Below are 57671 nucleotides of genomic sequence, written 5' to 3' on the forward strand. Positions count from 1 at the left end.
CGTGGCCATCGGATGGCGGCGCGACCGCTGTACGAGGCGACCAATGCGATCGCCAGCCTGTACACCGATGATCGGCGCCCGGCGCGGCTGCTGCGGGCAGCGGGCCTGCGTGTCGCCCAGGGCGTGGCACCGTTCAGGCAGCTGATCGCCTCGCACCTGACCCAGCGCGTGGCCTGAACAGGATCAGATCAGCCGGCCGCCAGCACCCGGATCTGGCTGTCGGCGAATTCGACCACCTGGCCTGCGCGGATCTTGCAGGCCTTGCGCAGTTCAACTTCGCCGTCGACCCGTACCTGGCCCTCGCTGATGACCATCTTGGCCTCGCCGCCACTGGTGACCAGGTCGGCCAGCTTGAGCAGCTGCTTGAGTTCGACGTAGTCACCGTCGAGGTCGAATTCGAGAATCTGCATGGAGCGGGGGTTCCTGGGAAGGGGCGCAGGCCAGCGGCCGGGCCGGGAAGAGGGCGCGTATTGTGCGCCAGCACGGGGCCTGACGGCACGCGAAGGGAAAAACTGTACGCCTCGTTCAGGATCAATGCGGTATCATTCCGCTCTGAGCGAGTGAAATCTCCTCCGACCGAGCAGCGCCAGGGCACGCGATAAGAAGGGCGCCCAAAGCGCGGACCATCACCTTTTTTATCGCACTGCCAGGAAGACGGCAGTGCCTTCGGAGTTCCCCATGTCCCAAGATTCCCAAGCGCCGCTGCAGTTCGCGCAGCTCGGCCTGTCCGAGCCCGTGATGCAGGCGGTCACCGCCATCGGCTACGAAACCCCGTCGCCGATCCAGGCCGCCACCATCCCGGCGATGCTGGAAGGCCGCGACGTGCTGGGCCAGGCGCAGACCGGTACCGGCAAGACCGCCGCTTTCGCACTGCCCGTACTGTCCAACATCGACCTGCAGCAGATCAAGCCCCAGGCGCTGGTCCTTGCGCCGACCCGCGAACTGGCCATCCAGGTCGCCGAAGCGTTCCAGTCCTATTCGTCGAAGATCCCGGGCTTCCGCGTGCTCCCGGTGTACGGCGGCCAGCCGTATGGCCAGCAGCTGTCGGCCCTGCGCCGCGGCGTGCACATCGTGGTCGGTACCCCCGGCCGCGTGATCGACCATCTGGACCGCAGCACCCTCGACCTGTCCGAGCTGAAGACCCTGGTGCTGGACGAAGCCGATGAAATGCTGCGCATGGGCTTCATCGACGACGTCGAAGCCGTGCTGAAGAAGCTGCCGGAGCAGCGCCAGGTGGCCCTGTTCTCGGCCACCATGCCGCCGCAGATCCGCCGCATCGCGCAGACCTACCTGCAGGACCCGGTCGAGGTCACCATCGCGGCCAAGACCACCACCTCGGCCAACATCCGCCAGCGCTACTGGTGGGTGAGCGGCATGCACAAGCTGGACGCGCTGACCCGCATCCTGGAAGTCGAGCCGTTCGACGCGATGATCATCTTCGCGCGTACCAAGGCCGGTACCGAAGAACTGGCCAGCAAGCTGCAGGCCCGTGGCCTGGCCGCTGCCGCCATCAATGGCGACATGCAGCAGGCCCAGCGTGAGCGCACCATCGCCATGCTGAAGGAAGGCAAGCTGGACATCCTGGTGGCCACCGACGTTGCCGCCCGCGGCCTGGACGTCGAGCGCATCAGCCACGTGCTGAACTACGACATTCCGTACGACACCGAAAGCTACGTGCACCGCATCGGCCGTACCGGTCGTGCCGGCCGCAGCGGCGAGGCGATCCTGTTCGCGACCCCGCGCGAGAAGGGCATGCTGCGCCAGATCGAGCGCGCCACCCGCCAGCCGATCGAAGAGATGCAGCTGCCGAGCGTGGAAGCGGTCAACGATACCCGCATCAACAAGTTCACCTCGCGCATCAGCGAAACGCTTGGCGCCGGCGGCCTGGACTTCTACCGCCAGCTGCTGGAGCGCTTCGAGAACGAGCAGAACGTGCCGGCCATCGAAATTGCTGCCGCGCTGGCGAAGATGCTGCAGGGCGATACTCCGTTCCTGCTGCAGCCGCCGGTGCGTGCTCCGCGGGAAGAGCGTGCGCCGCGCGAGCGCTTCGACCGTGGCGATCGTCCGGAGCGTGGTGATCGCTTCGACCGCAACGAACGTGGCCCGCGCTTCGAGCGTGGTCCCCGCCGTGACGACGCCGAAGGGGGGTTCGAGCAGCGTCCACGCCGTGAAGTTCCGCCGCGCGGTGCGCCGGAGCAGGGCATGGAGACCTACCGCATTTCGGTCGGTCACCAGCATGGCGTGAAGCCGGCGAACATCGTCGGCGCCATCGCCAACGAAGCCGGCCTGGAAAGCCGTTACATTGGCCGCATCGACATCCACGACGACTTCTCGCTGCTGGACCTGCCGGCGCAGATGCCGCAGGACGTGCTGACCCACCTGCAGAAGGTGTGGGTGTCCGGCCAGCAGCTGCAGATGCGTCCGCTGGCCGCCGGTGAAGAGATCAATCCGGCACCGCGTCCGTTCAAGCCGCGCTTCGACAAGCGGGGTCCGGGTGGCCCGGGTGGCCCGCGTCGTGGTGGCCCGGGTGGTCCGGGCGGCGACCGTGACGGCCGTCCGCCGCGTCGTGATGGCTTCAAGCCGCGCGGCCCGCGCAGCTACTGAGCCAGACCTGCCGTGATCGACAACGCCAGCCCCCGGGCTGGCGTTGCTCGTTTGTGGACCCCGGTTTCGCACCGCCCACACATTCAGGGTCATAGGCTGGGCCGGTTCGAAGGGAGGTTGTCACCGCAGCACATTCGGGGGGATCCGGGATGGGTAGGAGTGGCACGGACATTCACAGCCGCCGGGTACCGATGTCCCGTGGGCTGGGGCTGAGGTTTGCGCTGTTGACGGGCATGGCGATCGGGCTGGTCGCATTGTCGGCGCTGATCCAGGAACTGCAGGCGGCTTCGACGGCGTGGATCGCCGGCCAGGGCTACTGGTCGCGTGGCCAGCAGGACGCCACGGCCGCTCTCAGCCGCTACCTGGCGCGGGGGGATGCCCGCGATCTGGAAGACGCCCGCCAGGCCCTGCGCGTGCCGATGGGGGACCTGCAGGGACGCCTGGCGCTGGAGCAGCCGAGACCGGATATCGAGCGTGCCCGACAGGGCTTCCTGCAGGGCGGCAACGCGCGTGCCGATGTGCCGCGGCTGATCTTTTCATTCCGTCACGCCCGTGACCTCGGCGCCTTCCGCGAAGCGACCGCCCTCTGGCGGGCGACCGACGGCGACCTGATGGCCGTGCACCGGCTGGTCGATGAACTGCAGCATCGTCATGCCGACGGTCCACTGCCGGTCGCCGCGCGCGACCGGTACCTGCAGCAGCTCCGTGATCTCGACCGGCGGCTGCAGGTGCAGGCGCAGGCGTTTTCGCAGGCGCTGCTGCGGATGGCTGCCGCGGTAAGGATGGCGACCCTGGTTGTCGGCGGCCTGTCGGTGCTGGCGATCAGCCTGATGGCCGTCGCCCTGGCGCGACGGGTCGGCAAGGATCTGACGGAGCATGAAAGCCGCTTCCGCGCAGCCTTCTACCAGGCCAACGTCGGCATGCTGAAGCTTGATGCCGGCGGCCGGGTGCTGGAAGCCAACCAGGCGATGGCGGACATCCTCGACCATCGCCGTGACGCGCTGTTGCAGATGTCGCTGGGTGACCTGCTGATGGAAGGAGAGCTGGTCATCGACGGTGTTGGCCGGATCGACTGGGAGCGGCAGCTGCGGCCGAGCGAGCTGCGCTTCCGCCGTCGCGACGGCAGCCTGGTATGGGGGCGCTGGAGCGGTACCGGCGTGCGCAACACCGGTGGCGGGCTGTCGGTGTTCGCGATTGTCGAGGATGTCAGCCAGAACCATGCGCTGGCCCGCGAGATCGAACACCACGCCAGCCACGATCCGCTGACGGGCCTTATCAACCGGCGCGAGATCGAGCGCCTGCTCGAGCGTGCACTGCTGCAGGTGCGCAGCGAGGGGGGCACGCATGCGTTGTGCTACATCAATCTGGACCATTTCAAACTGGTCAATGACAGCTTCGGCCATGCCGCCGGCGACCAGATGCTGCGCGGTTTTGCCGACTATCTGGTCGCCGCCGTGCGCGAGGGCGACTGGGTTGGCCGGTTGGGTGCCGACGAATTCGCGGTGTTCCTGGCCCATGCGGGCCAGGATGAGGCCAAGCGCGTGCTGCAGCGGGTGATCCGCAATCTTGGCCAAGCCACATTCCCGATCAGCGAAGGCAGCCTGCAGCTGAGCTGCAGCATCGGCGTGGTCGAGGTCAGCCAGGAGGCCCCTGATGTCAACTGGCTGATGAGCGCAGCCGACAGTGCCTGTTACGCAGCCAAGCAGGCCGGTCGCAACCGCGTGCACTGTTTCAACGAGGACCGCATGGCGCTGGACGAACGGCGCCTGGAGGCCGAGCGCCTGCAGGGCGTGAGCCGGGCGATGGCCGAGAACCGCACGCTGCTGTACGCGCAGCGCATCGCCCGGGTGGGTGACCCGGGCTATCTGCACTACGAGGTGCTGGTGCGCATGCGCGACAGCGACGGTACGCTGCATCTGCCCGGCCAGTTCATGCCGGCCGTGGAGCGCTACGGTATGGCGGTGACATTGGACCGGCATGTGCTCGGCCTGCTGTTCCGGCACCTGCAGGTATGCCCGGCGCATGTGCGCCAGCTCGGCCTGTGCAACGTCAACGTGTCCGCACAGTCGATCGCCGAACCCAGCTTCCTGGCTTTCGTCTGCGACCTGCTGGAGCGCAACCGCGTACTGGCGTCCAAGCTCTGCTTCGAGATCACCGAGACGGCCGCGATCAGCAATCTGAGCCAGGCGCGGGCGTTCATCGATGCGGTGAAGGCGCGTGGCTGCCGGCTGGCGCTGGACGATTTCGGATCGGGTCTGTCCTCGTTCGGTTACCTGCGCCAGCTGCCGGCCGACATGCTGAAGATCGACGGTGCATTCGTGCGCGACATGGATGTCGATCCGGTCAGTCACGCGACCGTACGCGCGATCACCGAACTGGGCCGCGAACTGCAGATGGAGGTCGTGGCCGAGTGGGTGGAGAGCAGCGAGGTGGCGGGGGCGCTGACCCGGCTGGGCGTGCAGGGGCTGCAGGGCTATGCGATCGAGCGGCCGCAGCCGCTGGAGCGGATGACCCTGACCGACCTGCGGCCGGTCAGGCTGAAGGCGGTGAAGGGCCCGCCGGCCGCAGGCTGAACGCTGGTCCGCGACGATTGTCTACACCTGCATGCCACGGACGGCTGCGATAATGCACGCCAGGGGCGACGCGCAGTGGGCGCGGGCGTAAGCAGAACAGGATGTGGCGTGGTCGTCAGGCAGTGGCAGTACGGAACTGGGGTGGTGCTGGTCGTGCTGCTGGTGTGGTTGGCAATGCCGTGGCCTGCGCAGGCCGGTGCGGCGATGCACGGTCCCGACTACCTGCTGGTGGGCGTTGCCACCGCCGAGCCTACGCCCCATCGCGCCTGTACTGCGCAGATGCTGGCCGGGCCACGCCAGCAGGTGCGGGTGCCGGCGCCGCCGGCGGGCTGGTCGGGCGAACCCCAGGCGCTGGATGTGTTCAATGTGTTCGCGGGCGAGGTCCAGGTACGGCACGGCGACCGGGAGATCTGCGGCGACATGCATGATGCGCGTACCCGCGACTCGCGTTTCCGTGCCGGCGTGGGCCTGGTTGCGGTGCCGCCGGCCGGCAGTCACGAGCCATTCCTGGTCTCGTGGCAGACGCCGCTGAAGGATCGTTGGGTACCGACGCTACGGCTCGGCGCACCCAGCCCGGTGCAGCAGAACGACACTGCGCGGCTGCTGGTCCGCGCGGCCTGCATCGCGGTGGCGCTGGCCTTGGCGCTGTCGGCGCTGATGGCCTATCTGACCACCCGTGATCGCAGCTTCCTGGTGTACATCGCGGGTGCCGGCGTGCTGGTGCTGTGGCAGGCCATCCTCGGAGGCCTCAGCGGCTATCCGGAGCCGTGGCTGCCGGTCGGCACGCGTGGCGCCTGGTGGCTGCTGGCGCTGACGGCAGCGAGCCAGGCACTGGTGCTGCCTGCCCTGTGGTGGCTGAACGGTGGCGACCGGTTGTGGCCGAAGTCACGCCTGCTCCAGCAGATGGTCCTGTGCGCCCTGCTGGGCGTAGCCGCGCTGGTGCCGTGGCTGCGCTGGGATCAGCTCGGATGGGTCGCGCAGGGGCTGCAGGTGACCTACCTGGCCGGCTGCGGCGTCTCCCTGCTGATGGGGATAGGGGCGCGGTGGCGTGGCGACCGCTGGGCACTGGCTGGATTGGCGGCGCTGGCGCCGATGCTGGTGCTGATCGGCGCCGACGCCTGCGCTGCGGAGTGGCTGCTGGAGTACCGGGTGGAGGCGCTGCAGCTGGCGATCACCTGGCTGCTGATGATGGCGGCCTACGCCCTGAACCTGCGGCTGGGACGCCTGCGCCAGCAGCGTGACGAGATGCGCCAGCTGGCCGAGACCGACGGCCTGACCGGGCTGCCCAACCGCCGCGCCGGTCTGCGGGAGCTCGGCCATCATCTGGAACGGGTGGATCGTGAGCGTGGCCCGATGGTGATCGGCTTCCTCGACATTGATCTGTTCAAGGACATCAACGACCGCCACGGGCATGAGGTGGGTGACCAGGTACTGGTCGCCGTGGCCCGTGCGCTGCGGGCCGCCGTGCGCAGCCAGGACCAGGTGGTGCGGATGGGCGGCGAGGAGTTCCTGCTGCTGATGCCGGGGATGCCGCGCGAGGCGGCGGCGGCGCGGCTGGATCGCCTGCGCCAGCGCATCACCGAGGCCTGCCAGGCCCTGCAGGTGCCGGGGCTGGAGGTGACCGCCAGCATCGGCCTGGCCCAGTGGCGGCCGGGCGAGGACGACCTGGCCGCGCTGCTGCGCCGGGCCGACCATGCCATGTACGTGGCCAAGCGCGCGGGCCGTAACCGGGTGTTCGACGGCGAAGAACTGGATCCACCCGCACCGGCATGAACCTGACAGGGCGGCGATGCCGGATAATAGGGCGATGACCACCCGACTCAACAAACATATCGCCGATACCGGCTTCTGCTCCCGTCGCGAGGCCGACCGCCTGATCGCCGCCCGCCGGGTCACCGTCAACGGCCATCCGGCCGGCACCGGTGCCGTGGTCGGCGAGGGCGACCAGGTGCTGGTCGACGGCCAGCCGCTGCGTGCCCGTACCGCACGCAAGCCGGGGGCGCGCCGCCACGTCTACATCGCGCTGAACAAGCCGGTCGGCGTCACCTGCACCACCGAAAGCTCGGTGAAGGGCAACATCGTCGACTTCGTCGGCCACGAGCAGCGCATCTTCCCGATCGGCCGCCTGGACAAGGAGTCGGAAGGACTGATCCTGATGACCAGCAATGGCGACATCGTCAACCAGATCCTGCGTGCCGAGAATGGCCACCAGAAGGAGTATCTGGTGGCGGTGAACAAGCCGGTCACCGACGAGTTCCTGCGCGGCATGGCCCGTGGTGTGCGCATCCACAACCAGATGACCCTGCCTTGCCGCACCTCGCGCATCGCCAAATTCGGCTTCCGCATCACCCTGGAGCAGGGCCTGAACCGGCAGATCCGCCTGATGGCGGCGGAATTCGGTTACCGCGTCACCCAGCTGCGCCGCGTCCGCATCGACAACATCAAGATCGGCGCGCTGAAGCCGGGCCAGTGGCGCAACCTGACCGAGCAGGAGCTGCACGGCCTGCTGCCGCAGCAGCAGGACTGGTAAACGACAGCGGTCGGACGTCGGCCCGGCCGCGCATCGGATAGACTCCGCCGAGACCTGCCGGAACATGACGCTGCATGATCAAGCCCGACAAGCCCGCCAATGAAGCGCTTCGCCTGGAAGCGCTGTACCGCTACCGCATCCTTGATTCGGAACGCGAGAGATCGTTCGACGATCTGGTGGTGATCGCCAAGGCGGTCTGCGGCACGTCGATGGCGGCCGTCACGCTGATCGACGTTGAACGGCAATGGTTCAAGTCGATCCAGGGCATCGATGCCACCGAGACCCTGCGCAGCGAATCGATGTGCGGCCATGCGATCCTGCAGCCGCAGGAGGTGATGGTGGTCGAGGACGCACTGCAGGACGTGCGCTTCCATGACAATCCGGTGGTGGTGGGCGATCCGCACATCCGCTTCTACGCCGGCGCACCGCTGATCAGTTCCGACGGACTGCCGCTCGGGACGCTGTGCGTGTTCGATGCGCGCCCGCAGCATCTGGAACGGGCCAAGGCCGAGGCACTCAGTGCGCTGTCACGGCAGGTGATGCTGGTGATGGAGCTGCGCCGCTTTGCACTGGACATCCAGAAGCACATGCTGGAACGCGATGACTACGAACGCCTGTTGTCCGAGTATCACGATGTGCTGCTGGCACAGAACGCGGATCTGGCCGAACAGAGCCGTACCGATGCACTGACCGGGCTTCCGAACCGGCGGGCGATGGCGGTCGCGCTGGAAGAGTCCCTCGCCGATGCCGATGGCCAGCCACGACAGGTTTGCGTGGCATTGCTGGACATCGACCACTTCAAGAGCATCAATGATTTCCACGGGCATGCGACCGGTGACCGTGTGCTGGCCGAACTGGGGGCATTGCTGCGCGCGCATTTCGCCGGCGGCGGAACGGCGGCGCGGTATGGCGGCGAGGAATTCGTGGCGGTGATGCCGGACACGGATCTCCACGCGGCAGGCGTGCAGTGCGAGTTCCTGCGTATGGCCGTGGGCAACCTGCCGCTCGGCTTTCCGGTCACGGTCAGCATCGGCGTGGCCATGCATCGCGCCGGCGACAGTGTCGACCAGACCCTGGCCCGTGCCGACGCGGCGCTGTACCGGGCCAAGGGCAACGGACGCAACCGCGTGGAGTTCGCGGACTGAGCCGGCCGCCCGCAACCGGCGGCCCCATCGCTGCATGGCGCCGGGTCGCAGCGGGTGCGAACGCTCCGGGTCACCATGGTTGCCTTGTTTCCAAGGATGACCACCATGCTGCAGACCCTGGCCGTCGCCAATTATCGCTCGCTGCATACGCTGGTGCTGCCGTTGCAGCAGCTGAACGTGATCACCGGCGACAACGGCAGCGGCAAGTCCAGCCTGTATCGGGCGCTGCGCCTGCTGGCTGAAACCGCCCAGGGCGGGGTGGCCTCAGCGCTGGCGCGCGAGGGTGGGCTGGGCTCGGCGCTGTGGGCAGGGCCCGGCAGGATCGACCGCCGGGTAGCTGCAGGCGAGATTCCGCTGCAGGGAGGGCCGCGACAGGAGCCGGTAGGCCTCAGACTGGGTTTCGCCACCGATGACTACGGCTACGCCATCGACCTCGGTTACCCGCCGCCCAGCCTGTCGGCATTCGCCCTGGACCCGCAGATCAAGGCCGAAGCAATCTGGGCCGGTCCCTTCCTGCGCACAGCCAGTCAGCTGGTGGATCGCCGGGGCGGGATGGTGCGGCAGCGCCATGCACGTGGCTGGGATGTGCTGGACGACCGGTTGTCGCTGTTCGACAGCCTGTTCACCCAGGTAGCTGATCCGCAGCGCATGCCGGAGACCTTCGCCCTGCGCGAGTACATCCGGCGCTGGCGCTTCTACGATCACTTCCGCAGCGATGCCGATGCCCCGGCACGGCAGCCGGCGATGGCCACGCGTACCCCGGTGCTGCACCACGATGGCCGCGATCTGGCCGCAGCGTGGGTGACCATCCTGGAAAACGGTGACCCGGTCGCGCTGGCTCGCACGGTGGACGATGCCTTTCCCGGGGCTTCGGTGGGATTCGAGGTGCTGGATGGACGGATGGTGCTGCGGTTCCACCAGCCCGGCCTGCTGCGGCCGCTGTCGATGGCCGAACTGTCCGACGGCACGCTGCGTTTCCTGCTGCTGGCTGCTGCCCTGCATACGCCGCGGCCGCCGCCGCTGATGGTGCTCAACGAACCGGAAACCAGCCTGCATCCTGACCTGCTGCCTGCGTTGGCGCGGCTGATCGTGGCGGCCAGTTCACGCAGCCAGGTGTGGGTGGTGTCGCACGCCAGCCGCCTGATCGCCGCTCTGGAGCAGGCGCCCGCATGCCATTCCGTGCATCTGCACAAGGAACACGGCCGCACGCTGCTGAGCGGGCAGGGCCTGCTGGACGCGCCGGCATGGCACTGGCCGCGGCGGTGACGTGCCCGCTCAATCGGCGACGTTGCGGGCCTCCGCGGTGCCGAGGATTTCCGGATGCTGCAACGGCTTGCGGCGGTTCAGCAGCGGATGCAGGAAGACCGCACCGACGATGATCGCCACGCCCAGGTAGAACCAGGGCGTGACTTCGTGCTGCTCGCGCAGCAGCAGTACCGCCAGCAGCACCGCATACACCGGTTCCAGGTTGGTCACCAGCTGCACGGTGTAGGCGCTGAGGTGGCGCAGCGCGACCAGGGCGAGGGCGAACGGCAGCAGGGTGCAGATGCCCGCCAGTACCAGCAGCAGGATGCCGTCGTGCAGGTCCGGCACCACCCACAGCGGGCTGGCCAGGGCCGGCAGCAGGTAGGGCATCAGCGGCGCAAGCAGGGTCAGGGTCAGGGTGCCGGCCCCCAGTTCAAGCGCAGTCACCGTCAACGGATCGGCGTGGCTGACCATGCGCTTGTTGAGCGAGCCGAACACCGCCACCAGCAGTGCAGACAGCGCGCCAACCAGAACCCCCAGCCGCATGCCATCCGGCACGCCCCCCACCACCAGCGCCACGCCCGGCAGAACCGCCAATCCGAAGGCCAGTTCGCGCAGCTGGAACGGACGCTTGGCCACCCACGGCTCGATGATCGAGGTGAACACCGGCGCCAGCGCGATGCAGGTCGCCGCCACCGAGGCATTGGCCAGTTTCACCGCACCGTAGAACGTCAGCCAGTGCAGGGCAACCAGCGCACCGATGCCGGCGTATCCGGCCACCACCCGCAACGGCAGCGTGCGCAGGCCGCGCCACACCCGTGGCAGCAGTGCCAGCATCGCCGTCACCAGCAGCATGCGCCACCACACCAGCGGCAGCGCCGGCAAGGTGATCAGCTTGCCCAGGATGGCCGTGACGCCCCACAACAGGACACAGAAGTGGATCTGCCAAAGTGCTTTGCGGGTGTCGGGCGTGCTCATCCGCCTATTGTGCGGCAAGGCGGTGACCGCTGGGCGTCGGCAGCTCGATCCTGGCCGCGTTTACCGCCCCTGAGACCCGAGCAGGTCGTCCAGCCGCCGCTGCAGGGCCATCGCCGCGGCCGGATTGCGTGCCTTGCCGGCACCGATGCAGAGCAGGTACACCTCTCGTGGCGTCGATGGGGCGGATCCGGCAAGGCATGGCAGGTCGTCGACCGGCTCGCCGACGGCCCAGCGCCGGGCGCGTTCGGCCCAGCGCTGCTGCGTGGCGGCAGGCAGCCCCTGCAGCAGACGGGCCTGGCTGCGCTTGATGCGCGCGTAGACGAAGCTGGCGGTGACGTCGCCGTGCAGCGGGGCTTCGTCGCTGTCTTCGATGACCAGCGCCACCCCGTGCCTGCGCGCGGCAGTGACCAGGGATGCGCTGTGCACCTGCGGATTGCGGATTTCAACAGCGTGCTGCAGCGCCACGCCATCGAGCTGCTTGGGCAGCTGGGCCATCAGCGCGTCCAGTGCCCCGGCATCGGCAGGGTGGCGGGGATCGAACTGCCACAGCAGCGGCCCGAGGCGGTCGCCCAGGGCGATCGCTGCCTGCAGGAACGGCGCGGCGGCCTCCACGGTGCCGGACAGGTCGCGACGCTGCACCAGATAGCGGGGTGCCTTCAGGGAGAAGCGGAAGCCGGCCGGAGTCTGCGACGCCCACTGCGCGCACTGGGCCGGGGTTGGGGTGCGATAGAAGGTGCCGTTGATCTCGATGCAGCGCAGGGCACGGCTGGCGTGCGCCAGTTCCTCCCGCTGCGGCAGGCCGGGCGGATAGAACATGCCGCCGCGCCATTCCGGGAACACCCAGCCGCCGATGCCGCAGCGGATGGGGGCGGGTGCCGGCGCGGTCACTGGCGGTGGTCCGCGCGCCAGGGATCGTAGCTGCCGAACCACCACACGTAGCCTTCCGGATCGGCACAGGCGTAGCCACGGCCGCCATACGCCTGGTCGGCAATGTCGATCACGATGCGCGCGCCGGCCGCCTTGGCCCGCGCATAGTGCGCGTCGGCGTCGCTGACGATCACGCAGGCGCTCTGGGTCTGGCGGCCCCCTGTTTCGTCAGGCATCACCGCCAGCTTCGACCACGCGCTGTCGTTGCTGGTCGAACCCAGCATGATCATGCCGTGCCCGAACACCAGCTGCGCGTGGAACACCACGTCGCCATCGGCGTACACCGCCTGCGCCTGGAAGCCGAACGCGCGCTGCAGCCAGTCGATCGCCGCCAGCGCGTCGCGGTAGCGCAGGCATGGAATGATGGTGGATCCACTGCTTGATCGGCCGTTCTCGTCCATGGCACCCCTCCTATGGCACAGGGCACGATGCGCCGGCGACCGTTACCATCCCGCGAAACCCCGGTGATGGCCTGCACATGGCCGCGACCCCTGCTCGGAGATGGTTCTGGATGAATACCTGGATTGGAGGAGCCGTGCTGCTGGCCTGCACGACCATGGCGAATGCTGCAACGCCCCCGCAGCTGCAGGATCTGGATGCGACCGTCGAGCGCGTGCGTGCGCAGTTCGACGTGCCGGGCATCGCCGTTGCCGTGGTCAAGGACGGCAAGGTGGTGCTGGAACGCGGCTGGGGCGTGCGTGAGCAGGGCAGGCCGGATCCTGTGCAGGCCGATACCCTGTTCGCGATCGCCTCCAATACCAAAGCGTTCACCGCCACCTCGCTGAACCTGCTGGCCGAGGACGGCAAGCTGAAGATGGACGACAAGGTGATTGACCACCTGCCGTCGTTCCGCATGTCCGATCCGTTCGTGACCGGGCAGATGACGATCCGTGACCTGCTCTCGCATCGCAGCGGCCTCAGCCTGGGCGCGGGCGACCTGCTGTTCTGGCCGGCCACCGCCTACAGCAATGCCGAAGTGGTGGAGCGGCTGGGCAAGGTGCCGTTGAAAGGGGGATTCCGCGAGAGCTATGCCTACGACAACATCCTGTACGCCGTCGCCCAGCAGGTGATCGAGCACGTTTCCGGCATGAGCTACCAGCAGTTCCTGCAGACCCGCATCTTCGACAAGGTGGGCATGGCGGGCACGCGCTACAACGCCGACCACCTGCGGCCCGGCGACAAGGCGGCCGTCGGACACGCCAAGTACGATTTCAAGGATCTGCGCACCGTCGCACCGCTGACCTGGTCGAACAATGCCGGGGCCGGCGGCATCTATTCCAGCGCGCACGACATGGCGCGCTGGATGCAGGTGCAGCTGGCCGAGGGCGCGCTGGCCGATGGCAGCCCGCTGTTCACCGCGAAGAGCCAGCAGCAGATGTGGCGCATGATCACGCCGCAGTCGATTCCGGCGCCGAGCGTGCCGGAGCTGGCACCGGCGCGGCCGAACTTCGCCGGTTACGGCGAAGGCTGGAGCCTGAGCGATTACCGCGGGCAGAAGCTGGTCTGGCACACCGGTGGCTGGCCGGGCATGGTCTCGCGGCTGACGCTGGTGCCGGGCGAGAAGCTGGGGGTCGTGGTGCTGACCAACCAGGAAGTGGGCGCTGCGTTCAACGCGATCACGCTGAGCGTGCTCGATGCCTATCTGGGTGCGGAGAAGCACGACTGGGTGGACGCCTATGCCAAGGCCGTGGCCAAGGGCCAGGACAAGGCCGATGAGGCCTGGGCCAAGCACCAGGCAGCGCGTGTCAGGGGCAGCACTCCCTCGCTGCCGCTGGCCGGTTACACCGGCACCTTCCGCGACCGCTGGTATGGCGACATGCAGATCAGCACGGAAGGCAAGAGGCTGCGCCTGCGCTTCATGAAGACCGCGCAGCTGAGCGGCCGGCTGGAGCACTGGCAGCACGACACCTTCATCGTGCGCTGGGACGACCGTTCGCTCAATGCCGATGCCTTCGTGAACATCAGTCTCGACCCGGATGGCAAGGTGCGCGAGGTGCGCATGCAGCCGATCTCCGACCTGACCGATTTCAGCTTCGACTTCCAGGACCTGCTGTTCACCCCGGTCACCTGCCGCGGCCGGGCTTGGCCCGGCGCTACCGCGACGGGTAGTCAACTGACGCCGCATGATCGGTAGCGCCGGGCCATGCCCGGCGAACACGGGCCGGCGCTACCGGCACCGCGCATCGTCGGTTGGCGTACACATCCGGCATGGGATACTCCGTCGGTTGCAAGAGGCGAGGGAATGCGATGTTCCGTTGGTTTGAATCCCTGATTCCGGTGTTCCCGCCCGTGGACGGGCGCATGCCGCCGCGCAGGGTGCTGCCGTTCTACCTGCACTACCTCCGGCCGGTGTGGCCGGTGCTGTTGGCCACGCTGATCGCTGGCCTGCTGCTGGCGCTGGTGGAAGTGGCGATGTTCGATTACCTGGGCCGCATCGTCGACATGGTCGCCGAGCAGCCCGGTGCCGGCTTTTTCACACGTCACGCCAATGAGCTGGGCTGGATGCTGTTCATCACCGTGATCGCGCGCCCGGTGCTGGTCGGCCTGCACAACCTGCTGGTCAACCAGGCCATCGTGCCCGGCCTGAGCAATCGTTCGCGCTGGTTGATGCACAACTACGTGGTACGGCAGAGCCTGAGCTTCTTCCAGAACGACTTCGCAGGCAGCGTCGCCAACCGGGTGATGCAGACCGGCACGTCGCTGCGCGAATCGGCCGTGCAGATGGTCGACTCGCTCTGGTACATCGTGGTCTATACCGGCACCGCGCTGTATCTGTTCGCACAGGCCGACTGGCGATTGATGATGCCGTTGCTGCTGTGGCTGATCGCCTATGCGGTGATCATGGTCTACTTCGTGCCGCGCGCGAAGGAGCGGGCATGGATCGCCTCGGAAGCACGCTCCAAGGCGATGGGTCGCATCGTCGATGGCTACACCAACATTCCTACGCTGAAGCTGTTCGCCCATGGCGGCCGCGAGCAGGCCTACGTGGCCGAGTCGATCCAGGAGCTGGCGGTCAAGCACCGCGCGCAGACCCGGGTGACGACCGGCATGGACCTGGCCATCGCCATCGTCAACGGCTTCCTGATCGCCGGGACCTGTGGCCTGGCACTGTGGCTGTGGAACGGTGGCCACATCACCGTCGGCGCGATCACCTTGGCGACCGGCCTGGTCATCCGCATCCACAACATGTCGGGCTGGATCATGTGGACCATCAACGGCATCTTCGAGGACATCGGTACGGTGCAGGACGGCATCACCACCATCGCCCAGCCGCTGACCGTGCAGGACCGTGAGGACGCCGTGCCGCTGCAGGTCACCCAGGGCGGCGTGCACTTCCAGGATGTCCATTTCCACTACGGCAAGAAGGGCGGCGTGATCGCCGGCCTGGACCTGGTGGTGAAGCCGGGCGAGAAGATCGGCCTGGTCGGGCCCTCCGGTGCCGGCAAGTCGACCCTGGTCAATGTGCTGCTGCGGCTGTATGACCTGGAAAGCGGCCGCATCCTGATCGACGGCCAGGACATCGCGCATGTCACACAGGAGAGCCTGCGCCAACAGATCGGCGTGGTGACCCAGGACACCTCGCTGCTGCACCGCTCGATCCGCGACAACCTGCTGTACGGGCGCCCGGATGCCACCGATGATCAGTTGCGTGCTGCGGTCGCCAAGGCGCGTGCGGAAGCGTTCATCGACACGCTGGTGGACGGGCAGGGGCGCCGTGGCTACGACGCACATGTCGGCGAGCGTGGGGTGAAGCTGTCCGGCGGCCAGCGCCAGCGAATCGCCATTGCCCGGGTGCTGCTGAAGGACGCGCCGATCCTGGTGCTGGACGAGGCGACGTCGGCGCTGGATTCCGAAGTGGAAGCCGCGATCCAGGACAGCCTGGACGAACTGATGGGAGGCAAGACGGTGATCGCGATCGCGCATCGGCTGTCGACCATCGCGCGCATGGACCGTCTGGTGGTCATGGACCAGGGCCGGATCGTGGAAACCGGCAGCCATGCCGAGCTGATCGCGGCCGGTGGTCTGTATGCGCGGCTGTGGGCACGGCAGACCGGCGGGTTCGTGGCGGCCGACCAGTAGCCGCTTCGGCTGCGGCCGTTCCGCGCAGGGCGTGGATGCGGCGCAAAGAAGAACGGCCCGGTTGCCCGGGCCGTTCATCATCCACATCCAGCGCAGCCGCTTACTCGATCGGCTGATCCAGCATCAGCTGGCGGGCGAAGCGCACCGGCGGTGCGCCGTAGGACAGCATCTGGTCGTGGTAGGCCTTCAGGTTGAACGTGTCGCCCAGCTTGTCCTGCATCGCCTTGCGGGTGTCGAAGTGCTCCTGCGCGCCCACGAAGTAGGTCGGCAGCTGCGCCGAGGTCAGCTGCGCGCGCACCCACTTGCCGGCCGCTTCGCTCTCCTGCTGGAACGCGTCGTGGGTCATCAGGTGCATCGCCTTCTCGCGATCCCAGTTGTCCACGTGCACGCCCTGGTCGAGGATGGCGTTGGAGATCGTGCGCAGGTAGAACTTCAGCTGCACCAGGTGGAACAGCGGATCGTTGTTGAGGTAACCCTGCTCCTGCATCATGCGCTCGGTGTAGACCGCCCAGCCTTCGGCGAACAGGCCCGACCGCAGTACTGCGCGCAGGGTGGAGGGGAACTTGGCCGAATGCCAGCCTTCCAGGTAATGGCCCGGCGTGCCTTCATGGATGCTCAGCAGGTGGATCATGCGCGAGTTGTACTCACGCAGGAAGGAATCGACCTGCTTGTCGTTCCAGTCGTCGGGAATCGGCGACACCGCGTAGAAGGTCTTCAGGTTCTTGTCCAGCGGGCCCGGCGAATCGCAGTAGGCCACGGCCACGCCACGCTGGAATTCCGGCATCAGGATGATGTCCACCGGCGCATCCGGCAGCGTCATCAGGTCGTGCTCGCGCACGAACGCGGTGGACTGGTCCAGCGCGGCCTTGGCGTCGTCGACCACCTTGTCACGTGCCGGCTTGTCGGCGTAGGCCAGTTCCAGCGCGGCCTCGATGGCCTTCTGCTGCTGCTCGTCGGTCGGCTGCGCCGGCATCTCCGGCGCGCCCGGCTTGTCCTTCAGCACCGTCTGCGCGATGCCGTACATGTCTTCGCGCACGCGCTTGAGCTCGGCACGCGCGCGCTCACCGATCTCCTGCCGCGACAGCGAAGAACTGAGGGCGAACTTGAGCTTCTGGTCGTACTTCTCCGCACCGATGCGGAAATCACCCTTCGCGTTCGGCACGAGGGTCTTGTCCAGCCAGGTCTGCTGCTCGTCCACGGCCTTCTTCAGGCCATCGATGGCGGCCTGCAGGCGCTGCTGGTCGGCCTGCGGCAGTTCGCCGATATGCGGGGTGATGAAGGTATCGACGATGCTGAGAATGCCCTTGTTCTGCTTGGCCACCGTCTCGGCATGGATCTTCGGCACACGCGCCGGATCGAGGTTCTCGCGGGCCTGGGCGAAGATCGCCGGCAGCTTTTCCATGCGCGCGGTGGCCGACTTCAGCCGTTCCGGCAGCGGCGCGAACTCGCGTGCCATCAGGCCGTAGATCGCGCTGCCGGCGATGCCGTTGTACAGCTGCGGATCCCACTTGCCGGACTGCAGCACTTCGGCGTTCCAGATTTCCGACTGCAGCTGGTTGCGCAGGATGGCGGCATCGACCTGGTTCTCCCGGCCCAGCTTGGCCACGTCGATCCTGTCCAGCTCGCCCAGCAATGCCTTGTAGGCGGCGACAGTCTTCTGCTGGCCGGCCGCACTCAGGTCGTCGATCTCGCTGTCGTAGCGGTGGTCGCCGATCTGGGTGGCGCTGACCGGGGACAACTGCATCCAGGTGTCCAGGGCGCGCTTGGACAGTTCGGCAAAGGCCGCATCGGCTGCCGCGTCACCGGCCTGCTGGCTGGCGGCGGAGGTGGAACCGGCGGTCGGGGCGTCGGCCTGCTGGCAGCCGGCGAGGGCGGCGACCAGGGCGAGGGCAAGAAGATGCGGGCGCATCGGCATTCCTGTACGGGGTCAAACCCCGAGCATAGGCCGCCAGGGCTGCTTTGTCCCCGTGCCATAGGATTACCATTGGCACCTACACGGACCCGCCAGCGGAGAAAAGGACATGGAATACCAGGGAAGCTGCCATTGCGGCAGGATCGCATTCACGGTGCAGGCCGAGGCCCCGATCAGCGACGTCATCGACTGCAACTGCTCGATGTGCCGCCGCCGCGGCAGCCTGCTGTGGTTTGCGCCACGCGAGGCATTCCAGCTGCAGACCGATCCAGCCGATGTGGCCACCTACCAGTTCAACAGGCACCACATCGACCACCACCATTGCCGCGAGTGCGGCACTGCACCGTACAGCGAGGCCGTGGATCCGCGCAGCGGTGCGGCCATGGTGGCGGTCAACGTACGCTGCCTGCCGCAGGTCGACCTGGCCGGCCTGTCGGTGACCTCCTACGACGGAGCCGCAGCGTGACGGTCCGGCATGGATGGGTGGGCGCATTGACCGTGCCGGCACTCGTGCTGGCCCTGGCGGCCTGCGCGAAGGTGGAGCACGCGGCCGGCGCCGGTGGTGCCACAGCCGAAGCCGTGGCGTCGCCCGAAGGCGCCTTCCTGGCCTATGAACACGACGTACAGGTACAGCTGGACGCGGAAGCGATCGCGCCGCGCATCCAGCAGGTCGCGCAGGCCTGCCAGAGTGCGAAGTTCGGCGACTGTGCGGTGCTGCAGGTGGACCAGCGCAGTGGCGATTCACCCAGCGGCGAGGTCCGGGTGCGCATCGCGCCGAAGGGCGTGGAGCCCCTGATCGGCCTGGCGGGCGAGGGCGGCACACTGCAGTCGCGCACCACCCGCGCCGAGGATCTTGCACAGCAGGTGGCCGATACCGCGTTGACCAAGGCACGGTTGGAGAAGGAACACGCACGCCTGCTCGCCTACCAGGACCGTGGCGGTCTGAAGATCGAGGATCTGCTGGCGATCAGCACGCGCCTGTCGGAGATCGAGGCGGGGGTGGAGCAGGCCAGCAAGGACGCCGCGCAGCAGCGTCGCCGCATCGATACGCAGCTGCTGACGCTGCACTTCGGTACCACCTCCGGCGAGCGCGGCCGCAGCGAGATCGGCGATGCGCTGAGCGAGTCGGGCAGCATCCTCAGTACCAGTATCGCCTTCCTGATCCGTGCGGCGGCTGCATTGCTGCCGGTTGCGGTACTGGCATTGATCGCAGGATGGGGTGTGAGGGCGGGGTTGCGTCGCCGCCGTCGGACGCCGTAACGCGCGGGTTCGCCGGGCCACGCCCGGCGATGCTCAGCCTTCGTCGGTCTCGTATTCGACGAACACGTCCAGCTCCAGCGCAAGCTCCTGCACCGCGTCACGAACCTTCTGCGCGGTGCTTTCGTTGCCCACCTCCACCTCCAGTTCGTGGATGCCCGGACCGATGTCATCGGACAGTCCTGCCGAACTGGAGTCATCGTCGTCCATGTGCGGCATCAGATCGTCGGTTTCCTCGACATGTTCGATGCCTTCCAGGCCCAGCAGCAGGTCGCTGATCGCACGGGCGTCGTCTTCGGTTCCGGTAATGCGCATTCGCAGCAGGGCCATGGCAGATGCAGGTCGTTGTGGAGGTATCCGCAGCGTAGCCAGCGATGGGCAAAGACCGGGTGAGGGCCTGGTCAGCCGGGCGTGGGCGCGCCGCCGAGCAGACTGTCGGGCAGTGCCGGGATCGGTGTGCGGTCGTCCTGTGCCTGGGCCAGCAGCCAATCGATGAACAGGCGTGCGGCAGGGCTGGGCGGCTGGCCTTCGGCATGCACCACGTAATACGCATAGCGGGCCTTCAGGGCGGGCCCGGGCAGCCGCACCACCTCGTAGCGCTGCAGGTAGGGTTGGGCGATGTGGGTGCGCGCCAGCACCGCACCCATGCCGTACACCGCCGCCCGCATCGCATCGGTGCTGTCGGCGAAGGTGTGCATCGGCGGCAGCGGCGAGGGCGGGCGTACGCCCGCATGACGGAACCAGTCGCGCCAGCCCTGCGGCGAGAGATCGGTCAGCAGCGGCAGTTCGGCGATGCGCGCCGGATCGTGCAGGGCTTCCACGCCCGGCAGCGCCGGCGAGGCGACCGGGAACAGGCTGTCGTCCATCAGGTGTTGCGCATGCAGCCCCGGCCACTGGCCCAGGCCATAGCGGATGCCCACCTCCGGTCCGTTGTCGTCGTAGCGGTCCAGGCCGCTGCCGGTGTGCAGTTCCACCCGGATGTGCGGATGCGCCTGGGTGAAGCGCGGCAGGCGTGGCAGCAGCCAGCAGTACGACAGCGAGCGCAGGGTGGTGATGCGCAGCGGCACGCTGTCCGCATCCGGATGCAGATTGTGGGCGACGGCGGCGACATCGGTGAACGCCGCACTGGCGGCGTCGGCCAGCTGCCGGCCTTCGGCGGTCAGCCGCACGCCGCGGGGATGGCGCAGGAACAGGCGGGTTTCCAGCACCTCTTCCAGGCGGCGGACATGGTGGCTGACCGCGCTGGCGGTCAGGTGCAGTTCCTGCGCGGCCTGGGCGAAGTTCTGGTGGCGCGCGGCGACCGCGAACACGGCCAGGGCAGGGAGCAGGGAAGGGCGTAGCTGCATGTCCAGCCTCAAACCATATTTGTGGCTGGCAGCGATACTACGCGCTTGTGCGGCGGGCGTCTGCGTCTGATCCTGTTGCACCAACCGAGGAGTGGATGATGGACGGAGGCAGGGCATGAATGCGGTCCCACAGGCGGCCGAGCGCGACTGGCGCACGCCGCTGGAGTTGACCCTGCTGGGCGCCATCTGGGGGTGCTCGTTCCTGTTCATGCGGGTGGCGGTGCCATCGTTCGGCCCGTTCGCCCTGGTCGAGGTGCGTCTGCTGCTGGGGGCACTGGTACTGCTGCCGTTCCTGTGGCGCGCGCGGGCGCAGTTCCCGCCGCGGCGCTGGCTGTGGCTGGCGCCGATCGGCCTGGTCAACTCGGCGTTGCCGTTCGTGCTGTTCGCCTACGCCGCCGAGCACGCACCGGCGGCGATCGGTGCGATCTGCAATGCGATGACGGTCCTGTTCGCCGCGCTCATCGCCTTCCTGTTCTTCGGCGAGAAGATCGGTGTGCGTCGCGCGGGTGCGTTGCTGGTCGGCTTTGCCGGCGTGGTGGTGCTGGCGACGGCCAAGGTCTCGGGCCTGGGCATCGGCACGGCCGTGCTGGCCGGCGCCGCGGCATCGCTGCTGTACGGACTGGGGGTGAACCTGGTGAAGCGGCACATGGCGGGCCTGCCGTCTGCTGCCGCGGCGGCGGCGACGCTGTCCTGCGCCTCGCTGTGGATGCTGCCGATGGCGGTGAGCCATTGGCCGCAGGCCGCGATTCCGCTCAAGGCGTGGGGCGCGGCGATTGCCTTGGGCGTGGCCTGCACCGGGCTGGCGTTCCTGATGTTCTACCGTCTGATCGGCCGCATCGGCCCGTCGCGTGCATCCACGGTGACCTACCTGATTCCGCTGTTCGGTGCGGCGTTCGCGTGGTTGTTCCTGGGTGAGCCGGTGACGCTGCAGATGCTGATTGCGGGTGCGTTGATTCTGGGTAGCGTGGCGGTGAGTCAGAAGGGCTGAGGCGTTGGCGTTTTGCGCGTGGCGCGTGCTGAAGGTGCTTCACTGTTCATGGGCGTTACTTTTCTTTTCGCGCGAAAAGAAAAGTAACCAAAAGAAACGCGCCGCCAAGCCGCGAGCCGCCGTGCTTCGCACGTCGGTCCCCTGCGCTTCTCGGTGAATCAGGGGACGGTGCCGAACTCGCTGCGCTCAGACATCGGCACCTCTCCGCCCCTGATTCCCCTGCGATGCTCGGCTCGCTCAAGGCGGACTGAAGGTCAAGATCACCAGCAACAGCAACAGCAACAGCAACAGCATCCACGCTTGACGTGGATCTGCTGGGTGCAGCTGTGGACTTTGATCTGGGTCCGCCTTGAGCGAGCCGAGCACCGCAGGTCCGGCGAGGGCGAAGAGGCGCGGGTGTCTGAGCGCAGCGAGTTCCCGCGCCGTCCCTCGACGGGCCGAGGAGCGCAGGGTACCGATGCGCAACGCGCATCGGCTCGCGGTCGGCGGAACGTTTCTTTTGGTTACTTTTCTTTGCGTACAAAGAAAAGTGACGCCCATGAACAGTGAAGCACCTTCAGCACGCGTCACGTGCAGGAACCCATCACCGCACCGGCACCGGGATATTGCAGAGATCGATATGCCCGGCCGGACGCTTGTAGAAATCATCCACGCGATTGCGTCGCGCCTCCACCGTATCGGCGAAAGTCTTTGAATCAGTACGCAACACCTGGATCGGCGTGCGTTCGGCGGCCGCCACGTCGCTGGCACGGCGGATCGAAATGATCGGCGTGCGCAGCTTCGGGTCTTCATAGAAGCCCATCGGCGACGGGCCGCGCGGGATCGCGCTGAGCAGTTCCATGCCCTTCAGGACGCGACCGACCAGGGTGATGTTGCGGTCCAGCTGACGTGGCGACTGCCCGGTCACCACGTACAGTTCGGCACCGATGCTGCTGTCCTCGTCGTTGTTGCGACCGGCCCCCAGCATGCCGTAGCAGTGCGCCAGCCAGGCCTTGCCGGCCTGCGGATCCTGTCCGACCGGGAAGCCATCGACGAAACCGGTCTGCGCCGCCCAGCCATCGCGGTCCGGCAGCACGCTCACCTTCAGGCCGGCGCTGGCACGCTCGAACTCGGCCGGCAGCTTGCGCGCGGCACTGCCGAACGGCTTGGCCCTGGCCGGGTCATCGGCGTCGGCATCGCCGAACTGCACGACGAAGTTGTCCTGGGAACGGTAGATGCTGGTGCCGTCCCAGAAGTGCTCGTGGGCGAACGTCTGGATGTTGGCGACATGGCGGGGTGCGAACTGGGGCGCCAGTTCGATGATCACCCGGCCGGCAGGCAGATCCATGTACAGCAGGTTGGCCGGGTCGGGGGTGCGCCAATCGCTGGCGGCCGAGGCGTCAAGGATCTGCTGCGGGCTGCGGTAGGGCGTCGCTGCGCTGGCCAGCGAGGGCAACAGGCAGGCCAGGGCGAGGGCGGTCAGGGCAAGGCGACGACGGTGCGGCATGGAAACCCCGGAACATGAACGAGCCCTCGATTCTGCGCGAGCCGCAGGGCCACGCCAACCGGCAGAATGACTAACGACACATTCGCTATACCGAACTTCGCACTACTGTGGACTTCAACGTAGTGGAGGGCCGGGCATGTCGGAAGACGACATCCACCTGAAGAAGTTCCAGAAGGAGCTCAGCGCCGGAACCGTGTCGCTGGCGCTGCTGGCGGTGCTGGCCCGTACCGGCGAGCCGCTGTACGGGTACCTCATTGCCAAGGAGCTGGAGCGCGTGGGCGAGGGCGTGCTGAGTGGCAAGCAGAGCGCGCTGTACCCGGTGCTGCGGAACCTGGAGAACGGCGGCCTGCTGGAGAGCCATGTCGAGCCCTCCAGCAGCGGGCCGCCCCGGCGCTACTACCGCATCAATGACCGTGGCCGCGAAGTGCTGGCGCAGTGGCGCCAGGCCTGGCAGGCCACCCGTGATTCCGTCGATTCCGTGTTGGAGGGGGTACCGCAATGAACGACCCGAGCCTGGCAGGCCGCGCCCTGCCGACCACCATCCCGCAGTACCTGGCGCAGCTGCGCGAGGCGCTGCAGGGCGCCGATCCGGCGATGGTGCAGGACGCGCTGTATGACGCCGAGGAATACCTGCGTTCCGAGCTGGCCGCCCAGCCCGGTCGCAGCGAGGCGGAGGTGATTGCCGATGTGGCCGGCAGCTACGGTGCGCCGGATGAAGTGGCGGAGATCTACCGCGAAACGGAAGTCACCGTGAACCGCGCATTGCGCACGCCGCGCGCCGACACCGCGCCGGTGCTGCGTGTGGCAGCCGAGGCCAGTGGTGTGGAACCGGCCGCGGCACCGCCGGTGCCGGTGCCGCGCTCGCTGCTGTCGCGCTTCTTTGGCGTGGTGGCCGATCCGCACACCTATGGCGCGCTGTTCTACATGCTGCTGTCGCTGGCCACCGGCATCTTCTTCTTCACCTGGGTGGTGACCGGCCTGTCGCTGTCGCTCGGCCTGCTGATCCTGATCATCGGCGTGCCGTTGACCGTGCTGTTCTTCGGTTCGGTGCGCGGGCTGGCACTGCTGGAGGGGCGCCTGGTCGAGGCGCTGCTGGGCGAGCGCATGCCGCGGCGGCCGCGCTACACCGACCGCAGCCGCAGCTGGCTGCAGCGTATCGGCGACATGTTCACGGACGGCCGCACCTGGCTGACGCTGTTGTACTTCGTGCTGATGCTGCCCTTGGGCATTGTCTACTTCACCATCGCGGTGACGCTGCTGTCGCTGTCGCTGGGACTGATCTGGGCGCCGGTGGCAGCGATCTTCAGCGGGGAAATCCCGGGCGTGTACGTTGATGGCGTGAACGTGCTGCCGATGGCTGCCTCGCCGCTGGTCGGGATCGTGGTCGCCGCGGCGGGTGCCCTGCTGCTGCTGCTGACGCTGCACCTGGCACGCGGCATCGGCAGGCTGCATGGCCTGATCGCCAAGAACCTGCTGGTGCGCCTGTAAGCGACAAGGGGTCGGATCCCTGTTCGCAGAACAGGGCTCTGACTCCGTTCGAGCGGGGTGCCGGGGTCAGAGCCCTTTCTGTTGGAAAGGGATCCGACCCCCGGCGCGGGGTCAGCCCGCCTTGCGGCGCAGCGGGGTGACGTTGCTCTTCTTCTTCGCTTTTGCCGCCGGCGCTTCTGCGTGCGCTGCGAAGAAGTCGCGTACCTTCGGGTACACCACCTCGCGCCAGCGGCGGCCGCTGAAGATGCCGTAATGGCCGGCACCTTCGACGATGAAATGCTCGCGGCGCTCGGCCGGGATGCCCGTACACAGCGCCTGCGCAGCTTCGGTCTGGCCGAGGCCCGCGATATCGTCCAGTTCGCCTTCGATGCTCAGCAGCGCGGTATCGCGGATCGCCGAAGGGTCGACCTTTTCGCCGTTGACCACCCACTCTCCGCGCGGCAGCAGGAAGTCCTGGAAGACCACGCGGATGGTGTCCAGGTAGTACCTGGCAGGCATGTCCAGCACCGCGTTGTACTCATCATAGAAGCGGCGGTGCGCGTCGGCATCTTCCAGATCGCCCTTGACCAGGTCGGCGTAGAAGTCCCAGTGCGAGCTGAAATGGCGGCTGGGATTCATCGACAGGAAGCCGGCGTGCTGCAGGAAACCCGGGTACACGCGACGGCCTGCACCGGGGTAGCCGGCCGGCACGCTGTGGATGACGTTGTTCTCGAACCAGGACAGCGGGTTCTGGGTCGCCAGATTGTTCACCGCGGTGGGGCTGCAGCGTGCGTCGATCGGACCGCCCATCATCACCAGCGTGCGCGGGGTGGGCTCGCCACGGCTGGCCATCAGTGACACCGCGGCCAGCACCGGTACGGTCGGCTGGCACACGCTGACCACGTGCAGGCGCTCGACGCCAAGGTGGCGGATGAACTCCTGGATGTAGGCGATGTAGTCGTCCAGGCCGAAATCACCTTCGCTGGCCGCAACCATGCGCGCATCGACCCAGTCGGTGACGTAGACACGATGGTCGCGCAGCAGCGTGCGCACGGTATCGCGCAGCAGCGTGGCGTGATGGCCGGACAGCGGCGCCACCACCAGCACGAAGGGCTGGTTGAGCATGGTGTGCAGCTGGTCGGCTTCGTTGCTGTGACGCTTGAAGCGCAGCAGCTTGCAGAACGGCTTGCTCACTTCCTCGTGCACGACGATCGGCACGCGTTCGCCTTCGACCTCGATTTCGTTGATGCCCCACTCGGGCTTCTCGTAATCCTTGCCGATGCGATGGAACAGTTCGTTGACCGCCGCCAGGCGTTCGGCACCCGGCATCTGCGACCACCAGTGGCCGGGATTGGCGAAGAACTTGGCGTTGGCCTGGGCCTGGTGCACCCAGGGGGCGAGCAGGTTGCGGGTCAGTTCGTGCAGTTGATAGAGCATGACGACCGAATATGTATGGTCATATGTTGCCGCGCAGCATATCCCATCCGGGTGTCCCGCAGGTTAAGTTGGCTGAAAATAATGAATCCGGATTCACATCCGTTCCAGCGCGGCCGCATCGCCTGCCAGGGCGGGGCCGAGCCAGCAGTGCGACCCTGCCGGCTGCAGGCCGTGCCGGGCCAGCGTCCGGCGATACCAGGCTGCCGGGCGGGACTGGAAGCCCTCATGGTCGCCCTCGAACGCGTCCTCGGCGGCGAAGGTCTCCAGGAACGCGATGCCGCCGGTCAGCTCGGCCACACCTGCCAGGCCGGCGCGCAGCTCGCGGTCGGGCACGTAATGCATCACGTCCGAGCAGACCAGCAGGTCCACCGGCGCGCACGGCCGCAGCCAGGCGAAGTCGCCGAAGCGGGCCAGATGCAGGTTGCGGGTCCGGCCATAGCGATGCACAGCGTACTCGCTGCTGTCGAAGCCCAGATACTCGACCTTCGGACGCAGTTTCCGCAGCGGCGCGCGCCAGGCCCCCTCGCCGCAGCCGATGTCCAGCACGCTGCGGATCGGCCGCTCCAGGTAGTACTCGGCAGTGGCCACCGCCAACGCCACCTTGCGGGCGAGGCGGGCGCTGCCGCCGATGTCGGCCCGGCGGTACCAGCGCTGGAAGTAGGCGGCGTCGTAGGTCTTGTCCACGCAGAAGGAGGTTTCGTTGAAAACGGCGCCTATCGTACGGCGTTGCCGCTCGCCATGCGTCGATCGGTCGCGCCGACCGCAGCCGGTACACCGGCTCGCCATGCGAGAATGGCCGCCACCTACGCCAGCCGCTGGAGCGAGCGCATGCAGAGCTACTACTGGGTCAAGACCTTCCACATCGTGTTCGTGGTGGCGTGGATGGCGACGGTGTTCTATCTGCCGCGCATCCTGGTGAACCTGGCCGAGACGGCCGGACAACCGGCGGTGGTCGAGCGCCTGCAGCTGATGGGCCTGCGTCTGTACCGTTTCGGCCACTCGATGTTCGGCCTGGCCTTCGTCCTGGGACTGGTGTTGTGGCTGGGCTACCGGGTCATTCCGGACTTCCCGACGATGGTCGCGCCGGGTGGTGCCGGCTGGCTGCATGCCAAGCTCGGCCTGGTGGTGCTGCTGCTGGTCTACTTCGGCTGGACCGGCCGCCTGCTCAAGGGCGTCACCAAGGGCCGGCCTCTGCCGTCCTCGCGCGCGCTGCGCTGGATCAACGAAATCCCGCTGCTGGCCTTCATTCCGATCGTCTGGCTGGTGCTGGCCAAACCCTTCTGAGCCGGCGCACATCGCGCACCTCCAGATGAATCGCCGCGTAACCTGACAAGCGGCGCGGCGCGCCTTGCAACAAATTGCATGGGCCCCGCCCGTGCGTCTCCAGATACTGCGCGCCTTCGACACAGCGGCTGCCTGCAACAGTCCCGCTATTGCTCCGCGTGGGCATGGATGGGAATGCCAGGTACTGCACGCACGCTGTGCCGCATACGTGCCCCCTCTGGAGATCCATCATGAAACATGCCCATCGTTCCGCTGCACGCGGGCGTTCCCTTGCCCTGCGTCCGCTCTCGCAATGCCTGCTGCTGGCACTGGCTCTGCCGTTGGCGCAGCACGCTTCTGCCGGCTATCTCAACGACGAGGATCACGACGTCGTGCAGGGGGACCCGACCGAGGCATGGCAGGTGACCAATGGGGCCAACCTGACGGTGACCGACGCGTCCACTTACGGCATCAATGCGACCTACGGCTCCGACGTCGTGCTCACGCGTGCGGATGTGCTGGTCCGCAACGAACGCGAGTACCTGCGCGTGCAATCGGGTTCCAGCCTGATCGCGCGCAACAGCCGCATCGACCTGGGCATGACCCAGTTCAACATCGCGGTCGATTCGTCGGCACGCCTCTACAACACGCAGATCAATTCTGTCGGTGGTGCCATCGCCTTGTACCCGGAATTCCGCGGTGGACAGGGCGACGTGTACCTTCTGATGGACAATTCCCACCTGGCGGTGGCACACCGCGACAGCACTGCCTGGTACCACAACGTCGGTCTGAGTATGGGCGCGGGCAGGGCTGACATCGTCAACGGTTCGACGATCCGGGCCAGCCGCAACGGTGCCTTCATGTACTTCGATTATCCGGGTGCGGACAACCTGGTGTTGAACGTCGACAATTCCACCCTGGAGTCGCAGACCGGTCCGGCGATCTGGGTCAATCCCGATGCCGACGTCGACGGCGAATCCGCCGAGATCAACATCCGCAATGGCGCGCGCCTGATTGCCGGTGACGGCACGCTGCTGCTGGTCAAGCACGGCGAGGAAGGGCAGGTCGGCAACGCCGCGGTGCGCTTCAACGTGGAGAACGCGGCGCTGACCGGCGACATCATTGCTGATCGCGCCTCCTACACGGGCCAGCTGGATGTCTCGCTGCGCAACCGCGCCACGCTGATCGGCCGCATCGTCGATGCGAGCTCGGTGGCGGTGGGGGAGCAGAGCACCTGGCAGCTGACCGGCGACAGCAGTGTCGGCCGTCTGCAGCTGGATGCGGGCAGCATGGTCAAGCTGGGCGACGGCGCGGGCGGCTTCAACACGCTGTCCCTGGACGAGTTCGTCGGTAACGGCGGCACGCTGGTATTCAACACGGTGCTTGGCGAGGACGACTCGCAGACCGACCGCCTGGTGATCGCCGGTGATGCGACCGGGCAGGCCAATGTGCGGGTGCTCAACGCCGGCGGCCAGGGCGCGCAGACCGACAAGGGCATCGAGCTGATCGAGATCAACGGCGCGTCCGACGCCCAGTTCGACCTGGTCGGCCGTGCGGTCGGCGGGCAGTACGAGTACTTCCTGTTCAAGGATGAGGCCGACGGCAACTGGTACCTGCGTTCGGAACTGCCGGTGACGCCGCCGGATCCCTGTGACCTGGATCCGTCGCTGCCCGACTGCGACCCGACCGGTCCGATCAATCCGGATCCGAAGCCGGTGCTGCGCCCGGAGACCGGCGCGTACCTGGCCAACCAGTACGCCGCAGGGCAGTTGTTCCGCCTGCAGCGCAGTGATCGCGACGGCAATGCGGCCGTTGCCGAGGGTGTGCACGGCTGGGCACGCGTGGACAGCCAGCAGGCGCGCCTGGGGGCCATGCAGGAGCAGCTGGATCTGCGCACGCAGCGCCATGTGGTGCAGGTGGGCGCAGACGTGGGGCTGTTCGATGAAGGGCGTGGCCGCCTGGGCGTGATGCTCGGTAGTGGGCGTGCTGACAGCACCAGCACCTCGGCGCTGACCGGCTTTGCGGCACGCGGCAAGGTCGCCGGCGTGGCCGCAGGGGTGTACGGCAGCTGGAACAATGGTCGTGCCTATGTGGACAGCTGGGTGCAGCACGGCCGCTTCAACAACCGGGTGGAAGGCGATGGCCTGGCCGCGGAGCGCTACGACAGCGACCTGTGGCAGGGTTCGCTGGAGGCGGGTTACCGCTTCGGCGTCGGCACGCTGGGCGACAGCAGGGTCAGCCTGCAGCCGGAGCTGCAGCTGGTCTACACCAACGTCAGCACGGATCGACATACCGAGCAGAACGGCACCGTGGTGCGTGGCCTGGGCGAAAGTGGCCTGTCCGGCCGCCTCGGCCTGCGCCTGGAAGCGGAATCGACCAGCACGCATGGCGCCGTGGTGACCCCGTACCTGACCGCCAACTGGTATCGCGACGCCCGCACGGGTGGCATGGCGTTCGATGACGTGGCCATGGACAGCGACGCGCCGCGCAACCGCTACGCGCTGGGTGCAGGCGCGCGGGTGGAATTCGCCAAGGGCTGGACGGGCTGGGGCGGTCTGGACGTGAGCCGCGGTGACTCCGGCTACCGCGAAGTCAGCGCCACGCTGGGCATGTCCTACAACTGGTAAGCAGATCGGCGTACGGCGGGCCCGTACGCGCAGGAACAGGGACGTATCGCCACACGGATGTGGCACCTCTGAAGCCGGGCATTGCCCGGCTTCAGGCGTTACCGTGCAGCGGAAGCAGCGATTACGCCGCCTCGTAGGTGCCGTAGCTGCGCAGGCGCTTGTAGCGCTGCTCCAGCAGTTCCCCGGTGGACAGCTTGTCCAGCGCGTCCAGCTCGTTCAGCAGCACGGCCTTCAGGCGCCGGGCCATCTGCGTCGGGTTGCGGTGGGCGCCGCCGGTCGGCTCGCGCACGACCTTGTCGACCAGGCCCAGGCTCTTCAGGCGCGGGGCGGTCAGGCCCAGCTGTTCGGCCGCGTCCTTGGCCTTGCCGGCATCCTTCCACAGGATCGAGGCGCAGCCTTCCGGGGTAATGGTCGAATACACCGCGTACTCCAGCATCACGGTGCGGTCGCCCACGCCCAGTGCCAGCGCGCCGCCCGAGCCGCCTTCGCCGATCACGGTGCAGATCACTGGCACCTTCAGTTCGGCCATTTCCATCAGGTTGCGCGCGATCGCTTCGGACTGGCCGCGCGATTCGGCGTCGATGCCCGGCCAGGCGCCGGCGGTGTCGATCAGGGTCAGCACCGGCAGGCCGAAACGCTCGGCCATCTTCATCAGGCGCAGCGCCTTGCGGTAGCCCTCGGGCTTGGGCATGCCGAAGTTGCGCTTGATCTTCTCCTTGGTGTCGCGGCCTTTCTGGTGGCCGATGACCATCACCGCGCGGCCATTGATGCGGGCCAGGCCGCCCATGATGGCCTTGTCGTCGGCAAAGGCGCGATCACCGGCCAGTTCCTGGAACTCATCGAAGATGATGCGGATGTAATCGGCGGTGTAGGGCCGCGACGGGTGGCGGGCCAGCTGCAGCACCTGCCAGGAGGTCAGGTTGCGGAAGATCTGTGCGGTACGCATGCGCAGCTTGTCCTGCAGCGCGTGCACTTCGGCCTCGACATTGACCGCCGGACCGGCACTGGCGTTGCGCAGCTCCTGGATCTTCGCTTCCAGGTCGGCGATGGGTTGCTCGAAGTCGAGGTAGTTCGGATTCATCGGAAGCCGTCGTGTAAAGAAGGAGGAAAGTGTAGCCGAACCCGGTGAAATTCCCCGTACGCCCCTGTCTGGAGCGTACGGAGGGGCTGGCCGGCAGGCAGCGCGCTGCCTTGGCCGCGCCAGCTGGACGCGGGACCTGGCGGGGCGGGATCAGCTGGCCCAGGGCGGGCTGTAGCGCACCTTCAGGGTGCGCACGGCCGGGTCGGCGCGCAGCGCTTCCATCAGCTTCGAGTCGATGCGCACGGCGCTCTGTCCGGACACGTCGAGCATGCCGGCGATACCGCCGTGCGGGCCCTTCAGCAGCAGGTCCAGGCGCAGGGGCGTGCGGCCGGGGCGATGGCGGTCGAGCAGGGCATCGATGCGCTCCCACACCGGCCGCTGCTGGCGCAGGTCCAGCCGCAGCGACAGGCGCGTAGCGTAGTTGGCGCAGACCTCATCGAAATCCCAGCACTGGCGGATGCGCAGGGCGTAGCCACCGTTGAATTCGTCTTCACGCAGGCCGCCCTTGACCACCAGGATGCGGTCCTTGGTCATCAGGTGGCCGAACTCGGCCATGGTGTCGGAGAACGCGCTGCACTCCACGCGTCCACGCCCGTCCTCGAGCTGGATGAAGATCTGGCTTTCGCCCTTGCGGCGAACGCCGACCACCTGGCCGGCCAGCACGGTCTGCACTTCCGGGCGCCAGCGCTTCTCACCGCCACCACCACCACCGCCGCTGCTGGCGCTCCAGATCTTTTCCACCGCGCCCAGATCGTTGCCGACCAGATCGCGCACGTCGTCGCGCCACGGATCGAATGGATGGCCGCTGAGGTAGAAGCCCAGCGTGTCGCGCTCGCCGTTCAGGCGCTGCAGCAGGGGCCACTCTTCGGCCTCCGGCAGGTCCAGCTGGATCGTCGCCGCGCTCGGGTCCGGCCCACCGAACAGCGAGTTCTGCCCGGAGGCGCGCTCGCGTGCCATCTGCTCGGTGGCCTTGATCACTTCCGGCAGCTGCAGCATCAGCGAGGCGCGGTTGCGGCCCAGCTCATCCAGTGCGCCGCAGTTGATCATCGCTTCCAGGGTGCGCCGGTTGAGCTTGGCCGAGCCGACGCGGGTACAGAAATCGAGCAGGTCGGTGTAGTTCCCGCCCCGCAGCCGCTCGTCCACCACCGCTTCGCAGGCACCCTGGCCGACACCCTTGATCGCACCCAGGCCGTACTGGATGGTGTCCGGCGTGGCTGCCTCGAACATGAAGGCGGACTGGTTCACCTTCGGCGGCAGCACGGTCAGGCCGAGGTTGCGCACCTCGTCGAGGAAGCCGACCACCTTGTCGGTGTTGTCCATGTCCGAAGACAGCGTGGCCGCCATGAACTCGGCCGGGTAATGGCGCTTGAGCCACGCGGTCTGGTAACTGACCAGCGCGTAGGCAGCGGCGTGCGACTTGTTGAAGCCGTAGCCGGCGAACTTCTCCATCAGGTCGAAGATCTCGTCGGCCTTGGGGCCGTCGACGCCGCCCTTGGCCGCGCCCTCGCGGAAGATCTCGCGGTGCTTGGCCATTTCGGCCGGCACCTTCTTGCCCATCGCACGACGCAGCAGGTCGGCGCCGCCCAGCGAGTAGCCGCCGACGATCTGCGCCATCTGCATCACCTGCTCCTGGTACACCATGATGCCGTAGGTGTCCTTGAGGATGGCTTCGGTGCGCGGATCGGGATAGATGATCTCTTCCTGCCCGTGCTTGCGCGCGTTGAAGGACGGAATCAGGTCCATCGGGCCGGGGCGGTACAGCGACACCAGCGCGATCAGGTCTTCGAAACGGTCGGGGCGTGCGTCCTTCAGCAGGCGGCGCATGCCCGAGGATTCGAACTGGAAGACCGCACCGGTGTTGCCGTTGGCGAAGATGTCCTTGTAGGTCGGCGCGTCGTCCAGCGGGATCGCCGCGATGTCCACCGGCGGGATGCCGGCGCGCGCGTGGCGCTTGTTGATCGCCTTCACTGCCCAGTCGATGATGGTCAGCGTGCGCAGGCCAAGGAAGTCGAACTTCACCAGGCCCACTTCTTCCACGTCGTTCTTGTCGAACTGGGTGACCGGATTCTTGCCGATGCCGTTCTCGTCGTGTTCGGCGTACAGCGGGCAGAACTCGCTCAGCGGCTCGGGGCCGATCACCACGCCACCGGCGTGCTTGCCGGCGTTGCGGGTGAGGTCTTCCAGCTGCAGCGCCAGATCGATCAGGTCACGGACATCGTCTTCGGTTTCGTAACGCTGGATCAGCTCGGCCGATGCCATCTCCGAGCCCGGGCCTTCCTTGCCCTTGCCGAGCGCATCCTTCAGGTGGATGCCGAGGATGTTCGGGATCAGCTTGGAGACGCCGTCAACCAGGCCATAGGGGAAACCGAGCACACGGCCGGAATCGCGCACCACGGCCTTGGCGGCCATGGTGCCGTAGGTGATGATCTGGCTGACGCGTTCGCGCCCGTATTTGCGTGCGACGTAGTCGATCACTTCGTCGCGGCGGTCCATGCAGAAATCGATGTCGAAGTCGGGCATCGACACGCGTTCCGGATTCAGGAACCGCTCGAACAGCAGGTTGTAGGGCAGCGGATCCAGGTCGGTGATCTTCAGCGCCCACGCCACCAGCGAACCGGCACCGGAACCACGGCCCGGGCCGATCGGGATGCCCTGGTTCTTGCCCCACTGGATGAAGTCGGCCACGATCAGGAAGTAGCCGGGGAAACCCATCTTGATGATGGTGTCGAGCTCGAATTCGAGGCGCTCGAAGTACTCCTCGCGGGTCTTGCCCGGCGCCAGCGGGTTCTTCTGCAGGCGTTCTTCCAGGCCGTCGCGCGACATCTTCTGGATCCAGGTATCCAGGGTCTCGTCGTCCGGCACCGGGTAGTTGGGCAGGAAGTAGGTGCCCAGCCGCATCTCGATGTTGCAGCGCTCGGCCAGCGCCAGCGTGTTGTCGATCGCATCGGGGATGTCGGCGAACAGCGCGCACATCTCCTCGGCCGACTTCAGGTACTGCTGGTCACTGTACTCGCGCGGCCGCTTGGGATCGTCCAGCACGCGGCCGGTCGAGATGCACACACGTGCCTCATGCGCGCTGAAGTCCGACGGTGCAAGGAAGCGCACATCGTTGCTGGCCACCACCGGCAGGCCGCGCTGGCCGGCGGCCATCAGCGCGAAGCGGTTGAAGGCCTCCTCGCCATCGCGGCCGGTGCGGGTCAGCTCCAGGTGCAGGCCATCGCCGAACACCCGCTGCCAGTCGGCCAGATGCTGCTCGGCAAGGTCGTGCTTGCCGTCCAGCGCCAGGCGCCCGGCCAGGCTCTCGCGCCCGGCCAGCGCGAACAGGTTGGCGTTGCCCGCCTTCAACCAGTCCGGATGCACGGCGACGCCGCCTTCCGGACGATGGCCCTCCATCCAGGCACGGGTCAGCAGCCGTGACAGGCTCAGGTAGCCTTCGCGGTCGCGGCACAGCAGGGTCATCCGCCACGGGTCCTGGCCCTCCTCGGCGATCATCACGTCGGCGCCGGCGATCGGCTTGATGCCCACGCCTTCGGCTGCCTTGTAGAACTTGATCAGGGCGAACAGATTGTTGAGGTCGGTCACCGCCAGCGCGGGTAGGCCCAGCTCGACCGAGCGTGACAGCAGGTTGGCCTGCTTTGCCTTCTTCGGGTCGGCCTGGTCCGGCTTGGCCGGCACACGGATGGTCGAGTCCGCCAGCGAGAACTCGGTGTGGACGTGGAGATGTACGAAACGGGAGTTGGACATGCCGGACCAGGTTGGAGCGCGGGGGCCCCGGGTGCCGACGGGAGTTCGTCGCCGGGGTCGGGAAGCGCTGGAATGCCCGGTCAGGGTAGCGAGGGCAGGGAGAGGCGACAAGCTCTTGACGGCGCGTCGATTGCGCGAACATGCCGCCGGGCATGGCCCGGCGCTACCGCCGCAATGTGGGCGCACGATGCCGCCGGGCCATGCCCGGCGGCGGTTGTTCAGGCGATGGCCGCGGCCGCCGGGTTTTCCAGGCATTCACGCACCGGGGCGAAACTGCGCCGGTGCTCGCCACAGGGGCCGTGTTCACGCAGTGCCGCCAGGTGGGCCGGAGTGCCGTAGCCCTTGTGCTGGTCGAAACCGTAGTGCGGATGCTGTACGTGCAGGTCCTGCATGTACCGGTCGCGCGACACCTTGGCTAGGATCGAGGCCGCCATGATCGCGCGGTCGATGCCATCGCCACCAACCAGCGCCTGCGCCGGCAGTACCAGCCCCTTCGGAACCACGTTGCCGTCGATGCGGGCGAAGCCGGCCACGTGGGCCACGGCCGCCACCACGTCGCGCATGCCCTGCAGGGTGGCCTGGTAGATGTTCAGGCGGTCGATCGCTGCTACGTCCACCAGCACCACATGCCAGGCCAGGGCGCGATCGATGATTCGATCGTACAGCTGCTCGCGGCGCGCGGCGGTGAGCTGCTTGGAGTCATCCAGGCCGTTGATGCGCGGGCGGGCAGGATCGAATACCACCGCCGCGACGGCGACCGGCCCGGCCAGCGGGCCACGGCCGGCCTCATCGACACCGGCGACCAGGCGGTCCGGTTCAACCCGCAGTGAACCGTCGAACAGGGCCAGGCTGGCTGCGGCGGCGTGGCGGCGGCTCATGCCTTGTCCAGCTCGCGTACGAGCAGCTCGCCGACAGCGTCGGCGGCGCGTGCCGAGGCATTGCGGCGCAGGCGTTCATGCAGGCGCGAATAGGTTCCCTGCAGGTCGGCGGCCCGTTGCGGATGGTCGAACCACTGCTGGATGGCGGCGGCCAGCTTGTCCGGCGTGCAGTCGTGCTGCATCAGCTCCGGTGCCAGGTCCTGGCCGGCCAGGATGTTGGGCAGGGCGAAGCGGTCGACCTTGATCAGGCCCAGCGCCTTGACCAGGCGGTAAGTCAGTTCGTTGACGCGATAGCCGACCACCATCGGCCGCTTCACCAGCATGGCTTCCAGGGTCGCGGTACCGGAGGCGAGCACCACCACGTCGGCGGCGATCATGGCGTCGCGGGCCTGGCCATCAAGCACATGCGAGTAGGCGACCGGCAGCGCCGAACGCGACAGCTGTTCCTCGATCAGGCGACGGCAGGCGGCATTGGCGGCAGGCACCACGACGTGCAGCCCCGGAATCCGCTCGGAAACCTGCCACGCAGCCTCGAAGAACGGCTCGCCCAGGCGCGAGATCTCGCCCAGGCGGCTGCCCGGCAGCACCGCCAGCACCTTGGCCGTGGCCGGCAGGCCCAGCGCGGCACGGGCTTCGTCGCGGTTGCCCTGCAGCGGAATGTCATCGGCCATCGGATGACCGACAAAGCGCGCGTCGATTCCGTGCCGGGCGTAGATGGGGGGTTCCATCGGGAACAGGCACAGCACGAGGTCGGCACTGTTGCCGATCTTCTCGGCGCGCTTCTCGCGCCACGCCCAGACCGAAGGGCTGACGTAATGCACGGTGCGCACGCCACGCTGCTTCAGCCAGCGCTCGATGCCCAGGTTGAAGTCCGGCGCATCGATGCCGATGAACACGTCCGGCTGCCACTCGAGCGCGCGCTGGCGGAAGGCCGAGCGCAGCTTCAGCAGGCGCGGCAGGTGGCGCAGGACTTCGGTCAGCCCCATCACCGCCAGTTCGCTGGCGTCGTGCCAGGTCTGGCAACCGGCATTGCGCATGGCATCGCCGCCGATGCCGGCGAACTCGGCGTTCGGGAAGCGGGCCTTCAACTCGCGCACCAGGCCGGCACCGAGCAGGTCGCCGGAGGCCTCACCGGCCACCAGTGCGATCCGCAACGGCCGCTCGCTGAGCACCCGCTGTGCAGGCACGCTGCCGGCCAGGGAGGCCAGCGGAATGACAGCGGCGCCGGCCGGCGCCTGGCCGGACGTGCTGCTCATCGCAGCAGGGGCCTCTCTGCGTGTTCGATGAACTCCAGCATGGACTTCACGTCCTCGCTGTCGCGCGCCTGTTCCACCAGCTGCTGCTTGGCTTCGGCCAGCGGCAGGCCGGCCACGTACAGGGTCCGGTAGGCACGCTTGATGGCGGAGATGCGTTCGGCATCGAAACCGCGGCGCTTCAGGCCTTCACTGTTGATGCCGCGCGGACGGCCCAGCGAATCGGAGCCCACCATGGTGAACGGCGGAACATCGCCGTTGGTCAGCGCACCCATGCCGAGGAAGGCGTGGGCGCCGATGCGGCAGAACTGGTGGGCACCGGCGAAGCCGCTGATGATCACGTAGTCGCCGACAGTAACGTGGCCGGCCAGCGTGGTGTTGTTGGAGAACACGCAGGCGTTGCCGACGTGGCAGTCGTGTGCCACATGCGTATAGGCCAGCATCCAGTTGTCGTCACCGATCGTGGTGATGCCACCGCCGCCGCCGGTACCGCGGTTGACGGTGACGAACTCGCGGAACACGTTGCGGTCGCCGATCACCAGTTCGGTGCGTTCACCGGCGAACTTCTTGTCCTGCGGCTCGCCGCCGATGGCTGCGTGGCCGATGAAGCGGTTGTCGCGGCCGATCCGGGTCGGTCCGAGAATGCTGCAGTGTGGGCCGACGACCGTGCCTGCGCCGATGTCCACATCGGCACCGATCAGGGTGAAGGCACCGACCTGCACATCGTCGGCCAGCCGGGCGGACGGGTCGATGACGGCGGTGGGGTGGATCCGTGGGGCGTTGTCAGTCATTCCTGGCTCCGTTATGGCTCAGCCCTTGGCACCGGCGCACATGACCTCGGCAGAGGCCACCACTTCGCCGTTGACCTTGGCTTCGCCGTAGTACCAGCCCATGTTGCGGATCAGCCGCTTCATCTGCACGTCCAGCAGCAGCACATCGCCCGGCACCACCTGCTTGTTGAAGCGGGCGTTCTCCACCTTGACCATGTAGAACAGCTTGGACTGCGCATCGCGGCCGAGCGAGAGCTGGGTCATCACACCGCCGGCCTGCGCCAGTGCCTCGATGATCAGCACGCCGGGCATGATCGGGCGGCCCGGGAAATGGCCCTGGAAGAACGGCTCGTTGATGCTCACGTTCTTCTGGGCAAGGATGCGCTTGGCGTCCACATCCAGCTCGAGGACCTTGTCCACCAGCAGGAACGGGTAGCGGTGCGGGATCAGCTCCTGGATCTGGAGGACATCGATCGGAAGCTGCAGCGTGTCGTTCATTCTTTCTCCTTGCTCACAGCCAGGATGCGCCGGGCCAGCGTATCGAGCTGCTTGAAGCGCGCGGCGTTCTTGCGCCACGTGCGGTTGTCGGTCAACGGGGTGCCGGACGAATACTCGCCCGGCTCATGGATGGAGTTGCGCACCACCGATTTGCCGGTGATCACCACCTTGTCGCAGATCTCCAGGTGGCCGACCACGCCTACGTGGCCGCCGAGCAGGCAGTAACGTCCGATCTTGGCGCTGCCGGCAATGCCGGTGCAGCCAGCGATGGCCGAGTGCGCGCCGATCTGCACGTTGTGTGCGATCTGCACCAGGTTGTCCAGGCGCACGTCTTCGTCCAGCACGGTGTCTTCCAGCGCGCCGCGGTCCACACAGGTGTTGGCGCCGATTTCGCAGTCGTCGCCGATGCGCACGCCGCCAAGCTGCGGCACCTTGATCCACCTGCCCGCGTCCATCGCCAGGCCGAAGCCATCGGCGCCGAGCACGGCGCCGGGGTGGACGCGCACCCGCTTGCCCAGCCGGACGCGGGTGACCAGGGTGACCCGGGCGATCAGTTCGCAGCCGTTGTCCAGGCTGCAATCCTCGCCGATCACGCTGCCGGTGCCGATGATGCAGTTCTCGCCGACCACGCTGCGGGCGCCGATGGACACGAACGGACCGATATGGGCGCTGGCTGCGACCTGGGCGGTGGGATCGATGACGGCGCTGGGATGGATGCCCGGCGGGCGTGTCGGTGCGATGTCGAACAGCGCGGCGATCTTGGCAAAGGTGGTGTACGGGTCCTTGGCCACGAGCGCGGCGCCGGGAGCCGCCTCGGCATCGTCGGCACGCAGTACCACCAGCGAGGCCTGGCTGTCGGCCAGCTGGGTGCGATAGCGCGGATTGGCGAGGAAGGTCAGCTGGCCAGGGCCGGCATGGGCGAGGGTGGCCACGCCATGGATGGCGGTGGCGGGGTCGCCATGGACCTGCAGGCCGAACTGCTCGGCGAGTTGCTGGGCGGTGTAGGAGGGAGTATTCACGGCGGGAGTTTAACGTGTGACGCCATTGCGGTCATGCGGGGGGCAGTTGTGCAGCCAACGGCGGGGCCCCTCGCGGCCGGCAGAGCCAGGCTCATGGGCTGGGTCGGACGGGTCGGGGCTGCGGGGGACGGCGCAAGTACGTCCCTGTAGCCTTGATCGCCGCATCCATGCGGCTCACACCCCCGCAGCCCCGATCCGCCCGACCTCTGACAGCGTGGCGCGAGTGCCAGCCGCGGAAAACAGAAAAGATCAAAAGCGGATCGTGCGCTTCAGCCATCCGGGTTAAACGAAAACGCCGGGCAGAGCCCGGCGCTTCGTACCCCGTCTGGTGGAGAGCCCCCCTTCTGTTAAGGGGGGCGCGCCAGCGGCGCGGGGGATAGGAGGAATGCGCGTGCAGTTCCGATGAGCCGCAGGGCGGTTCGTCAGAACTGCCCGCCGAAGGTGAATTGCAGGCGCTCGATCTTGTCGTCGTCTTCCTTCTTCAGCGGGAACGCATAGCTGATCGAGATCGGGCCGACCGGGGCGCGCCACAGCAGGGCCACACCGGTGGACACACGCAGTTCGTTGGCCTTGAAGTTGTCGGCGCCGTTGTAGACGTTGCCGAAGTCGACGAAGGCCGACACGCGGGCCGACGGACTGTCGAACAGACGCGGGAAGTAGGCTTCGATCGAACCGACGGTCTTCAGCGAGCCACCCAGCGGCTGGCCCTCCGGATAGCCCATGGTGACTTCGCGCGGGCCCAGCGTGTTGTCCTCGAAGCCGCGCACCGAGTTGGTACCGCCGGCGTAGAAGTTCTCGTAGAACGGCAGGCCGCTGGCGGTGACCGTCTTCCTGTAATCCGGTGAGCCCGGGTTGCAGTTCACGGTCTGCACCGGGTTCGGGTTGGCCTCGGTCGGCGCGGTGTAGCAGAGATCACGCGAGGTGTCCTTGCCGTAGCTGTCGCCGTAGCCGATTTCCGCACGCGTGTTGATCACCAGCGACGGCATGATCGGCCAGTACTTGGAGATCTGGTAGTTCAGCTTGTAGTACTCGACGGTCGAACCCGGCAGCGTGGTCTCCAGGCCGATGCGCTGGTAGGTACCGCGGGTCGGCATGAAGTAGTCGTTGCGCGAGTCGCGTGCCCAGCCGAGCTCGGTGCGCCAGGCATGGAAGGTGCGGCGGCCGACGGCGTTGATGTAGTCGATGATCGATTGCGGCGTTGCGTTCTGGTACGTCGAGATCTGGTTGCTGTCGATGCCGAACATCAGCGAGACCGAGTCGGTTTCGGTCAGCGGCACGCCGAACACCACCTGCGCTGCACCGTTGGTGCTGTTGTACTGCGCGGTGTTGAAGTCGGAGTAGTCCAGTTCGCGCCAGGACAGGTTGTAGCCCAGCGACACGCCGTCATCGGTGAAGTACGGGTTGGTGTAGCTGAAGCCATAGCGCTGCAGGTAGCTGCTGCGCGAGGCTTCCACCGACACGCGGTTGCCGCCGCCGAGGAAGTTGTTCTGCGACAGCTGCACGGAGGTGGTCATGCCGTAGGACTGCGAGTAGCCCAGGCCGAACACGAAGCTGCCGGAAGTGGTTTCCTTGACGTTGTAGACGACGTCGACCTGGTCGTTGCTGCCGCTGACGGCCGGGGTTTCCACATCCACCGATTCGAAATAGCCCAGGCGCTGCAGGCGGATCTTGGAGCGGTCGATCGCGGCCTGCGAGTACCAGCTGTTCTCGAACTGGCGCATTTCGCGACGCATCACCTCGTCGGAGGTGCGGGTATTGCCGCGGAAGACGATACGACGCACCGACACGCGTGGGCCCGGCACCACCTGCATGTTGATGGCAACGGTCTGGTCAGCACGGTTGGTGGTCGGGATCGGGTTCACCTTGGCGAACGCGTAGCCGATGTTGGACAGCGAGTTGGTGATCGTGTCCGAGCTGAATTCCAGCAGCGCCCGCGAGAAGGTGTCGCCGGACTTCTGGATCACCATGCGCTCCACGTCCTCCTGCGGGAGGATGGTGTCGCCGCTGACCTTGATCTCGGAGATCTTGTACTGCTCACCCTCGGTCACGCCGGCGGTGAGGAACATGTCGCGCTTGTCGGGGCTGATCGACACCTGGGTGGAGTCGATGCTGAAGTCGACGTAGCCCCGGTCGAGGTACCACGAGTTCAGCTTTTCCAGGTCGCCGGACAGCTTTTCCTTGGAGTACTGGTCATCGCGGCGGTACCACGAGGCCCAGTTGTGCTCCTTGGATTCCCAGGTTTCCAGGATGTCCTTGCTGTCGTACTTCTCGGTGCCGACCAGGTTGACATGGCGGATCTTGGCCGCCTTGCCTTCCTTGATCGCGATGGCGATGTCCACACGGTTGCGGTCCAGCGGGCTCACCGTCGGGGTGATCTCGACGTTGTACTTGCCGCGGTCGTTGTACTGGCGGCGCAGTTCCTGGGTCACGCGGTCCAGGCTCAGGCGATCGAACGTGCCACCTTCGGTCAGGCCGATGTCGGACAGGCCCTTGAGCAGCTGGTCGGACTTGATGTCCTTGTTGCCGGTCACGGTCAGCTTGTTGATCGCCGGGCGTTCCTTGACCGTCACCACCAGGATGTTGCCCTGGCGGTCCAGCTGCACGTCCTCAAAGAAGCCGGTCTTGTACAGGGCGCGGATGGTTTCGCCGACCTTGCTGTCGGTGACCGTCTCGCCACGCTCCACCGGCAGGTAGGTGAATACCGTACCCGAGCTGATGCGCTGCAGGCCGTCGACGCGGATGTCGCTGACAGTGAAGGGCTCGGCTGCCTGGGCCAGGGCGGGAGCGCCGGTGACGGCGGCGAGGGCGAGGGCCAGCAGGCGGCGATTGGGGAGTCGCGTCATGTCACGTCCGGTAGGAAGGTCGATTTCATTGGTGCGGGATGCCGACGCTGTAGACGGCAACAACGTGGAAAAGTTCATCGCGGGACCAGGCCGAGGATGTCGTTGTAGAACGCCAACCCCATCAGCCCGGCCAGCAACGCCAGGCCGATGTACTGGCCGGCGGCGATGGCACGCTCGCTCAGCGGGCTGCCCTTGACCAACTCGATAAGGTAATACAGCAGGTGGCCGCCGTCCAAGATCGGGATCGGCAGCAGATTGATGATGCACAGGCTCAGCGACAGCAGCGCGAGGAACTGCAGGAACCAGTCGAGCCCACGTTTGGCCGATACATTGGCCACACGGGCGATGGTGACCGGGCCGGAAACGTTCTGCAGCGAGGCCTTGCCGGTCACGATGCGGGCCATCATGCCCAGCGAGTCGGCGGCCAGCCGGCCGGTTTCACGCACCGCCACGGTGACCGCGTCCAGGGGCCCGTAACGCAGCAGGGTGTCGTAGGCCGGGCTGTAGGTGGTGGGGAAACCGACGCCGATCTGCCAGACCGGCTCGCCCTTGCCGTCCTTGCCCTGGCGCGGAGTCACTTCCAGTGCCAGCCGCTCGCCGCCACGCAGGACTTCGATCATGCCGGGGCCGCCGGTGCGGCCCAGGGCCTGGATTTCGCCGATCACCTGGTCGACGCTGTCAATGCGCTGCCCGTCGATGGCCACGATGAGGTCGCCCGGCTGCAGCTGGCCCGCAACAACGGAATCCGGTGTGAGCCTGTCGACCAGGGCGGGCTGCAGCCATGACTGCCAGTACAGGCCCGCCAGGATCGGCACCCGTCGTTCATCGAAGCCTGCCGGCAGCTGCGACAGCGGCAGGGTACGGGCATGCACCTGATCGCTGCGGTCGATCACGTCCAGCGTGACATCACGACGGTCCATCGCTGCCGCGGTCAGGGCCATGCTGGCCTCGCCCAGGGTGCTGACCGGGCGGTCGTCCACGCGCAGCACGCGGTCACCACTGTTGAGCCCCGCCGTCGCCGCGATGCCGCTTGTTCGGCCGAGGGTGGGCGAATAGTCCTGCTTGCCGATCACGAACATCGCCCACAGCAGCAGGATGCACAGCAGCAGGTTGGCGACCGGCCCGGCAGCAACGATGGCGATGCGCTGCCAGACCGTCTTGTGGTTGAACGCCTGGCCGCGTTCCTGCGGATGCACCTCGACTTCGCGCTCGTCGAGGAATTTCACATAGCCGCCCAGCGGAATCGCAGCAATGGCGAATTCGGTTCCATGCCGGTCGCGCCGCGACCACAGCGGCCGGCCAAAGCCGACAGAGAAGCGCAGCACCTTGACTCCGCACAGGCGGCCGACCCAGTAATGCCCGAGCTCGTGGAAGGTGACCAGCAGCCCCAGGCTGACAATCATCCACCAGACCGATCCGATGAAGTCAGTCATGCAGGCTCACGTTGGCGGGCAGGGGCGGCGTCGTCATGCAGGGCTGGGCAGGCGGGCGGTTCAGGCGGCGTCGATGGCGTTCAGGGTCAGCAGGCGTGCGCGCTGGTCGGCGGACAACAGGACCTCCAGTGTATCGGCTGGCTCGGTCGGCAGTGTTGAAAGAGCGTTAGCAACCAGCGCCGGGATGGTCAGGAAACCGATCCGGCCCTGAAGAAACGCTGAAACGGCCTCTTCGTTGGCGGCGTTCAGCATCGCCGGGGCGGTGCCACCGGCGCGCATCGCCTGCCAGGCCAGCGCCAGGCAGGGGAAGGCCTCGGTATCGGGCGCCTCGAAATCCAGCCGGCCCTGCGCCAGCAGATCCAGCCCGGCCACGCCCGAGGTGATGCGTTGCGGCCAGCCCAGGCCAACGGCCAGGGTGGTGCGCATGTCCGGCAGGCCCATCTGCGCCAGGGTCGAGCCGTCGACGAATTCGACCAGCGAATGGACCAGGCTCTGCGGATGGACCAGCACCTCGATGCGTTCACCTGGCACGGCGAACAGATGGTGGGCCTCGATCACTTCCAGGCCCTTGTTCATCAGGGTCGCGGAATCGACCGAGATCTTCGGCCCCATCGACCACTTCGGGTGGGCCACGGCCTGGGCCGGGGTGACCTGCGCCAGTTCGGCGCGGCTGCGGCCACGGAACGGGCCACCGGAGGCGGTGAGCAGGATCCGGCGCACCCCGGCGCCTTCGAGGCTGGCGTCGCGCGAGCGCAGGCACTGGAAGATGGCGCTGTGCTCACTGTCGATCGGGATGATCTCGGCCCCGGCACGTTCGGCGGTACGGGTCAGCAGTTCGCCCGCCAGCACCAGTGATTCCTTGTTCGCCAGCAGGATGCGCTTGCCCGCGGCGGCGGCGGCCAGGGTCGAGGACAACCCTGCCGCGCCGACGATGGCGGCCACCACGGTGTCGCAGGCGTCACTGGCGGCCAGCTGGTCCAGCGCTGCCTGGCCGGCGTGGGCCTGGGTGGCCAGGCCGGCCTCGCGCAGGCCGTCGCGCAGCGCAGGGTACAGGGCCTCGTCGGCGATCACCGCGTGCAGCGGCTGATGCTGGCGGCACAGCGCAAGCAGCGCCTGCACCTGGCGGCCGGCGGCAAGCACGGTGGCCCGGTAGCGCTGCGGATGGCGCGCGATCACATCCAGGGTGGAGGCACCGATCGATCCGGTGGCGCCGAACACGGCGACCCGGCGCAGGTCTGCTGCTGCATGCATGGTCAGAATCCGAAGATTTCCTTGCCCAGCGCGAACACCGGCACGGCTGCCAGGACGCCGTCGACACGGTCGAGCACGCCACCATGGCCCGGGATCAGGTTGCCCGAGTCCTTGGCACCGGCATGGCGCTTGATCAGGCTCTCAAACAGATCGCCCAGCACCGAGGCCAGCACGGCGACCACGGACGTGATCAGCAGGCCCGGCAGGTGGGCCAGGTCGATACCGGCCAGCCAGCCCAGGCCGACGGCCACGGCCACGCCGGCCAGCAGGCCGCCGACCAGGCCTTCCCAGGTCTTGTTCGGGCTGATGCGCGGGGCCAGCTTGTGCCTGCCGAAGCGGCGGCCGGCAAAGTAGGCGCCCGAATCGGCGGCCCAGACCAGCGCCAGCGCGGCCAGCAGCCACAGATGCCCCTGCTGGCCGGGCGGGTCGCCGCCGGCGTGGATCAGCACCAGTGCGGCCCAGGCCGGCACGATGGCCAGTGTGCCGGCCAGCAGCTTGAGGATGCGCGCGGGGCTGCCCGGCTGTGCACCGAAGTTGAAGAAGCGCAGCCAGACCAGCGCCGCCAGCCACCAGGCGACGCCGACCAGCGTGGTGATCTGGAACAGCACCAGGGTACTGCCGTCGGCCCACACCAGCAGCACCATCAGCAGCAGGTTCAATACCAGCAGCACGGTGCGCGCCAGGGTGTCTTCGACGTCGGCCAGCTTCAGCCATTCCCACAGGCCGATCAGCAGGACGGCGGCGGCCGCGGCGGCCAGCCATTGCGTCGGCAGCAGCAGGATCGCGGCAATGGCGACCGGCGCCATGATCAGCGCGGCGAGGACTCGGGTCTTGGTCATGGGCTGGACGTCTCGGTGGCCAGGGCGGCGATCTGGGCGCTGGTCAGGCCGAAGCGGCGCTCACGGCCCGCATAGGCATCCAGCGCCTGTTGCAGCATCGCGGCGTCGAAGTCCGGCCACAGTGCCTCGGTGAACCACAGCTCGGTATAGGCCAGCTGCCACAGCAGGAAATTGCTGATGCGGGTGTCGCCACCGGTGCGGATGAACAGGTCCGGTGCCGGCAGGTCGGCCAGGGCCATCTGCCGGCCCAGCAGCGCCTCGTCGATCTGTTCGGGCAGCAGGCGACCGGCCGCCACTTCGGCAGCCAGTGCGCGCGCCGCGCGGGCGATGTCCTGGCGGCCGCCATAGCTGGCGGCGATCGACAGGGTCAGCGTGGTGTTGCCGGCGGTGCGCTGTTCGGCCAGCTGCATGCGGCTGACCAGCGAGGCGCCGAAGCGCTCGCGCTCGCCGATGAAGCGCACGCGCACGCCGCGGCGGTGCAGCTCGTCCACTTCGCGGTCGAGCGCACCCAGGAACAGCTTCATCAACGCATCGACTTCGTCCTGCGGCCGGCCCCAGTTCTCGCTGGAGAAGGCGAACAGGGTCAGCGCCGGGATGCCCAGTTCAAGGCAGCGCTCGATGGTGCGGTTGACCGCGCGCGCGCCGGCACGGTGGCCGATCACGCGCGGGCGGCGGCGCTGCTGTGCCCAGCGTCCGTTGCCATCCATGATGATGGCGACGTGGCGGGGCAGGGCGGCCGGCAGGGGAGGCGGGACTGAAGGCATCGACTTCAGACCGACAACAGTTCCTTTTCCTTGTCCGCGACGACCTTGTCGACATCCTTGATGTTGCTGTCGGTCAGCTTCTGGATATCGTCTTCGCCGCGCTTCTTCTCGTCTTCGCTGATCGCCTTGTCCTTGACCAGCTTGGCGATTTCCTTGTTCGCGTCCTGACGGATGTTGCGGATCGCGATCTTGGCGCCTTCGCCTTCCTTCTGCACCTGCTTGACCAGTTCCTTGCGGCGCTCTTCGGTCGGCGGCGGCATGTTGATGCGGATCGCGGTGCCCAGCGTATTCGGGGTGAACTCGGCGTTGTACAGCCCCTTCTCGATCTCCTTGATCATGCTCTTGTCGAACGGCGTGACCAGCAGCGAGTGGGCGTCGGCGTTGGAGATCGAGGCGACCTGGTTCAGCGGGGTGCTGGCATTGCCGTAGGCATTGACGGTGACGCGGTCCAGCAGGGCCGGAGTAGCACGCCCGGTGCGGATCGAGGTGAGGGTGTGCTTCAGAGCGTCGATGCTCTTGGCCATGCGCGTCTGCGCGTTGTTCTTGATGTCGTTGAGCATCGCCCGGGTCCTGGATGTAACTGGAATCGGGCGATTATAGGCGAATACGGGACGCTGCCGGGCCTGGATCGGCCCGGGCGTCGCCTTGCGCTCAGGCTCAGGCCGGGTCGCGGCCCTGGACCAGGGTGCCGATGTTCTCGCCGCTGAGGATCTTCAGCAGCTCGCCCGGCTGGCCCATGTCGAACACCCGCATCGGCAGATCGCTGTCGCGGGCCAGTGCGAAGGCGGCGGTGTCCATCACTTCCAGGCCGCGGCGGATCACCTCGTCGTAGCTCAGGCTGTCGAAGCGGACCGCGTCGCTGTGCTTGTTCGGATCCTTGTCGTACACGCCATCGACCTTGGTGGCCTTGAGCAGCAGGTCCGCACCGATCTCGATGGCACGCAGGGCTGCGCCGGAATCGGTGGTGAAGAAGGGGCTGCCGACGCCGGCGGCGAAGATCACCAGCCGGCCTTTTTCCAGGTGACGGATGGCGCGGCGGCGGATGTAGTCCTCGCACACGTCGTTGATCTTGATCGCGCTCATCACGCGGGCCTTGGCGCCCAGCTTCTCCAGGGCATCCTGCATGGCCAGCGCGTTGATGACGGTGGCCAGCATGCCCATCTGGTCGCCGGTGACCCGGTCCATGCCGCCGGCAGCGAGGCCGGCGCCGCGGAAGATGTTGCCGCCGCCGATCACCAGTGCCACTTCGGCCCCTGCCTGCTGGGCCTCGATCACTTCACGGGCCAGGCGGTTGATGACCTTCGGGTCGATGCCGTAGTCCTCGTCTCCCATCAGCGCCTCCCCGGAGAGTTTCAGCAGGATGCGGCGATAGGCGAGCTTGGACATGGGGACCTCGGGTGCGTGGAAATCGCGGGCGATTCTACGCGCATGCGGCGCCCGGCCAAAGTGTTTTGTGCACTGCGGCGCAAAATCGGCTGGATCGCCCCGCTCATCGGGGCGTCCCGTTCAGCCCGCTTCGAGGCCGGCAGTGGCGGACAGTTCGTCGTGGCCCAGCGCGCCGGGGGAGCGGGCGATCACCCGGTTGCGGCCCAGGTTCTTGGATCGATACAGCACGTCATCGGCGGCGCGCAGCAGGTCCTGCACGTCGGCGAAGCGTTCGTAGCCCCCCTGCGTGGCCACGCCGGCGGAGAAAGTGACGAACAGCGGCCCTCCCTCGAGTTCGGCCATCGGCGTGGCGACGATGTTCGCCAGTACGCGCCGGATCACCTCCAGCGCCACCGATTCGCTGGTATTGGGCAGCAGCGCCACGAACTCCTCGCCACCGAAGCGGGCGACGGTGTCGCTGTTGCGCAGCTGGCCCTGCAGTTTGCCGGCGAAGGCGCGCAGCACCTCGTCGCCGGTCAGATGACCGTGAGCGTCGTTGATCTTCTTGAAGTCGTCCAGGTCGATGAAGGCCACCGAAAGCGGCCAGCCATGCCGGCCGGCGCGCAGGAATTCCTGCTCCAGCACCGCTTCCAGCTGGCGCCGGTTGAGTACGCCGGTCAGCGCGTCACGGTGGGCCTGGTCGGCCAGCCGCTTGGCGCGCGCCTCGAATTCATCGGCGCGTCGCCGTGCCTGGTCGGCATCCTGCAGTTCGCGCAGGTTGCGCAGGGTGGCCAGCTCCTGTGCGTGATCGATCAGTTCGTGCACCCGCGCCGGAGAATTCAGGCCGGCTTCGAACAGGCTGGCGATATCGGGCAGGGCATCGCTGATGCGGGCCAGGACCTGGTCGAAGCGGGCGCTGTCCAGATCCAGGCGGTCATGCACCTGCTGCAGCGCCCGTTCGCGGGCCGCGTCGGCGTCGCCGTCCAGCCAGATGTCGGCGACCGCGCCGGACAGCTGCACGCATGCCTGGAAGGGCGAATCGGCGGCGTCATCGTCTTCGCTGTGGCTGATGCTCTCCACCAGGTAGCGCGGCAGGCCCCACTGCTCGGCCACCCAGGCGCCGACATCGGCGTGGCTGTAGCCCAGCACGTCGCGCTCGCGGGCAACCAGGTCGAGGTTGTCGCGTGCTTCACGCAGCAGGGGCAGGTAGCGCTCGGCTTCGGCCTGGGCCAGGCACAGCACGCCCATGTCCTGCAGCAGTCCGGCCAGCATCAGTTCTTCCAGGCGGCGCAGCCCGCGCGCCTGGCCGAGCTGGCTGGCGGCCAGTGCACTGAGGATGCTGCGCTTCCAGGCCCGCTGCCGCAGGTCGTGATCGGCACCGCTGCCGGTCAGTCCCTGGGTGACCGTGAAACCCAGCGCCAGGCTGATGGTGGCGTTGAGGCCCAGCATGGTCAGTGCCTGGCCGAGATTCTCGATGCGCCGCCGGCTGGCATACAGCGGCGAGTTGGCGATGCGCAGCATGCGGGCGCTGAGCGCCATGTCGATGGCGATGATGTCGGCGGCGGTGGCGATGTCCGCTTCCGGATCCTGGGCCAGTTCGATGATGCGCAGGGCAATACCGGGTGGCGAGGGAAGGTTGCGGCAGAGCGCCAGGGCAGCTGTCAGCTCGGGAGGCATGGCGGATCGTTCAATTCCATTAGGGCAAGAATACCTAGGAATTCATCACAGTCTGCGACTTTCTATCCTGCTATGTGACTGAGGATTCCCTGCGCCGAGTATCGGCCTGATTCGCGCGCAACGCAAAGTTCACCGACGGCATAAAAAAAGAGCCGCGGTTCCCCGCGGCTCCTTGTGGTCGCTTCACAGCCGGAAGGCTGGACTCAGACCTGCATCGCCTTGGCAACTTCGGCGGCGTAGTCTTCCACCACCTTCTCGATGCCTTCGCCGACGACCAGCAGCTGGAAACCAGCGACGTCGGCACCGGCGGCCTTGACCACCTGCTCGACGGTCTTGTCGCCGTCCAGCACATAGGCCTGGCCGTACAGGGTCACTTCGCTGACGATCTTGTTGATCTTGCCGCTGATGATCTTTTCCAGGATATCGGCCGGCTTCGACTTGTCCTTCTCGGACATCTTGGCCAGTTCGATTTCCTTTTCCTTCTCGACGAAGTCGGCCGGAACGTCGGCGGCCTTGTTGTGCGGCGGCTTCAGCGCAGCCACGTGCATGGCCAGGCCGCGGGCCAGTTCGGCGTCGCCGCCGACCAGGTCCACCAGGACGCCGACCTTGCCATTGGTGTGGACGTAGGCACCCACGGTGTTGTTGCCGTCGACCTTGGCGATGCGGCGGATCTGGATGTTCTCACCCAGCTTCTGCACGGCCAGGGCGCGGGCTTCTTCGACGGTCTCGCCGGAGGCCAGCTTGGCGGTCTTCAGCGCTTCGACGTCGGCAGCGCCCGATGCCAGGGCGGCAGCGGCAACGGCGTCGACGAAGGTCTTGAAGTTGACGTCGTTGGCGACGAAGTCGGTTTCCGAGTTGACTTCGACCAGCACGGCCTTGCCGCCGTCCTGTGCCAGGCCCAGACGGCCTTCGGCGGCCACGCGGTCAGCCTTCTTGTCGGCCTTGGCAGCGCCGGACTTGCGCAGCAGTTCCGCCGCAGCGTCGATGTCGCCGGCGGCTTCGGTCAGCGCCTTCTTGCATTCCATCATGCCGGCGCCGGTGCGCTCGCGCAGTTCCTTTACCAGGGAAGCAGTGATTTCCACGGGATTACCTCACGAAAGAAAGGGGTTGGGCCGGCATGGTGGCCGGCCCGTATGACATGGTCCTGTCACGCGCCGAGGGCGGCATGCAGGAGGGGTGGGCGCTGGGGCCCACCCCGGGGCCTGGATCAGGCCTGGGCTTCGTCGCCCTTCTTGGCGGTCTTCTTGGCCGGAGCGCGACGGGCCGGCTTCTCTTCGCCTTCAGCGGCGGCTTCAGCGAACTCTTCCTCGCGCACCGAGGCGGCGTGCGGAGCAGCGGCCTTGCCTTCCAGCACGGCGTCGGCGGCGGCACGGGCGTACAGCTGCACGGCGCGGATGGCGTCGTCGTTGCCCGGGATGGCGTAATCGACCAGCTCCGGGTTGTAGTTGGTATCAACCACGGCGATCACCGGGATGCCGAGCTTCTTGGCTTCCTTGATGGCGATGTCTTCGTGGCCGATGTCGATGACGAAGATGGCGTCCGGCAGACGGTTCATGTCCTTGATGCCGCCCAGCGAGGCTTCCAGCTTGTCGCGCTCGCGACGCAGGCCCAGCACTTCGTGCTTGACCAGCTTCTCGAAGGTGCCGTCGGTTTCACCGGCTTCCAGTTCCTTCAGGCGGGCAACCGACTGCTTGACGGTACGGAAGTTGGTCAGGGTGCCGCCCAGCCAACGCTGGTTCATGAACGGCATGCCGCAACGCTCGGCTTCTTCCTTGATGGTTTCGCGGGCGCTGCGCTTGGTGCCCAGGAACAGGACGGTGCCGCGCTTCTGGGCAACCGACGAGATGAAGTTCATCGCGTCGTTGAACAGCGGGACGGTCTTTTCCAGGTTGATGATGTGGATCTTGCCGCGGGCGCCGAAGATGTACGGAGCCATCTTCGGGTTCCAGTAGCGGGTCTGGTGGCCGAAGTGGACGCCGGCTTCCAGCATCTGACGCATGGTGACCTGGGGCATTGCAGTACTCCTGATATGGAACCAGCGATTCCGCCCGCGGGACAGGTATGCGGGACGCGTGGAAGCGCGATCGGTTCCGGGGTTGGGCTTCCCTGTTGCCTCCGTGGCCGAACTCCTTGCGGAGCACCCCGGCACGGATGGGGGCAGCAGGTGTGGATTCACCGGTGACGTCCGGTGTGGACGGGGTCCAGCGCACAGGGCGGCAGGACATCCTGGCGATTATAGCCCGGCGGGCGGGTTCACCGCAATTGACGGGTCCCATGCGTCCAGAACGACCTCCCGGCCGTCCTGCAGGCGGGCCCGGAAGCGGCCGCCGAGATAGCCGTCGCGGCGTGCCGGCAACGTCCAGCGCCTTTCCCGTCCTGCCAGCACATAGCCGGCCAGGCCCGGCAGCAGCACGCTGCGATGGCCGCCGGCGGACTCGAATGAAAGCCCGTCCAGGCGCGCATGCAGGCGGCCCGGGTTGTCCAGTCGCAGATGAGTCTGCGACCCGTTGGATTCGACGCGGGCACGCACGGCCGGGCGCACTGACGACGCAGCCGCACCCTGGAACAGCGGCAGCGAGTAGCGTGGCAGGCTGTTTCTGCCGGGGGCGAGCACGATACGGTAGGCCTGCTCGGCGGCGACCGGGACGGCGCTGCGGGGCAGCAGCCAGACCCGCTGGCGGGCGCCGGGCGCCAGATCCAGTCGGGTCGGACTGGCCAGGATGCGGTCGCTCGGCTGCAGCCGTTCGGCGTCCAGCTGCTGCTCCCACGCCAGGATCTGCACCTCGCCCTGCCAGCGCTCGGGGCCGGGGTTGTGCAGCCAGAGTTCGGTGCGGCCCCCTTCGGCGGGCAGCTGCAGGGTCGTGGGCAGCAGGTCCAGTGCGGCGGCAGGCAGCCCCGGCAGCAGCAGGAACAGGGCAAGGAGTGCGCGCATCGGCATCAGTAGATGAATGTCGGCGCGGCGGAAGCGTCGTCGGTGGGCGAGGCTGGCGCGGGGGCGAGTTCACGCAGCTGTGCCGGCAGCTGCGGGGCATCGCTGCGCTGGTGCGGAACGGCACACGCGCGGCCGCCGGCATCGCCCTGGCAGGCTTCCACTACGACCAGGCGCACCTGCACCGGGGCTGCCGGCTCGGCCCAGGCCAGGGGGGCGGCGAGCATCATCGCCAGGATCGGAACTGCGCGAACCACCTGTCATCCACCGTGCCGGGATACCTGCTGGACGCTATCGGCCGGGCGCGCCGGATCTGTAGGGGCAGGTGCTCCCGGCACCGGATTAGTAGGTGATCGTCACCTGCACCACATCGTTGTAGGTACCTGCCGGCGGCTGGCCGGTGACCGGCGGCACCCGGCCGTAGATCGTCAGCTGCTGCGCACTGCCGGTACCGGTTCCGCTGGCGGTATCGACCGTGAGCGCGTTGCCCCAGCGCTGGTTGCGTGCGCTGTCGCGGTACAGTTCATAGGCCAGGTAGTAACTGCTGCCCCCGATGGTGGTGCGCATGCGCCGGGTCGGGGTGGCCGGGGGATTGTTCTGGCCGTTGTCCAGGCCGATCTGGAATGCCGTGTTCTTCAGGCAGGTCAGGGTCAGGGTGGCGGTCTGGTCGATGTTGCTGGTGATGCTGCCGGTGACGTTGCCGAAGTCCAGAGGGGTGGTGAGGTAGCTGCCGCACTGTGGCAGCACGGTCGCGGTCGCGGTGAAGCTGAAGGCCGCGCTGGCGCTGTTGGTACCGGTGGCGCCGCCGTTGCAGGTGGCCGGTACGGTGGCGTTGCCGAGCAGCACTTCGTTCCAGGCCCAGGTCAGCACCACGTCGGCGCCGCTGAAGGTGCTGCTGTAGTTGCCCGCGGCCAGCACCTGGTTGGCCGGGATCTGTGCGAACAGCTGGGTGGACTGCGCGCCGCTGCCGCCGACCACCAGCGGCACGTTGTAGGTCATGGTCAGCTCCTGCGCTGGCGGCGTACCGCGGGGAACCAGGCCGGTGACCTGGCTGTAGCCGGCATTGTTGTAGAGCTGGAAGTTCAGGGTGTCGGGAGGGGTGCCGGTACTGGTGCGCAGGGTCCGCCAGGTGCTGCTGCTGCCACCGCCGCTGCCGGCACCGATGCCCACGCACACGCGCACGCCGGTGGTGGCCAGCAGGCTCAGCGCCGCCGTCGTGCAGGTGACGGTGATGTTCAGCGTGGCCGAGGTGGGGCCGGGGGCATTGCTGTTGACGTTGCCGAACGGCAGGGTGGGGTTGGCGGTGGCCGTGCACACCGCCGCCGCGTGCGCCGGTGTGGCGGCCAGCAGGCCGAGCACGAGCAGCAGGCCGAGCAGGGGCACCTTCATGGCGCCACCTCGGGAATGCACGGTACCGGTGCCGGGCGGGGCCGGGCGCCGCTGGCAGCCACTTCCGGTGTGGCCGGCACTTTCACCCGGCACTGGCTGCGGCTGGTGGTGATGTACAGCACGCTGCCCGGCGCCACGTCCTCCAGGTACAGCAGGCCGTCGTAGCCGACGGTGGCCTGGCGACCCTGCGGCAGCTGCACTTCGCTGCCCACCTCCAGCGGTTGTCCGGCCATGTCCTGCAGGACCAGGGTCAGCGACGGCCGCGAGCGCAGATGGAACGTCACGCCGGTGCCGGCGCGCTGGCGGGGTGTCACCCAGTCCTCGACGCGGTCGGCGCGCATGTCCGCCGGCAGGTCGAGAGTGTCGATGGAGACCCGGTTGCGCTGCCACGACAGCAGGGGGCTGACCAGCAGCAGGCCACGGTCGTCGGTGACGCCGATCAGGCGGTTTTCCAGCCGTACCGGGACACCGGCGACGCCGCTGGTGCTGACCACCGCGAAGGCGTCGGAGACCTCGCGGGTGGCAAAGGTGTGCCCGTCCATCCACACCAGGCTGCCGCTGGCGCTGGCATAGGCGTAGTCAATGCCGGCCTGGCGCGATGCGCCGAGCGCGTAACGCCCCACGTCGTTGAGGATGCCGACCTCGGCCAGGCCGCCTGTGCCCTCGTCACCCCCGCGCACCTGCGCGCGCCAGCCGATGCCGCCGGCACTGCCATCGCCGGGAACCGGCTGGGTGATATCGGCCACCCAGGCCTGGCTGTCGCCGTTGCGCTGGCTGGAGAGGCTGGCCTGGCGGTTGTTGCCGAGGCTGGCGCTCACTGACAGGTAGATGTTGCGGTCGTCACTGGTGTCCAGGTTCTGGTTGACCGACAGGTAGGCCGACCAGCGCTGGCTCCAGGTACGCGACCAGAACAGGCTGGCATAGCGGTTGTCGTCGCCATCGGGGTAGCGCAGCCGCAGGTAGCTTGCGCTCAGCGTTCCCAGCCCCAGCAGATCGAGACCGGCAGTGGCCTGTTCGCTGATGCGCGGGGGCAGATTGTCCTGCAGCGCGCCCAGATCGCGGTAGTCGCCGTGGGTGCGTACGCTGCGCACATTGAAATTGAAGCGGCGGTTGTTCCAGCTGTAGCCCAGTGCCCATTGGCCGCCCTGCAGGCCCTGCAGGCGGCTGTGCGCGTAGGCGGCATTGAACACGCCGGCCTCGCCCGCCAGCCACCAGCCACCGACGCCGGCCTGCAGCAGGCCGCCACCGCCTTCGGCGTGCGCTTCGCCGGTAAAGGTGTCACTGATGCCACCACGCCAGCTGGCACTGGCCACCGTGCGGCTGTCGTACTCGAAGGAGCGCTCGCCGAACGCTTCGCGCAGTTGTCCGGCACCGACCGACCAGTCCGACAGGCCCTTGGCCAGCAGCTGCTGGGTGCCATAGAAGCTGAAATCCAGCGTCTGCATGCGGCCGAAGGCATCGGTCACCACGACCTGCGCGGTGCCGGTGCCGCTGATGCCCGGCTGTGCCGCCAGCTGGAACGGTCCGACCGGCACCTGGCCGCTGTACTGGCGCAACCCGTCGACGTACAGCTCCACCGTTGACGGCACCACCGCCTCGCCCAGGAATCCGGGCGTCGGTGTCAGCACGCGGTAGGGCTGCAGCCCGTAGTTGCGTCCGACCTGCACGCCGCCCAGGCGCACCGGCCGGGTCCAGTCGACAAAGCCGCTGTAGAAATCACCGATCTCCAGCGTGGTCGCCGATTCGGGGAAATCCAGTGTCCAGTGCGTATCCAGGCGCACGCTTTCGCTGCGCCAGCGACGGTCGTCCGGCTGCTGGTAGCGACGGGTGACCGCCGTGTTCTCGAAGGTGCCGCTGCCGACGCCGAACAGGCGCAGTTCCGAGCTCAGGGTAAGGTTACCGAGTGTTTCGATGCGGCTGCCGTACACGTCGTAGTTGAGCAGCAGGCCCGGCGAGGCGCTGCCGGCCGGCGTACGCACCTGCGGGCGGCCGAGCAGGGTGGTGGGCAGGGTCAGCTGGTCCAGCGGCACATCCAGCGCCAGTGTCTGCAGCTGGGCGTCGTAGCGCGCGACCACGCCGCTGATCTGATCCAGAAACACCGGTGCATCGCCGGTGGCACTGAAGCCGAGCTGGCGCAGCACCTCCGGGCTGGCCTGCAGGCGGCCGCGTGCTTCAGTGAAGGGCAGCAGGCCGCGCGGCGTGCTGTTCAGCGAGACGTCCAGGTACAGCGTCTGGCTGGCCGTCAGGGGTGTCGGGGGAGGCAGCAGGGCATCGGCGGAGACGCCGGAGATGCCGGACACGTCGGCAGCCGGAGCCGCGGGAACCCACGCGGCAGCGAGCACCGTGCCCACCACCGCCTCAGCGAGCCGGTGGCGGCGATAGCGGTGTCTGCGTCGACTCGCCATTGATCTTGGCCGTGATCTGGTCGTTGTCCCGGTCGACAGCCGTGCGCTCCACGGGCCAGCGCATCACTTGGCCGGGCAGCACATAGCCCAGCAGGCCGGGGTGGACGATACGCGGGCGTTCGACACTGCCCAGCGCCAGGTCGGCGATCTGCGCGTAGCTGTCGCCGGAATTGCCGATCTCGACGCCACTGCGACCATCGTCCAGCCGCAGCAGGCGTGCCTGCAGGCGCGGTGCCGGCGTGCCCCCAGTCGGCTGGATGAATACCGGGATCGAATAGCGCAGCACGAACTGCATGCCGCTGGCGCGGGTGGCCAGGTCCGGCACTTCGTCGACGATCAGGCGGTAATGCTGCTGGGAGGCCGGTGCCTCGCTGTCCGTGCGCATCACCCGCACCAGCTGCTGCTGGCCTGCGGCCAGTTCCTGCATCGGTGGAGTTGCCAGCAGCCCATCGGCAGGCAGCAGCTGCTCCCTGCCATCCTGCTGGACCCAGCGGAACACCCGCACCTGCAGCTTCACCGGCGCGGTCCCGCTGTTGGTCAGCCACAGCTCGGCGGCACGCTGGCGGGGCTCCAGCTGCAGGGTGGTGGGCGCGACCTGCAGGCTGGTGGCAGCGGAGGTGGCCACGGCGCTGGCCAGCAGGCAGGCGAGCAACGCCACGCCGGCGGCGCGCCACAGGCGGGGTCGGGACATGGAGGCGTGCTCCATCAATAAGTAATCGTGGCGGTGATCGTGTCCAGGTAGTTGCCGGCGGCCGCGTTGTTGGTGCTCAGGTTCAGGATCTGGCCGTAGACGATGTAGGGGACCGCCAGGCCCGTGCCGATGCCGGCCTGGGTATTGGTGCCGGTCGTCGACCCCCAGACCAGGCTGTGTGCCGCGTCGCGGTACAGCTGGTAACCGACGTAGTTGTTGGCGGTCACCGCCGCGTCGGTGTTCTTCATGCGCCGGGTGGTGACGTCGCCGGCCGTACCGGCGTTCGCACCCGCGTTCAGCGCGATCGTATACGGGGTCAGCGCAGAGCACTGGGCGGTCACCGTGCCCTGGCCCAGGGTAGGTATCGCGGTGGTCGATGCGGCGGTACCGAAGTCGACGTTGGTGGCGGCCGCGGCCGTGATCGTGCAGGCCTTGGTGACCACGAGGGTGACGTTGAAGGTGGTGGTATCGGCCGCCAGCGCCGGGCCGGCCAGCAGCAGCGCGGTCATGGCCCCGGCAAGGGAGGAGCGCAGTGGGATTCGCATGGACAACCTCCTTGACCCGAAGGTCCGTTGAACAAGGCGAAGGCGGCACGTTCGGGGCCGCTTCGGCGACGCTGGCGTCAGCTTAGGACCGCCAAGTGTCTGTAATCCGTGATAAACAGGGGCTGCGGAATGTGGGCGCGATCACGCTTTCGCTCGCCTTGCCGGAACTGTGCATGGCCGGGAACGTCCAGTTGGGTGGCGTTCGTTCAGATTGCGGCCGGATCGGCGATAATGGGCGCCATGAGCGTGAATCTGAAAACCCCGCAGGAAATCGAGATGATGCGCATCGCCGGCCGCCTGGCCAGCGAAGTGCTGGACATCGTCACCCCCCACGTCAAGCCCGGTGTCACCACCGAGGAACTGGACCGCATCTGCCATGACCATATCGTCAACGTGCAGGGCGCCATTCCGGCCAACGTCGGCTACCGCGGC

Annotated in this window: 49 protein-coding genes and 1 pseudogene (2 of these 50 running past the window's edge); 17 read left to right on the forward strand and 33 right to left on the reverse strand. The window is 67.5% G+C overall.

Annotated elements, in window-relative coordinates; translation table 11 throughout:
- On the forward strand, positions 1-177 hold the 3' end of the coding sequence (gene ubiM, locus ABE543_RS07860; RefSeq protein WP_346475552.1) for a 5-demethoxyubiquinol-8 5-hydroxylase UbiM. 1002 nt of this gene lie to the left of the window's left edge; the window shows 177 of its 1179 coding nt (coding positions 1003-1179); its start codon lies off the left edge, out of view; its stop codon occupies positions 175-177.
- Between the two features lie 11 nt (positions 178-188).
- Here the strand turns inward: ubiM and ABE543_RS07865 are convergent, their stop codons facing one another.
- Entirely contained in the window at positions 189-410 is a 222-nt protein-coding gene (locus ABE543_RS07865) for an RNA-binding S4 domain-containing protein (RefSeq protein ID WP_014036469.1), read from the reverse strand.
- A gap of 268 nt (positions 411-678) precedes the next feature.
- Between ABE543_RS07865 and ABE543_RS07870 the strand changes: the two genes are divergently transcribed.
- From ABE543_RS07870 to ABE543_RS07895, 6 genes are all read left to right on the forward strand, one after another.
- On the forward strand, positions 679-2604 hold the full coding sequence (locus tag ABE543_RS07870) for a DEAD/DEAH box helicase (RefSeq protein WP_065174676.1): 1926 nt from the start codon (positions 679-681) through the stop codon (positions 2602-2604).
- Between the two features lie 149 nt (positions 2605-2753).
- The gene (locus ABE543_RS07875) at positions 2754-5177 is read left to right on the forward strand and encodes an EAL domain-containing protein (RefSeq protein ID WP_346475553.1); all 2424 of its coding nucleotides are present in this window, start codon (positions 2754-2756) and stop codon (positions 5175-5177) included.
- A 108-nt stretch (positions 5178-5285) separates the two neighbouring features.
- Complete coding sequence (locus ABE543_RS07880) at positions 5286-6950, forward strand: diguanylate cyclase (RefSeq protein ID WP_346475554.1); 1665 nt, start codon at positions 5286-5288, stop codon at positions 6948-6950.
- Between the two features lie 34 nt (positions 6951-6984).
- The gene (locus tag ABE543_RS07885) at positions 6985-7707 is read left to right on the forward strand and encodes a pseudouridine synthase (protein WP_053518769.1); all 723 of its coding nucleotides are present in this window, start codon (positions 6985-6987) and stop codon (positions 7705-7707) included.
- A 74-nt stretch (positions 7708-7781) separates the two neighbouring features.
- Positions 7782-8852, forward strand: a complete 1071-nt coding sequence (locus tag ABE543_RS07890; RefSeq protein WP_065174678.1) for a sensor domain-containing diguanylate cyclase — start codon at positions 7782-7784, stop codon at positions 8850-8852.
- A 105-nt stretch (positions 8853-8957) separates the two neighbouring features.
- Entirely contained in the window at positions 8958-10118 is a 1161-nt protein-coding gene (locus tag ABE543_RS07895; RefSeq protein WP_180875680.1) for an AAA family ATPase, read from the forward strand.
- 9 nt (positions 10119-10127) lie between these two features.
- Here the strand turns inward: ABE543_RS07895 and ABE543_RS07900 are convergent, their stop codons facing one another.
- The 3 genes from ABE543_RS07900 to ABE543_RS07910 all read right to left on the reverse strand — a co-directional run bounded on the left by ABE543_RS07900 (position 10128) and on the right by ABE543_RS07910 (position 12403).
- Positions 10128-11075 (reverse strand): DMT family transporter, encoded by a 948-nt coding sequence (locus ABE543_RS07900; RefSeq protein ID WP_053518775.1) that lies wholly within the window; start codon positions 11073-11075, stop codon positions 10128-10130.
- A 60-nt stretch (positions 11076-11135) separates the two neighbouring features.
- Positions 11136-11891, reverse strand: coding sequence for a DUF72 domain-containing protein (locus tag ABE543_RS07905; RefSeq protein ID WP_258391145.1), 756 nt, complete (start codon positions 11889-11891; stop codon positions 11136-11138).
- Between the two features lie 68 nt (positions 11892-11959).
- Complete coding sequence (locus tag ABE543_RS07910; protein ID WP_128990037.1) at positions 11960-12403, reverse strand: VOC family protein; 444 nt, start codon at positions 12401-12403, stop codon at positions 11960-11962.
- A 110-nt stretch (positions 12404-12513) separates the two neighbouring features.
- On the opposite strand from ABE543_RS07910, the gene ABE543_RS07915 reads away from it, so the two are divergent.
- Together ABE543_RS07915 and smrA are read left to right on the forward strand one after the other, a co-directional pair.
- Positions 12514-14136, forward strand: coding sequence for a serine hydrolase (locus ABE543_RS07915; protein ID WP_346475555.1), 1623 nt, complete (start codon positions 12514-12516; stop codon positions 14134-14136).
- A 113-nt stretch (positions 14137-14249) separates the two neighbouring features.
- Positions 14250-16082 (forward strand): multidrug efflux ABC transporter SmrA, encoded by a 1833-nt coding sequence (gene smrA, locus ABE543_RS07920; protein ID WP_074900932.1) that lies wholly within the window; start codon positions 14250-14252, stop codon positions 16080-16082.
- 100 nt (positions 16083-16182) lie between these two features.
- Here the strand turns inward: smrA and ABE543_RS07925 are convergent, their stop codons facing one another.
- On the reverse strand, positions 16183-17991 hold the full coding sequence (locus ABE543_RS07925) for a DUF885 family protein (protein ID WP_197601092.1): 1809 nt from the start codon (positions 17989-17991) through the stop codon (positions 16183-16185).
- A gap of 112 nt (positions 17992-18103) precedes the next feature.
- Here ABE543_RS07925 and ABE543_RS07930 point away from each other — a divergent pair, with 112 nt between their 5' ends.
- Both ABE543_RS07930 and ABE543_RS07935 read left to right on the forward strand, forming a co-directional pair.
- Entirely contained in the window at positions 18104-18460 is a 357-nt protein-coding gene (locus ABE543_RS07930) for a GFA family protein (RefSeq protein ID WP_053518787.1), read from the forward strand.
- Entirely contained in the window at positions 18457-19254 is a 798-nt protein-coding gene (locus ABE543_RS07935; RefSeq protein ID WP_279941816.1) for a DUF4349 domain-containing protein, read from the forward strand. Before ABE543_RS07930 ends, ABE543_RS07935 begins: the two co-directional genes overlap by 4 nt.
- 33 nt (positions 19255-19287) lie before the next feature.
- On the opposite strand, the gene ABE543_RS07940 is transcribed toward ABE543_RS07935, so the two are convergent.
- Positions 19288-19581: a hypothetical protein gene (locus ABE543_RS07940; protein WP_053518791.1), complete on the reverse strand. Its 294-nt coding sequence runs from the start codon at positions 19579-19581 to the stop codon at positions 19288-19290.
- 71 nt (positions 19582-19652) lie between these two features.
- On the reverse strand, positions 19653-20597 hold the full coding sequence (locus ABE543_RS07945) for a LysR substrate-binding domain-containing protein (protein ID WP_346475556.1): 945 nt from the start codon (positions 20595-20597) through the stop codon (positions 19653-19655).
- Positions 20598-20712: 115 nt separating this feature from the next.
- Between ABE543_RS07945 and ABE543_RS07950 the strand changes: the two genes are divergently transcribed.
- Entirely contained in the window at positions 20713-21585 is an 873-nt protein-coding gene (locus tag ABE543_RS07950; protein ID WP_065174688.1) for a DMT family transporter, read from the forward strand.
- A gap of 583 nt (positions 21586-22168) precedes the next feature.
- On the opposite strand, the gene ABE543_RS07955 is transcribed toward ABE543_RS07950, so the two are convergent.
- Positions 22169-23071: a peptidylprolyl isomerase gene (locus ABE543_RS07955; RefSeq protein ID WP_346475557.1), complete on the reverse strand. Its 903-nt coding sequence runs from the start codon at positions 23069-23071 to the stop codon at positions 22169-22171.
- Between the two features lie 136 nt (positions 23072-23207).
- Between ABE543_RS07955 and ABE543_RS07960 the strand changes: the two genes are divergently transcribed.
- Both ABE543_RS07960 and ABE543_RS07965 read left to right on the forward strand, forming a co-directional pair.
- A complete protein-coding gene (locus ABE543_RS07960; protein ID WP_053519902.1) occupies positions 23208-23573 on the forward strand; it encodes a PadR family transcriptional regulator in 366 nt (121 codons plus the stop codon).
- Positions 23570-24559 (forward strand): sensor domain-containing protein, encoded by a 990-nt coding sequence (locus ABE543_RS07965; RefSeq protein WP_111185795.1) that lies wholly within the window; start codon positions 23570-23572, stop codon positions 24557-24559. The genes ABE543_RS07960 and ABE543_RS07965 overlap by 4 nt, the downstream gene beginning before the upstream one ends.
- 111 nt (positions 24560-24670) lie before the next feature.
- Here ABE543_RS07965 and phaZ read toward each other — a convergent pair whose 3' ends face one another.
- Complete coding sequence (gene phaZ / locus ABE543_RS07970; RefSeq protein ID WP_053519900.1) at positions 24671-25975, reverse strand: polyhydroxyalkanoate depolymerase; 1305 nt, start codon at positions 25973-25975, stop codon at positions 24671-24673.
- 93 nt (positions 25976-26068) lie between these two features.
- Positions 26069-26659 (reverse strand): class I SAM-dependent methyltransferase, encoded by a 591-nt coding sequence (locus ABE543_RS07975; RefSeq protein ID WP_346475558.1) that lies wholly within the window; start codon positions 26657-26659, stop codon positions 26069-26071.
- A 144-nt stretch (positions 26660-26803) separates the two neighbouring features.
- Here ABE543_RS07975 and ABE543_RS07980 point away from each other — a divergent pair, with 144 nt between their 5' ends.
- Both ABE543_RS07980 and ABE543_RS07985 read left to right on the forward strand, forming a co-directional pair.
- On the forward strand, positions 26804-27259 hold the full coding sequence (locus tag ABE543_RS07980) for a CopD family protein (protein ID WP_346475563.1): 456 nt from the start codon (positions 26804-26806) through the stop codon (positions 27257-27259).
- Between the two features lie 230 nt (positions 27260-27489).
- On the forward strand, positions 27490-29865 hold the full coding sequence (locus ABE543_RS07985) for an autotransporter outer membrane beta-barrel domain-containing protein (RefSeq protein ID WP_346475559.1): 2376 nt from the start codon (positions 27490-27492) through the stop codon (positions 29863-29865).
- A 121-nt stretch (positions 29866-29986) separates the two neighbouring features.
- Here ABE543_RS07985 and ABE543_RS07990 read toward each other — a convergent pair whose 3' ends face one another.
- From ABE543_RS07990 to ABE543_RS08100, 23 genes and pseudogenes are all read right to left on the reverse strand, one after another.
- The gene (locus tag ABE543_RS07990) at positions 29987-30946 is read right to left on the reverse strand and encodes an acetyl-CoA carboxylase carboxyltransferase subunit alpha (RefSeq protein WP_053519898.1); all 960 of its coding nucleotides are present in this window, start codon (positions 30944-30946) and stop codon (positions 29987-29989) included.
- Positions 30947-31096: 150 nt separating this feature from the next.
- The gene (gene dnaE / locus ABE543_RS07995) at positions 31097-34690 is read right to left on the reverse strand and encodes a DNA polymerase III subunit alpha (protein WP_065174693.1); all 3594 of its coding nucleotides are present in this window, start codon (positions 34688-34690) and stop codon (positions 31097-31099) included.
- 218 nt (positions 34691-34908) lie between these two features.
- Positions 34909-35568 carry a ribonuclease HII gene (locus ABE543_RS08000; RefSeq protein WP_065181173.1) on the reverse strand — a complete coding sequence of 220 codons (660 nt, stop codon included), beginning with the start codon at positions 35566-35568 and terminating at the stop codon, positions 34909-34911.
- Positions 35565-36728: pseudogene (gene lpxB, locus ABE543_RS08005) on the reverse strand (lipid-A-disaccharide synthase); the annotation flags it as partial. The gene ABE543_RS08000 and the pseudogene lpxB, both read right to left, overlap by 4 nt.
- A gap of 92 nt (positions 36729-36820) precedes the next feature.
- Entirely contained in the window at positions 36821-37612 is a 792-nt protein-coding gene (lpxA, locus tag ABE543_RS08010; RefSeq protein ID WP_053519894.1) for an acyl-ACP--UDP-N-acetylglucosamine O-acyltransferase, read from the reverse strand.
- A gap of 18 nt (positions 37613-37630) precedes the next feature.
- On the reverse strand, positions 37631-38089 hold the full coding sequence (gene fabZ, locus ABE543_RS08015) for a 3-hydroxyacyl-ACP dehydratase FabZ (protein ID WP_053519893.1): 459 nt from the start codon (positions 38087-38089) through the stop codon (positions 37631-37633).
- Complete coding sequence (gene lpxD / locus ABE543_RS08020; RefSeq protein ID WP_053519892.1) at positions 38086-39108, reverse strand: UDP-3-O-(3-hydroxymyristoyl)glucosamine N-acyltransferase; 1023 nt, start codon at positions 39106-39108, stop codon at positions 38086-38088. Before lpxD ends, fabZ begins: the two co-directional genes overlap by 4 nt.
- A gap of 422 nt (positions 39109-39530) precedes the next feature.
- Positions 39531-41951, reverse strand: a complete 2421-nt coding sequence (bamA, locus tag ABE543_RS08025; protein ID WP_065181175.1) for an outer membrane protein assembly factor BamA — start codon at positions 41949-41951, stop codon at positions 39531-39533.
- Between the two features lie 74 nt (positions 41952-42025).
- Positions 42026-43384, reverse strand: a complete 1359-nt coding sequence (rseP, locus tag ABE543_RS08030) for an RIP metalloprotease RseP (protein WP_053518305.1) — start codon at positions 43382-43384, stop codon at positions 42026-42028.
- Between the two features lie 60 nt (positions 43385-43444).
- A complete protein-coding gene (gene dxr / locus ABE543_RS08035; RefSeq protein WP_053518306.1) occupies positions 43445-44635 on the reverse strand; it encodes a 1-deoxy-D-xylulose-5-phosphate reductoisomerase in 1191 nt (396 codons plus the stop codon).
- 2 nt (positions 44636-44637) lie between these two features.
- Complete coding sequence (locus tag ABE543_RS08040; RefSeq protein WP_074900963.1) at positions 44638-45474, reverse strand: phosphatidate cytidylyltransferase; 837 nt, start codon at positions 45472-45474, stop codon at positions 44638-44640.
- Positions 45471-46238 (reverse strand): polyprenyl diphosphate synthase, encoded by a 768-nt coding sequence (uppS, locus tag ABE543_RS08045; RefSeq protein WP_065174698.1) that lies wholly within the window; start codon positions 46236-46238, stop codon positions 45471-45473. The genes ABE543_RS08040 and uppS overlap by 4 nt, the downstream gene beginning before the upstream one ends.
- Before the next feature lie 5 nt (positions 46239-46243).
- Positions 46244-46798: a ribosome recycling factor gene (gene frr, locus ABE543_RS08050; protein ID WP_053518312.1), complete on the reverse strand. Its 555-nt coding sequence runs from the start codon at positions 46796-46798 to the stop codon at positions 46244-46246.
- A 97-nt stretch (positions 46799-46895) separates the two neighbouring features.
- Positions 46896-47624 carry a UMP kinase gene (pyrH, locus tag ABE543_RS08055; RefSeq protein ID WP_053518314.1) on the reverse strand — a complete coding sequence of 243 codons (729 nt, stop codon included), beginning with the start codon at positions 47622-47624 and terminating at the stop codon, positions 46896-46898.
- Positions 47625-47744: 120 nt separating this feature from the next.
- Entirely contained in the window at positions 47745-49280 is a 1536-nt protein-coding gene (locus tag ABE543_RS08060; RefSeq protein WP_197601085.1) for an HDOD domain-containing protein, read from the reverse strand.
- Between the two features lie 203 nt (positions 49281-49483).
- Positions 49484-50362, reverse strand: a complete 879-nt coding sequence (tsf, locus tag ABE543_RS08065; RefSeq protein ID WP_053518318.1) for a translation elongation factor Ts — start codon at positions 50360-50362, stop codon at positions 49484-49486.
- Positions 50363-50487: 125 nt separating this feature from the next.
- Positions 50488-51294 (reverse strand): 30S ribosomal protein S2, encoded by an 807-nt coding sequence (gene rpsB, locus ABE543_RS08070; protein WP_053518321.1) that lies wholly within the window; start codon positions 51292-51294, stop codon positions 50488-50490.
- Positions 51295-51513: 219 nt separating this feature from the next.
- Positions 51514-52212: a molecular chaperone gene (locus ABE543_RS08075; RefSeq protein WP_197601083.1), complete on the reverse strand. Its 699-nt coding sequence runs from the start codon at positions 52210-52212 to the stop codon at positions 51514-51516.
- A gap of 5 nt (positions 52213-52217) precedes the next feature.
- On the reverse strand, positions 52218-52466 hold the full coding sequence (locus ABE543_RS08080) for a hypothetical protein (protein WP_229765838.1): 249 nt from the start codon (positions 52464-52466) through the stop codon (positions 52218-52220).
- An 85-nt stretch (positions 52467-52551) separates the two neighbouring features.
- A complete protein-coding gene (locus tag ABE543_RS08085; RefSeq protein ID WP_197601082.1) occupies positions 52552-53598 on the reverse strand; it encodes a spore coat protein U domain-containing protein in 1047 nt (348 codons plus the stop codon).
- Positions 53595-55949 carry a fimbria/pilus outer membrane usher protein gene (locus ABE543_RS08090; protein ID WP_197601103.1) on the reverse strand — a complete coding sequence of 785 codons (2355 nt, stop codon included), beginning with the start codon at positions 55947-55949 and terminating at the stop codon, positions 53595-53597. The genes ABE543_RS08085 and ABE543_RS08090 overlap by 4 nt, the downstream gene beginning before the upstream one ends.
- A gap of 7 nt (positions 55950-55956) precedes the next feature.
- Positions 55957-56709, reverse strand: a complete 753-nt coding sequence (locus tag ABE543_RS08095; RefSeq protein WP_346475560.1) for a molecular chaperone — start codon at positions 56707-56709, stop codon at positions 55957-55959.
- Positions 56709-57239 (reverse strand): spore coat U domain-containing protein, encoded by a 531-nt coding sequence (locus ABE543_RS08100; RefSeq protein ID WP_053518329.1) that lies wholly within the window; start codon positions 57237-57239, stop codon positions 56709-56711. The genes ABE543_RS08095 and ABE543_RS08100 overlap by 1 nt, the downstream gene beginning before the upstream one ends.
- A 240-nt stretch (positions 57240-57479) precedes the next feature.
- Between ABE543_RS08100 and map the strand changes: the two genes are divergently transcribed.
- Positions 57480-57671, forward strand: partial view of a type I methionyl aminopeptidase gene (map, locus tag ABE543_RS08105; RefSeq protein WP_111185881.1) — the start only. 585 nt of this gene lie beyond the right edge of the window; 192 of the gene's 777 nt are visible here — the first part of the coding sequence; its start codon is at positions 57480-57482; the stop codon falls past the right edge of the window.

Origin of the sequence: Stenotrophomonas sp. TWI169 (assembly GCF_039674705.1) — a bacterium.
Taxonomy (GTDB): domain Bacteria; phylum Pseudomonadota; class Gammaproteobacteria; order Xanthomonadales; family Xanthomonadaceae; genus Stenotrophomonas; species Stenotrophomonas maltophilia_P.

What these genes read in the sequence shown, in the direction of transcription:
- ABE543_RS07865 (WP_014036469.1), bottom strand. Translation starts at nt 410, where the DNA reads ATGCAGATTCTCGAATTCGACCTCGACGGTGACTACGTCGAACTCAAG.
- ABE543_RS07870 (WP_065174676.1), top strand. Translation starts at nt 679, where the DNA reads ATGTCCCAAGATTCCCAAGCGCCGCTGCAGTTCGCGCAGCTCGGCCTG.
- ABE543_RS07875 (WP_346475553.1), top strand. Translation starts at nt 2,754, where the DNA reads ATGGGTAGGAGTGGCACGGACATTCACAGCCGCCGGGTACCGATGTCC.
- ABE543_RS07885 (WP_053518769.1), top strand. Translation starts at nt 6,985, where the DNA reads ATGACCACCCGACTCAACAAACATATCGCCGATACCGGCTTCTGCTCC.
- ABE543_RS07890 (WP_065174678.1), top strand. Translation starts at nt 7,782, where the DNA reads ATGATCAAGCCCGACAAGCCCGCCAATGAAGCGCTTCGCCTGGAAGCG.
- ABE543_RS07895 (WP_180875680.1), top strand. Translation starts at nt 8,958, where the DNA reads ATGCTGCAGACCCTGGCCGTCGCCAATTATCGCTCGCTGCATACGCTG.
- ABE543_RS07900 (WP_053518775.1), bottom strand. Translation starts at nt 11,075, where the DNA reads ATGAGCACGCCCGACACCCGCAAAGCACTTTGGCAGATCCACTTCTGT.
- ABE543_RS07905 (WP_258391145.1), bottom strand. Translation starts at nt 11,891, where the DNA reads ATGTTCTATCCGCCCGGCCTGCCGCAGCGGGAGGAACTGGCGCACGCC.
- ABE543_RS07910 (WP_128990037.1), bottom strand. Translation starts at nt 12,403, where the DNA reads ATGGACGAGAACGGCCGATCAAGCAGTGGATCCACCATCATTCCATGC.
- ABE543_RS07915 (WP_346475555.1), top strand. Translation starts at nt 12,514, where the DNA reads ATGAATACCTGGATTGGAGGAGCCGTGCTGCTGGCCTGCACGACCATG.
- smrA (WP_074900932.1), top strand. Translation starts at nt 14,250, where the DNA reads ATGTTCCGTTGGTTTGAATCCCTGATTCCGGTGTTCCCGCCCGTGGAC.
- ABE543_RS07925 (WP_197601092.1), bottom strand. Translation starts at nt 17,991, where the DNA reads ATGCGCCCGCATCTTCTTGCCCTCGCCCTGGTCGCCGCCCTCGCCGGC.
- ABE543_RS07930 (WP_053518787.1), top strand. Translation starts at nt 18,104, where the DNA reads ATGGAATACCAGGGAAGCTGCCATTGCGGCAGGATCGCATTCACGGTG.
- ABE543_RS07940 (WP_053518791.1), bottom strand. Translation starts at nt 19,581, where the DNA reads ATGGCCCTGCTGCGAATGCGCATTACCGGAACCGAAGACGACGCCCGT.
- ABE543_RS07945 (WP_346475556.1), bottom strand. Translation starts at nt 20,597, where the DNA reads ATGCAGCTACGCCCTTCCCTGCTCCCTGCCCTGGCCGTGTTCGCGGTC.
- ABE543_RS07950 (WP_065174688.1), top strand. Translation starts at nt 20,713, where the DNA reads ATGAATGCGGTCCCACAGGCGGCCGAGCGCGACTGGCGCACGCCGCTG.
- ABE543_RS07955 (WP_346475557.1), bottom strand. Translation starts at nt 23,071, where the DNA reads ATGCCGCACCGTCGTCGCCTTGCCCTGACCGCCCTCGCCCTGGCCTGC.
- ABE543_RS07960 (WP_053519902.1), top strand. Translation starts at nt 23,208, where the DNA reads ATGTCGGAAGACGACATCCACCTGAAGAAGTTCCAGAAGGAGCTCAGC.
- ABE543_RS07965 (WP_111185795.1), top strand. Translation starts at nt 23,570, where the DNA reads ATGAACGACCCGAGCCTGGCAGGCCGCGCCCTGCCGACCACCATCCCG.
- phaZ (WP_053519900.1), bottom strand. Translation starts at nt 25,975, where the DNA reads ATGCTCTATCAACTGCACGAACTGACCCGCAACCTGCTCGCCCCCTGG.
- ABE543_RS07980 (WP_346475563.1), top strand. Translation starts at nt 26,804, where the DNA reads ATGCAGAGCTACTACTGGGTCAAGACCTTCCACATCGTGTTCGTGGTG.
- ABE543_RS07985 (WP_346475559.1), top strand. Translation starts at nt 27,490, where the DNA reads ATGAAACATGCCCATCGTTCCGCTGCACGCGGGCGTTCCCTTGCCCTG.
- ABE543_RS07990 (WP_053519898.1), bottom strand. Translation starts at nt 30,946, where the DNA reads ATGAATCCGAACTACCTCGACTTCGAGCAACCCATCGCCGACCTGGAA.
- dnaE (WP_065174693.1), bottom strand. Translation starts at nt 34,690, where the DNA reads ATGTCCAACTCCCGTTTCGTACATCTCCACGTCCACACCGAGTTCTCG.
- ABE543_RS08000 (WP_065181173.1), bottom strand. Translation starts at nt 35,568, where the DNA reads ATGAGCCGCCGCCACGCCGCCGCAGCCAGCCTGGCCCTGTTCGACGGT.
- lpxA (WP_053519894.1), bottom strand. Translation starts at nt 37,612, where the DNA reads ATGACTGACAACGCCCCACGGATCCACCCCACCGCCGTCATCGACCCG.
- fabZ (WP_053519893.1), bottom strand. Translation starts at nt 38,089, where the DNA reads ATGAACGACACGCTGCAGCTTCCGATCGATGTCCTCCAGATCCAGGAG.
- bamA (WP_065181175.1), bottom strand. Translation starts at nt 41,951, where the DNA reads ATGACGCGACTCCCCAATCGCCGCCTGCTGGCCCTCGCCCTCGCCGCC.
- rseP (WP_053518305.1), bottom strand. Translation starts at nt 43,384, where the DNA reads ATGACTGACTTCATCGGATCGGTCTGGTGGATGATTGTCAGCCTGGGG.
- dxr (WP_053518306.1), bottom strand. Translation starts at nt 44,635, where the DNA reads ATGCATGCAGCAGCAGACCTGCGCCGGGTCGCCGTGTTCGGCGCCACC.
- ABE543_RS08040 (WP_074900963.1), bottom strand. Translation starts at nt 45,474, where the DNA reads ATGACCAAGACCCGAGTCCTCGCCGCGCTGATCATGGCGCCGGTCGCC.
- uppS (WP_065174698.1), bottom strand. Translation starts at nt 46,238, where the DNA reads ATGCCTTCAGTCCCGCCTCCCCTGCCGGCCGCCCTGCCCCGCCACGTC.
- frr (WP_053518312.1), bottom strand. Translation starts at nt 46,798, where the DNA reads ATGCTCAACGACATCAAGAACAACGCGCAGACGCGCATGGCCAAGAGC.
- pyrH (WP_053518314.1), bottom strand. Translation starts at nt 47,624, where the DNA reads ATGTCCAAGCTCGCCTATCGCCGCATCCTGCTGAAACTCTCCGGGGAG.
- ABE543_RS08060 (WP_197601085.1), bottom strand. Translation starts at nt 49,280, where the DNA reads ATGCCTCCCGAGCTGACAGCTGCCCTGGCGCTCTGCCGCAACCTTCCC.
- rpsB (WP_053518321.1), bottom strand. Translation starts at nt 51,294, where the DNA reads ATGCCCCAGGTCACCATGCGTCAGATGCTGGAAGCCGGCGTCCACTTC.
- ABE543_RS08075 (WP_197601083.1), bottom strand. Translation starts at nt 52,212, where the DNA reads ATGCGCGCACTCCTTGCCCTGTTCCTGCTGCTGCCGGGGCTGCCTGCC.
- ABE543_RS08085 (WP_197601082.1), bottom strand. Translation starts at nt 53,598, where the DNA reads ATGAAGGTGCCCCTGCTCGGCCTGCTGCTCGTGCTCGGCCTGCTGGCC.
- ABE543_RS08095 (WP_346475560.1), bottom strand. Translation starts at nt 56,709, where the DNA reads ATGGAGCACGCCTCCATGTCCCGACCCCGCCTGTGGCGCGCCGCCGGC.
- ABE543_RS08100 (WP_053518329.1), bottom strand. Translation starts at nt 57,239, where the DNA reads ATGCGAATCCCACTGCGCTCCTCCCTTGCCGGGGCCATGACCGCGCTG.